The sequence below is a fragment of the Litorimonas sp. WD9-15 genome (assembly GCF_050271975.1).
Taxonomy (GTDB): domain Bacteria; phylum Pseudomonadota; class Alphaproteobacteria; order Caulobacterales; family Maricaulaceae; genus Litorimonas.
In genome coordinates this window covers 2,689,357-2,744,921 of sequence record NZ_CP189850.1, presented here as the reverse complement: position 1 = coordinate 2,744,921, position 55,565 = coordinate 2,689,357, and the positions used below count along the sequence as shown (strand labels likewise).

Below are 55,565 nucleotides of genomic sequence, written 5' to 3'. Positions count from 1 at the left end.
ATCCTCAGCAACTTCGCTGATCACGCCTGCAGCTTCCCCGCCGGGGATGAAGGGGAAGGGCGGTTGGGCTTGGTATTTGCCTTCTGCGATTAAGATGTCCGGGAAGTTCACGCCTGCCGCTTTTAGTGCAATGCGGACATGGCCGGGTTTCATAGGCGAGGGAGTGACATCCTCGACCGCGTGTTTGTGATAATCTTGGAATTTGTGTACGTTTAAAGCTCTCATTTTTTGTTCCAATTCGGTTTCCGCTTCTCAACAAAGCTCGTTATGCCCTCTTTGCCCTCATCAGACAGCATGCAGTCCGCAAACACATCCGCCGCATGATTCATCATCTCCGCGCCGGATTTATCGCGTGAGGAGAGGATGAGGTGTTTCGTCGCCGCGATGGCCCCGGGGGCGCATTTCATGACGCCGCGTTTTATCTCGGCTTCTTTCTCATCTAATTCGTCGAGGCTGACCACCACGTGGTCGACCAATCCGTAATCCACCGCCTCGCGTCCTGTAAATCTCGCCCCCGTGAGCATAATCCGTCTCGCCATGGGCAGGCCGACCCGCGCCACGACGAAGGGCGCGATTTGGGCGGGCGGAATGCCGATCATGGTCTCGGTCAGGCTGAATTTCGCGTCCTCTGTCGCAACAATCACGTCTCCGCAACACATCAGGCCAAGCCCGCCCGCAATGGCTGCGCCCTCGACGAGGACGATGACGACTTGCGGCATTTCATTCAACGACAGCAGCACATCGCCAATCCCACGATTCATCTTGGCGACTTCGGCTTGCGTCACGCCGGGCGCTTGCATGGCGTTGAAACTTTTCAGGTCCCCGCCCGAGCAGAAAATGTCGTTCTTCCCCCGCAAGGTAATCCCGCGCACGGAACGGTCATCGCGCACGCTGTCCATCACGGCGAGCAATTCCGCGCACATCGCGTCATTGATCGCATTGCGACTTTTCGGGTTATCCAGCCAGATTGTCAGCCAGCCTTCCGCGAGGTCGAGTTGCAATACGGTCGTGTCCGGTAATTTTTGCATAGAGACTTTCATAAACGTCATTTGATTATCGCGCGCAATAGGGCATAACTGAATCATATTCAATTTTCCAAGTCCACCGTTCAGGAGTTCTCCCATGCGCGAAGCCGTCCTCGTCTCTACCGCCCGTACACCGATTGGCCGCGCCTATCGCGGGGCTTTCAACAACACGCCGTCCCCGACACTCGCGGGTCACTGTATCGACCACGCGGTCAAACGCGCCGGGATTGACGGGGCCTTGGTCGAAGACGTCGTTATGGGCTGTGCCTTGCAACAGGGCGTTCAGGTCACGATTGGCCGGAATGCGGTGCTCGCCTCAAACCTGCCCGTGACTGTCCCCGCCATGAGCGTGGATCGTCAGTGTTCCTCCGGCATGGTCGCGATTGGGATTGCCGCGCGCAAGATTATGTGCGGCGAAGTCGACATTGCCATTGGCGGCGGTGTGGACAGCATTTCCATGGTCCAAACGCCGGAAATGCGCGTTGCGCCCGATATGAACGTCATCAAGAAACACCCCAACGCCTATATCCAAATGATCGACACGGCGGAGATTGTGGCGGAACGTTACGGCGTCTCGCGTGAGCGGATGGACGAATACGCGCTGATCTCGCAGCAGCGCACACATGCCGCGCAGGAAGCGGGCGCCTTTGACGACGAAATCGTCCCGCTCGCCTCGACGATGAAAGTCATGAATAAGGAAACGAAAGAAGTGACCGAACATGAGGTCACATTGGAAAAAGACGAGGGCAACCGCCCCGGCACGAATATCGAAGGTCTGAACGGCCTGAAACCTGTGCGCGGTCCGGGGAAAACGATCACGGCGGGCAATGCATCACAGCTTTCCGACGGCGCGTCCGTCTCCGTCCTGATGGATTCCAAGACGGCTGAAAAGCACGGTCTGGAGCCGCTTGGCTATTATCGCGGCATGGCCGTCGCAGGGCTCGAGCCGGATGAAATGGGCATTGGCCCGATCTATGCCGTGCCAAAACTCCTCGCGCAGCATGGTCTGAAAATGGAAGATATCGATCTGTGGGAGCTGAATGAGGCTTTCGCCGTGCAGGTACTCTATTGCGCGGACAAACTCGGCATTCCGATGGAAAAAATGAACGTCAATGGCGGCGCGATTTCTGTGGGCCATCCATATGGGATGAGTGGCGCACGGATGTCTGCGCATGCTTTGATCGAAGGTAAACGTCGGGGTGCGAAATATGTTGTGAGTACGATGTGTATCGGAGGCGGCATGGGCGCGGCTGGGCTTTTTGAAGTTGCTTAGAGCCCGATCTTGCCCCGTTATAAGTGCCTCATTCAAGGTGAGAACTTTTTGATGGACCGTGAAGACGGTGAAACGCTTATGGGGTTTTATACTACACGTTTTGTAAGAGCTACGAATCCAAAAGAAGCCGAGTTGAAATGTCTTCGGCTCCTTAGAAGAAAAGATGAATACGGAAACAAAAGAAATAGTGGGCGTAAAGGATCGGCTAAAGTCTATTTTTTAGATATTACGAAGGCGAAAAGGCAATCTTCGTTTTCATTTGGAAAAGGCAACGTCTTTTTCAGAATGATTGATGTGGATGAAAATGGCGAACATCTTGATGCTTTGGAAATTGAGTTGGAAGCCCACGCAAAATGGTGAAAAACATGAATAAAATTGAATTCGAAAACCGCGTCGCAATCGTCACCGGCGCAGGTGGAGGCCTCGGTCGCTCGCACGCGCTGGCCCTCGCGGCGCGTGGCGTGAAAGTTGTCGTCAACGACCTTGGCGGGTCTGTGGATGGTACAGGCGGCGGCGCGACGATGGCGGAGAATGTCGTCGCAGAAATTATTGCGGCGGGCGGCGAGGCTATGGCCAATGGCGCAAACGTCACCAATGCCGATGAAGTCCAGGCCATGGTCGATGCGACGATTGAGAAATGGGGCAAGGTCGACATCCTCGTCAATAATGCGGGTATCTTGCGCGATAAATCCTTCTCCAAAATGGACGTCGCGGATTGGGATCTGGTCGTCGCGGTTCATCTCAAAGGCTCCATGCTCTGCACGAAAGCTGTCTGGAACCACATGAAGGCGAATGGCTATGGCCGCATCGTCATGACGACATCGTCCTCCGGCATGTATGGCAATTTCGGTCAGACAAATTACGGGGCGGCAAAGGCCGGCCTGTCCGGTTTCATGCGCACGCTCTGCCTTGAGGGCGCGAAATATGACATCCGCGTCAACACGCTCTCGCCAACGGCGCGGTCCCGCATGACGGAAAATCTGATGCCGGAAGAAATTCTAGAAAAGCTGACGGTTGAGTCTGTATCGGCAGGTCTGGTCTATCTCGTGTGCGACGACGCGCCCAATCGCATGATCCTCTGCGCTGGGGCAGGAGGCTATTCCGAAACCAAAGTGTTCGAAACCTCCGGCATCAACCTCGCAGAAGGTGACCAAACGGCGGAAAATGTCGCGAAATTAATCGATAAAATTCGCGACACGTCGGACATGGAAGAATTTACAAATGGCGGGCAACAGGGAGCCAAATTCCTAACCCGCATCCAAAAGGGCGAGTTCCAGAAATAGGGACCCCAACAGGGAGAGTAAGATGACTGACTTAAATACATTTAGAACCGAAGCCCGCACGTGGCTGGAAGACAACTGCCCCGCAGAAATGCGGACCCCGATGAAGGGCGACAAAGATGCCTGTTGGGGTGGTCGGAATTTCACCTTCCAAAGTGAAGCGCAGAAAGTCTGGTTGGAGCGCATGGTCGCGCAAGGGTGGACCGTCCCAACCTGGCCAAAGGAATATGGCGGGGCAGGATTGTCGCGTCAGGAAGAGATTGTTCTCTTGCAGGAAATGAAGCGCATCAATGCGCGAAACCCGCTCTCCTCCTTTGGCATTTGGATGCTTGGGCCGGCCCTGCTGAAATTCGGCACGGAAGAGCAGAAGCTTGAGCATTTACCGCCCATCGCGCGCGGTGAAATCCGTTGGTGTCAGGGATATTCAGAGCCGGGCGCAGGCTCCGATCTCGCCTCACTCAAGACCAAGGCCGAAGACAAGGGCGATCACTATATCGTCAATGGGCAGAAGGTTTGGACATCCTATGCCGACCAAGCCGATTGGATTTTCTGTCTCGTCCGCACGGATAATACGGGCAAGAAACATCACGGCATTTCCTTCGTCCTGTTCGACATGGCGAGTGAGGGTGTGGAAGCGCGTCCGATTAAACTCATTTCCGGCCGGTCGCCATTCTGTGAAACCTTCCTGACGGATGTCAAAGTCCTCAAGAAAAACCTCGTCGGGGAAGAGCATAAGGGTTGGTCCATCGCGAAATATCTCCTGACGCATGAGCGGGAAATGATCGGCAATCAGGAAGGTGTCACACGTCCGCTCCACGAAATCGCGGCAGGGTCACTCGGTCTGACGGATGGCAAGCTCGCCGACCCGATGCTCCGCGCAAAAGTGGCCGAAGCCGAGATTGACGAATGGGCGTTTAACCTGACCATGAAACGTAAATTGGCCGAAGCCAAAGCGGGCGCCTCCCTCGGCGCGGATAGCTCCATGCTGAAATATTACGGCACAGAGCTGAATAAGCGAAAGTTCGAATTGATGATGGATGCAACGGGCCATGAGGGTCTGGAGTGGGAATCGGAACGTTCCAATGACGGCAAGATGGCGCGCAGCTGGCTGCGGACGAAAGGCAATTCCATTGAAGGCGGCACGAGTGAGGTTCAGTTGAACATTATCAGCAAGCATATCCTTCAACTGCCTGGCGCGTAGCGTTAAATCGACGATTGATAATCGTCGATAGCGAAGCGCGGACCGCCTTAATGGTGGTCCGAAAGGCAGGCGGCGACAGCCGCGCCGATCACATTTAACGACTGCAAAGACAATCGTATTAAAGGAATAAAAAATGGCACTCGTACTCAACGAAGATGAAGTCATGATGCGCGATATGGCGCAATCATTCTTCGCCGAAAAAGCCCCCGTCAAAGCCTTGCGCGAACTCCGCGATACCAATGACGAAACGGGATTTGACCGCGCGCTCTGGGCCAATATGGCCGAAATGGGCTTTGCTGGCATTGTCGTGCCCGAAGAGCATGGCGGCGTGGATATGGGCTATCTCGCAGCGGGTCTCGTCGCCGAGCAAATGGGCCGGAACCTGACGGCGTCTCCGTTCCTCTCGACAGCTATCCTCGCGGCAACCGCGTTGAAATATGGTTCGGACGAACAGAAATCGGAATGGCTGCCGAAGATCGCTTCTGGCGAAACGATCATTGCACTCGCGCTGGATGAGGGCGTGAAACACAATCCGCGCGGGACAGCGACAACGGCTGAACCGTCCGGCAACGGGTTTAAATTGAACGGTTCCAAGGCCATGGTCGTGGATGGGCATGTGGCAGACAAGATGATTGTTGTCGCGCGAACCTCTGGCGAAGAGGGCGATGCGGAGGGGCTCTCGCTCTTCCTCGTCGATCCAAAATCAGACGGCGTCTCCACGGAGCGGACCATCATGGTCGATTCGCGCAATGCCGCCCGCATTGATTTTGACGATGTCGAAGTGGACGGCGATGCTCTGCTCGGCACGCTCGATGGTGGCATGGAGGTGTTGGACGCGGTTCTCACCGCAGGGCGCGGCATTGCGGCGGCGGAATTGCTCGGCGCGGGCGCGCAAGCCTTTGAAGATACCGTCGCCTATATCAAAGAACGCAAACAATTTGGCGAAATCATCGGCTCCTTCCAAGCGCTGCAGCATCGCAGCTCGCATCTTTATTCCGAAGTCGAAATTGCCCGCTCTGCCGTTATCGGCGCGCTGACCGCGCTGGATGAGGGCGACGAGAACGCTGCGCTCTATTGCGCGATGGCGAAAGCCAAGCTCGGCTCTGTTGCGAAACTCGCGTCGCAGGAGGGCGTGCAGATGCATGGCGGCGTCGGCATGACGGATGAATATGATATCGGCCTCTTCATGAAACGTATTCGGGTCTTGCAAGAACTGATGGGAGATGCACATTACCACATGAATGAGTTTGCCGAAGCGAACCAGTACTAACCAAGGGGACTACCATGAAATCCGTAAAAGCCGCAGAACTCGCCTCCATTGTCGGGACCGAAATCGGAACATCCGAGTGGATCACGATCGAACAGGACCGCGTCAACCAATTCGCGGATGTCACGGAAGATCATCAATTCATTCACGTGAATCCCGAAATGGCGAAAATGACACCTTTTGGCGGTCCGATTGCGCATGGTTTCCTGACGCTCTCCCTGCTGTCCAAATTTAGCGAAGGCGGCGGCCTCGTTATTGAGGGCATTAAAATGGGCGTGAATTACGGGTTCGAGAAAGTCCGTTTCCTTGCCCCCGTCAAAGTCGGCAAGAAGGTCCGCGGCGTGTTCAAGCTCAAGAGTTTCGACGAAAAACGCCCGGGGCAATTCCTGCTGACCTATGAAGTCACGGTCGAGATTGAGGGCGAAGAAAAGCCGGCGCTCATCGCTGACTGGCTCGCGATGCAATTTACGGGGTAATCGGAACTCCCACATAGATTTTTTGAAAAGCCGGCTCATATGAGGCGGCTTTTTCATATCTGTGGTTCGTTCCCATTTCATCTGACACGTAATCCGCGCTTGCTGGACTGAAGACGGTGCGACTGAGCGTCCGGCTGTAAGACAATCGCGCAGGCTCATCTGACTCGTTGTCACTGATGCAAATCCCGCTTACAGGTCGCTCATGACCGAAACCCTCAAACGCCCCATTGTGACACGTACCGGACTCATCACCGGATTACTCGCCTTCACTCTGCCATTTCTCGCGGATGCGATTATCTTTGGCGGGTCGGGGCAGGGCGAGAAGATGTTTAATTCACCTGCGGGTCTACTCGGCAATGCCGCCTATGCCGCGATTGTGTTCTGGCTGCTGGATAGCGCGATGCGTCCGCGAAAACGCGTGCGGATTGCGCTTTGGGTCGGGTTGGCTTTGACAGCCATAATTTGGTTGGCCTTTGGCCTCACGGGACAGGCCTATCAGGTCGATGAAACGCTCGGGAATGCGAATATCGGCTTATACATCCTACTCATGGCGTGGCCGCTTATTTGTGTTGTGGTCATGGGCGTTGTCGCAAAAGTTGGTGAACCACCGGAAGAGGAGACTGCCCATGTCGCTTGAAATCGCCCTCTTCCCCTGCCTGTCGGATAATTATGGCTTCCTGATCCATGATGCGGAGACGGGCGCAACGGCCGCCGTCGATACGCCGGATGCGCGGGAGATTGCCGCGCAATGTGAACGTCGCGGTTGGACCCTGACCGAAATCTGGAACACGCATTGGCATCCAGACCACACGGGCGGCAATGTCGCGTTGAAGCGTCGCTATCGTGCAAAAGTCCGCGGGCCGCACCGTGTCGCGGGTGAAATCTCCGCGATTGACGAGACACTGGGCGAGGGAGATAGCTTCGACTTCGCCGGTCACCGCGTCGAGATCCTGCACACGCCGGGTCACACGGATGAGCACATCATCTTTCATATTCCCGATGCGAAAGCTGCCTTTGTCGGTGATACGATTTTCGCTCTGGGCTGTGGGCGTTTATTCGAAGGCACGCCGCAGCAGATGTGGGATAGCTTGTCGAAAATTATGGCTCTGCCTGACGAGACCGCGCTCTATTGCGCACATGAGTACACGCTCTCAAACGCGAAATTCGCGCTCTCGGTTGAACCCGATAATGCGGCGCTTTTGAAAGCTGTCGCCAAGGCAAAAGCCAAGCGGCAGAAGAATATTCCAACTGTCCCGACATCGGTTGCGGCGGAACGTTTGACCAATCCGTTCATCACGGCGGGCAGTGCAGAAGAGCTCGGACGCCGCCGCGCCTTGAAGGATAACTTCTGAGCCGCGTTAAACATGAATACAGTGTTAACGTGACTCTCAGTCTTGCTTCAGGCTTAATGTGAGACATGGCTACCATGACACATTTCCGCACTACACGATTCTGGCTCCTAACGGGGGCGGCGCTGATGACAGCGGGGACCGTCCATGCGCAATCCAAACCCACGCCGCCTTATGCGTCTGCGCCTACGATGGTGCAGGCTGCGCCCGGTTTTCCTTCCATTCCGGCGGATCAAATTGCGCGTGATGTGACGGAAGAAATTAATCCCCGCACGGGCCAGCGCGAACTTATCGCCGCGCCTTTTGATCCGTTTGAACAGGATCCAACTGTTGCGGCCTCTGTACGGTTGCGGTCTATGGATCAGGCCGTCGCCATTGACGGACAGCTCTTGCGCGATGGTGCGCTCTTGGAAATGGATATCTATTATAATTCCCCCTCGGACGACCCCTATGACGGACGCGGCTATGGCGATGCGCTATTCCTCAATGGTGAACTCGCGCCCGTCGTGACACGCGATAGTCGTATTCTGGAATGTTCCAGCCGCGTCGAAAATGTCGTCTATGACCACACGGCCTATTATGGCGGCCCGAGTATCGGGATTTATCGACCCTACCGTCATTATGCCGGGCATTACGGATTCGCAAATAGCGGGTTCGGCTTTGGCTTCGGATCGCGTGGATATCGGGATCGCGGCTACGGTTTCGGCTATAGCAGTCGGGGCTATTCACAACCGCGTTTGCGCAATAGAAACCTAAGACGCGACAATCGCGAATTACGGCGCGAAATCCGTGATCGTGATGACCGTCGGGACGCACGCCAGGACCGGGAACGCGCGGAACGGATTAAACGCGATGAAGATCGCCGCAATCTTGGTCGTGTCGACTCCTATAGCGGTCGATCCGGTACACGGGGCGGCGCGCAACGCGGTGTAAACCCACCGCGTCGTTTGGAAATGGGCACGCGGACACGTTCTGATCGCGATGCAGTGCGCCGTTCCGAACCCAGACAGATAGAGACCAGACGGGCTGAGCCACGTCGTGCCGCGCCCGAACGCGCGGAGCGGAGACAGTCTGAGACAAGACGAAGCGCGCCGAGACGAACTGAGACACGACGCGAAACGGCCCCACAGCCGCAACGCGCAGAACCCAGACGCGCGGAGCCACGGCGTCAGAGTAATCCGTCGCCACGTCGGGCAGCCCCGCAACGTGCGCAGCCTGCGCCGCGCAGTTCTACGCCGCCAAAGCGGACACGCTCTGCACCGCCAAAGACGACGCGTTCAACACCCCGTCGGCAGAGTAATCCGGGCAGAACCGTCAGGCGTCAGCTCGATTTCTTCCCGCGTGATGGATATGGTGGACGAGAGGTCGTGACTTCCCGCTCTGTCGATTGCGCGCGAGAGGAAACGCTGCGCGTGTTCTTACCTGCAGATCGTCTGGATGCCGCACGGTTTGATGGTTTGACTGTTCTCGTACTGGATCGTGATGGCGGTGAGACACCCGTCTTTATCCCGCCAAATTATATTGAGGGTTTCCGCTTGGCGGCTTCCGGTCAAATCCGTCCACAAGGTGTGAACCCGAACTCCCAAAATGGAACGCTAACGCGCATTCCACAGACGCAAGGCAACACATACCGCCTGCCTGATACGCAGATCGAATCTGCACCCTGTCCGGTGGGAACGACGCCGCAAGCCGACGGAACCTGTTTGCAAAACGGGACTACAAATATCAGCCTATCTGGTTATCCGCGGCCCTAACGTCCCATATTGAAACACACCCTGTCTGAAATTTGGACAGGGGTGCGAAAATTCGCGTGAAAAGCGTCAAAAACGCCCCTGTTCACTTGGCACGCGCATTGCAAAAATAGTTTTGAACCCAGGGAGGCATCCCAAAGTTCCCACGTTGCCCGGACCCGGACATTACTCCCGTCCACCCGGGTGCCCAAAGTCAGAATAAGGCCCTGTCATTTCCCAAAGGTGACAGGGTTTTATCGTCTCTGGACTTTCCTTTTTCATCGCCCGCCTTAATGTGCGCCCGACACAACAAGAACCGGGAGAACGGGCATGGGCTTTTCATTATCACGCGAGATTAAATATGTGGGCGGATTGCTCCGTATGTTGCGCTCCGTGAAGGATGTGGATGCGGAATCCAACCACCTCATCGCGGATGAGTTGGAACGCCGCGTCGATGCGTTTGGAACCAACATCGCCTTTATCGAAGGCGAGCGCGAATGGACCTATGACGATATGGAAACCTATGCTAACCGGGTCGCTGCTTGGGCTGGCGCGCAAGGTCTGGTAAAGGGTGACACTGTCGCAGTTTTCGCTCGCAACCGATTGGAATATATTCCGCTTTGGTTTGGACTATCCAAACTCGGCGTCATTCCTGCACTGCTAAATTATCAACTCGCAGGCAAAGCACTGGCACATTGCGTGAATATTTCCGACGCCGCGCATATAATCGTCGATGTCGAAATGGCGAAACAATGGTCCGCCGCCAAGAAGCAGGTTAAGGGCGACCCGAAAGTCTGGGCCGCCTTTGGCGATATTAAGGGCTATGACAGCTTTGACGAGGCGCTGGTTGATCTCGTTCCGAACCGTCCGGCTAAATCCGTGCGGGATGGTCTCACGGCTGGCGGCATGGCGATGAAGATGTTTACCTCTGGTACCACGGGCATGCCAAAGGCCGCAAAGGTCACGCATGTCCGCGCACAGAATTACATGCGTGGTATGGGCAAGGGCGCGAAGGCCGGGCCCAGCGATCGCATGATGATGGTCCTGCCCATGTATCATGCCACGGGTGGCTTGGTCGGCAGTGGCGCGATGCTGACCTATGGCGGTGCAGTCATTATTATCCCGAAATTTTCGGCCTCAAAATTTTGGGATGATGCCGTAAAATACGGCGCGACAATGTTCACCTATGTCGGAGAACTCTGCCGCTTCCTCCTCTCGCAACCCGCCAATGAGAATGAGCGGAAGCACAAAATCCAATGGATTATGGGCAATGGCCTTCGCCCTGAAGTCTGGGGGAGTTTCGTCAGCCGTTTCAACATTCCGCATGTCATCGAATTTTACGGCGCGACCGAGGGCAATGTCAGCCTAATTAATGTCGACGGTCCCGTCGGCGCAGTGGGTCGGGTGCCGAGCTATCTGGCGTGGAAATTCAATATTGATGTCATTCGCTATGATGTCGAAACCGGACAAAATCCACGCGGGGCGGACGGATTCTGTATTCGCGAAGACCTGAATGAGGTCGGCGAAATGATTGGTGAAATCCGCCAAGATGACCCACGTTTCCGCTTTGAAGGTTACGGCACAAAGGAAGACACACAGAAGAAAATCCTGCGCGATGTATTCAAAAAAGGTGACACATGGTTCCGCACGGGCGACCTGATGAAACGGGATGAGGATGGCTATTATTACTTCATGGACCGCGTCGGTGACACCTTCCGCTGGAAGGCGGAAAATGTGGCGACAGGTGAAGTCGCAGCCGTTCTGTCGACCTTCCCAGGCGTCACACAGGCCAATGTCTACGGTGTCGAGGTGCCGGGCTATGACGGTCGTGCGGGCATGGCCGCGATCGTGTCCGAGGAAGAACCGGACCTCGAAGCGTTAAAAGCGCATGTTGAGAAGAACTTGCCGCATTATGCGCGTCCGGTCTTCCTACGATTGTCGAAAGAGTCCGATACGACGAGTACGTTCAAGTTCAAGAAAACGAATCTGGTCAAGGCCGGTTTTGATCCCGCCAAGATTTCAGACCCGATCTATTTCGCCGATCCGAAATCCGGAACCTATGCGACGGTAGATGCGGATGTTTTCAAGGGCATTCACGGCGGGACTGTTCGGCTCTAAATGAAAACCGCGTCCGATATCCTCGATTTCTGGTTCTCGGACGCCGCGAAAAAGCGGTGGTTTAAATCTACCGATGCATTTGATGCGACGATACGGATGGAGTTCGAACCAACGGCTATGGCGCTGGCCGCCAATGCTGCGATGCGCGAAAAATGGGAAGCGGGCGGACCGGAATCGCATCTCGCGCTCATCCTCGCGCTCGATCAATTTCCGCGCAATATGTATCGCGCCACGCCGGGCATGTTTGCCTGGGATGGCTTGGCTTTAGCATCTGCCAAACATCTCGTTAAAAATGGGGGCGACCTCCGCCTCAACCAAACCCAACGACCTTTTGCATATATGCCCTATATGCACAGCGAGAACTTAGATGACCAAGAGGTCTGTATCGCACTCTGCGATGCGCGGTTGGACGACGATAACACGCTGAAATTCGCCATTATCCACCGCGATATTATCGCGAAATTCGGACGCTTTCCGCATCGTAATAAAATTCTCGGTCGGGATATGGCAGAGGGGGAGCAGGCCTTTCTGGATGATGGAGGATTTTCGGGATGATGGATATTGGCATTGTGATCTTCGACGATGTTGAAGAACTGGATTTCGTGGGCCCTTGGGAAGTCTGGAACATGGTCAATGAGGTCAAGAAATACCGGGGTGAAACCGAACCGTTTCGTATGCATCTTCTCAGTCCGTCCGGCGGAGAGGTGCGGGCGGTCAAAGGACTCCGCGTTCTGACGGACGCCGCCATTTCGGATGTTGAAAAACTTGATATCGTTTGCATTCCGGGCGGTGCGGGGACGCGGCCCCTGATGCAGGATAAAGTTTTCATAGACTGGCTCGAAAATATCGCGCCGACCTGCCAATGGGTCACGAGCGTGTGTACGGGCGCGTTCCTGATTTCCAAGGCTGGACTGGCGGATGGAAAACGCCTCACGACGCATTGGGCCGCATTTGAGGAGTTCAAGGAGGCAGGTCTCGCGGGCGAATTGGTGCCCTATGTGCGCTATGTCCGCGATGGCAATCTGCTTACCTCTGCCGGCGTATCTGCCGGAATAGACATGGCGCTCTGGTTGACGGGACAGATTTTCACACCGCAATTCGCCCGCGATGTGCAGCGCGCTATGCAGTACGATCCGGCGCCGCCCTATGCCGGAGATGTATGATGAATGAGCCGAAAAAGCCGGATAATTTCATTGCGCGTATAAAGCGCCGGATGGAAGAAAATGCGGCGGATGACAAACCGTCAAAATTCCAGCTTCAGTTGGAAAAATTTAAATTCGACCCGGATGCCATCAACGTCTTCCAAGACAGCTTTCGCCGCGTCACGAACCAATTTGACCTCCCCGGCCCGCGCATGGCCCGGACAGAAAATTTTAATATCGGGGAGGGTGAAGACGCCATTCCGTGCCGCCTCTTTGTGCCCTTTGGCGCGGATGAACCGAGCGGGCCTTGCCTGATTTATTTGCATGGTGGCGGGTTTGTGACCTGCGATATTGAAACCCATGAGGGGATTACACGGCGTCTTGCCAATGGCGCGGTGTGCCGGGTCCTGTCTGTGGATTACCGCCTTGCACCGCAACATCCTTATCCTGCGGGACCGGAGGATTGCGAGACGGTTTTGCAATGGGCCTTGGAAGGTTTGGGGCTGGAGAGCTACGGCATTGATCCCAAAAATATCGCGATTGGCGGCGATAGTGCGGGTGGCAATATGGCGGCGTATCTGGCGCAAAAATACCGGCATCAGATTAAAAGCCAGATATTGCTTTATCCGCTCATGCAACTCGTCGCGTTAAAGCCGCCCAAGCCGGGACCACAGGATTGGTTGCAATTCGGCTTCATGGCGTTGAAATTTATTGATGAACATTACGTTGCCGGCGCGGATCCGCATGAAACTCGTTTATCACCGCTGCTAGAAAAAGACCTCAGCCATATGCCGCCCGCCTATGTTCTCACGGCGGGGCTGGACCCGTTGCGGGATGAAGGAAAATTATATGCGGAAAATTTGCGCGCGCATGGTGTGGAGGTGACCTATCACCACGAAAAGGCCATGCCGCACGGATTTCTAAACTTTGCACGGGCCTTTCCAAAGGCGAAATCCATTCCACTGGATGCCGCCGATGTTCTGCGTCGACACTTCCCGCGTTTGCAGGGCTTGGGCGCTTAATCCAGTTTAATCGGCGCTTGCCAGATGGATGTCTTATCGCGAATGAAAATCTTCCGGATGGGAAAATGGATCAGCGCGGACAGCCGAATGATGATCGGGAGTTGGTGTTTCACCCATACGGTGAATTGATGCTTGCTGATGTCTATAAATTTGTGCGGTACTTTGGGCGATCTGATATTCGGATCATCAACTGGATAGCCAAAATCGCGTAACCAAGGCATCGCTGTTGCTTCGAAATCTTCGCGATCTTTATTGGGCAAGTTTCGCCATTTCTCAATATTATCAGACGCTTTCATACTCTGAATTTTCGCATGGCTATCCGTGTGGGAGAGCGCGGCCGCCGTTGCCGATGGGCCTTTGGATTCCAAGACAGGCCGTCCTAAAAAACCGGACAGTGTCGTGAGACAGGCGTCCAAATCCGTCGCCATATCCTCATATTTCAATTCCAGATAGCGGGCCGGATTACTCGCGCCCCATTTTGCAAATCCGCTGACATGTTCGGACCAGAGATGCCCGGCTTTGGCATAGGTCTTCGGGCCGAACCATTGTGCGATCCAGCTCTTGGCGACGTCGCGACCGTCGCGCACGACATGGACGATTTTGACGTCTTGTAATCCGTCCAGCGTATCGAGTGTCGGTTTGACCCGGTAATGGGCGCTCTTATCCCCGACCGCATCTGCGCCTTTCAGCTTTGCAAATTCGGAGAAGAGGGCGCTTATCAGGCTTGGATAATCGGTGGAGGCATCCAGAACGGAATCAGACAAGCCTTCGTCATAAATCGCCATAAAAGAACTGGGCCGAATGCCCGCGCGGTATTCATCCGAATCCTGTGAATTATAGGTCCAGATGGAGACGAATTGAAAAATATCGCGCAGGAGGCGCTTGCGGTTCTTGCGCTTATTCAGATCGCCATAGAGCCAGAGATAGTCTTCGAAAATCGAGATAAAATGCGTTTCGGACGGGAAGGCGATGCCGAACCGCGTTTCCAGCAGGTCCACCATCCAATAGGTGCCGGACCGGGGGGAGCCCGCGATAATAATATCAGGTCGCGCCATGATAATCTCATTCATTTAATACAGCCCGGACGGCCTTCAATTCGAGGTGGGCTTTGTCACGTTGAAACTTGCATGTCCACGGTCACCACGCTTTCGAGGGGTTTCCAACGGGTACGGAAGCCATTAACACGCCCCTAACTATCGAACGGAAACTTGTCTTGAAATACCTTAAAATCGGCATCTCTGTTCTTGTGTGGCTCCTGCTCATCTGGTTCCTGTTCAAGACATTGGACCGTCTGCCCAGTTGGGCGGAATGGGCGGGATATATGTCTGGTCCAATCATTATGGCGATTGGTGTATTTGCGCTCTGCTTTCTCGCGGCAACCGGATTGCGGGCGTTCCGGTTTGGCTTTCTCTTGCGCAAAGTCGTCGTCGTGCCTTGGAAGAATATCCTCACCGATTTCCCGTGGCTCCTCATGATCGGGGCGGTCACGCCTCTGCGTTTGGGGGAAGGCTACCGCGCGGTCTGGGTTCGGAAATTCGGGTCGCATTCGCTCTCCGTCATCGCGCTGTGGATAGCTGAGCGGTTGATCGATCTGTTTATGCTGGTCCTCATTCTGTCCGTCACAATAGCCTTGAACGGCGCGTTTGAGGCCGGCACGCGCGGCATTGCGACGGGCGTCATTGCGGCGCTCTTGCTTGGCTATCTCCTCACCTGCTTTTTCCTCAAACCCCTCGTCAGATTTGTGGAGGCCCGCCCGCATATGACACGGCTGGGTGAAATTGGCCGCGCCCTCTCTGTCGTGAACACACTGCCCAACCATGCCGTGATGCTCTCCACCTCACTCGCCATCTGGCTGTTTATCGGCTCAGGGTTCACTGCGATTATGAGCGCGAGTGCGCCTGTTGCCTCACCCGGCCTGTTCGGATTTGCCTCGACAGCATTGGTGAACTTGGCGGGTATATTCTCGGTCATGCCTGGTAATGTCGGGGGCTATCAGGCGGTTGTCGTCGCGGCGTCCGAGCCCTTCGGCTTTCCGGAAACCTCAGCTTTCATGGCCTCGGTCATCCTGATGAGTGTCGCGCTGACGATTACGATTACGTTGGGGTTGTGCGCGCTTCTCATTCGGCGGTTTATTTTGAAAGCTGACGCATGAGTAGTTTCGAACCCCGAACGTCCATCCATGAATTGGGAGATGACTTTTACGACGCGGTTGAACCTGCGGATTTCAATCTGGTCGGCGTGAGATATTTCGATGAGGATCTCGCAAAGGACATAGGACTGAATTTGACGGATCACCAAGTCGTCGACTATTTTCTTCATTTCAAACCGTTGGAGGGCAGTCTCCCTGAACCGCTGGCCTTACGTTATCACGGTCACCAATTCCGCCACTATAATCCAGACATCGGGGATGGGCGCGGGTTCCTCTTTGCGCAATGTGAACATGAGGAGAAACTTCTAGACTTCGGGACCAAAGGCTCCGGCACGACGCCTTTCTCGCGGTCCGGCGATGGTCGGCTCACTTTGCTCGGCGGGGTTCGTGAAGCGTTGGCGACGACACATCTCCATGCGATGGGGGTCAATACCAGCCGGACATTAGCTCTGATTGAAACGGACGAAGCGCTGCAACGCCATGATGAGCCGTCCCCGACCCGCGCCGCCGTCATGACCCGTTTGAGCCATAGTCACATCCGCTTCGGTACATTTCAGCGGCAGGCCTTTTTCGGCAAGACGGAGAATCTTGAAGCGCTCGTTCAATATTGTATCCGGCATTTTTATGCTGGCGCGACAAATGTGGCCGAGTTCTATGACAAAGTCGTCAAAGCCAGTGCCGACACGGTCGCGTCCTGGATGGCAGCGGGGTTCGTCCACGGCGTCATGAATACGGATAATATGAATATCACGGGGGAGAGTTTTGACTACGGTCCGTATCGTTTCCTCCCTTATTTAGAGCCGGGTTTTACCGCCGCCTATTTCGATCATAACGGGCTATATGCCTTTGGGCGACAACCTGATGCAATGGGGTGGAACCTCGCGCAATTGGCGCAATCACTCTCGCTCATCACGGAAGATGCGCCGCTTATCGCATCATTGGAAAACTTTGCCGATCATTATCAAGCGGCGCTGAATGCACATGTCCTACGACGGCTTGGCGTTACGTCGAAAGGCGCAGCCACGGATAACGCCTTCATCCAAACGACATTCCAACTCCTGAAAGACAGCCAAACGCCTTGGCCGCAATTCTGGCATGATTGGCATGGCGGGGCAGGGCGTGCGGACAGTTTGCAAGCCGAAGCTTATGAGGGGCAGGCCTGGACGGATTGGGCAACGGATTATGCGCAATTTGAGCCCGTCTCCGCGCCGCCGGAAATGGACCGCGCCGCAAGTCTGCTCTATGAGGAGATTGGCGCGCTCTGGCAGCCCATCGCGGAAAATGACGATTGGTCGGGTTTTGAGGCCAAATTGACCGATTTGTCGCATCCTGTCTGAACGCCTGACGCCCGCGAGACGTAAAAGGGTTAGGTCACAGGTTAAGACCGTCATCCCGACGACCGATACGCTTTAAAGGAACAGACTATGCCACATTTCCACCGCATCATTACCGCCTCCGCCGCCCTATGTCTCGCCGCCTGTAATGCCGAGACCGCATCGCAAATTGAGGCCAAGACCGAGACCCTCACTGACGTCACCCAGCAATCCGCTGAGATAGTGAAGGCGGGCGCGGACCTCTCAGAATTGCCTTCCGGCACCTATGAGTCAGAGCAGGGCCATGCCTATGTCGCCTTTCAATACTGGCATCAGGGCTATTCCAAACCTATCATCCGTTGGGGCACGACCAATGCGACGGTAGTGTTCGACAATGAAAACCCTGAAAATTCTACACTGGAAGTCATCCTGCCGACCAAGGATATTGATACAGGCGTTTCATCTTGGGATAAAAAAATCAAATCTGCTGACTTCTTCGATGTTGAAAACTATCCTGAGATTAAATTCGTCTCGACCAATATTGAGCAATTGACTGACGGTTACGGCACACTCACGGGTGAGTTGACCATTAAAGATGTGACTAAGCCTTTCACCCTGACGGGGACAATCAATAAAGTTGGCAATCATTTCCGCAGCGGCGTCGATATGTTTGGCGTCTCTGCCACGGGCCAACTTAAACGCTCTGAATTTGGTGTTGATACTTATGCGCCGTCAGCCGATGATATCGAAATTATGGTCGAGGTTGAATTTCAAAAGGTTGAGTAATTGGCGACGAAATCGGAGAGTTATTCACGGGTTGCGATTGCGTTTCACTGGGCGATCGCGCTGTTAATTATCGGACTTGTCCTTTTCGGCTGGCTGATGACCCATGAGTGGATGCCTAATCGGTTCGCGATCTATCAGTGGCATAAGAGCTTTGGGATTTTGGTCTTAGTCCTGTCTCTCGGTCGCTTAATCTGGCGTTTCATGAACCCGCCACCCGCTTTGCCAGACGGCATGAAGGGCTGGGAGACTGTGGCGGCCAAGATTACCCATATCGGGTTTTACGTCTTAATGATTGGCATGCCGCTTTTAGGCTGGGCGATGATTAGCGCCTCACGTCTTCCCATTGAGAACGAGTTGTTTTACCTCATCCCGCTGCCGGACCTGCCGGGCATTTCAGCGTCTGATGCTGTTGAAGCACGGTTCAAACTCCTGCATGAGATCGGGGCGAAATTGATAATAGTACTGTTTGTTTTGCACGTGGGCGGTGCGTTAAAACACCATTTCATTTCCAAGGACAATGTTTTGGCGCGGATGATCCCCGCCTTGCGACGTCCGTAAAGTGGACGAAGGCCAGTCTTCAAGGTCCCGTAGCTCAGTCGGATAGAGCATCAGATTCCTAATCTGGAGGCCGGTGGTTCGAATCCACCCGGGATCGCCAAAATGTCGCGGCGTTAGACTGTGGTTACTTTGGAACAGTTTATAAATTACGTCGTTCTATGACTGTAATTAAATGCAAACCGCATTTTAAGTTACATCAAAAAAATGATGAGGTTTACTTTAACCTCAATCAATCAAAGGAGGACAATATGACGAAACGCAATGGCGAAAGTAAAAAAGGCAGTGTAAAGCGTCGGTCAAATCATGATAAAGTCGGACAAGACATCAAATCAATCTATGATGATGTCGTCAGTGAACCGGTGCCGGATGAAATGGCCGATTTCGACAAGCCGAAGCGTAAACTAGAAAGTTGAGTTAATATGGCGAAATCCAACGACGATAAGACATCGGGAGATGATATACCGAAATTTGTTGAATCGGAATTTCGCCAAGAACTCACATCTCTAATTCCGCATTTACGGGCCTTTTCCCGGTCCCTTTGCAAAGATTCGACCTTGGCTGATGATGTTGTGCAGGATGCCCTCATCAAGGCCTGGGCTGCGCGGGAGAGTTACAAGCCCGGAACGAATATGAAGGCTTGGGCCTTCACGATTTTACGCAATCAATTTTATTCAATAAAAAGACGGTCTTGGCGTCGGCAATCGCTGGACCCTGAAATCGCAGCGGAAACAATCGTCTCTGTTGAAACACCCGTCGCAGCCGTCCGTCTAAACGAGTTGCGACAGGCTTTGGATGAGTTGTCCGATGATCAGCGCGAGGCCCTTATCCTCGTCGGGGCAGGGGGCTTTTCCTATCAGGAAGCCGCAGAGGTTTGCGGTGTCAAAACGGGAACGATCAAGAGCCGCGTCAGTCGTGCCCGCGCAAATCTAGAGGTCATTTTACAATCCGGTGATTATGAACATGACGAAGACGGGATTGAAGCCCTCGGGGCAATGGAAGCCATTTTTGAGGAAGTTGAAGAGATCGTCGTCGATTCGGATGAAGTCGCCGACGATTATATAGACACACTTTAGGCTGGATAATTTTTCTCAAAATTCTTGGAACGGACTCGTCCGCGGACACGTTGGTTTTGCAAGATATGTTGATTTTGACAATTTGAAACCAAGGAGAAAAATATGCCTGCTAAGAAAACAGCGACACCCATTGAGACTGACCTGTCGGCACAAATTGAAGTCCTACGCGCCGACGTTGCTCTGCTGACGAAAACACTGAAAGAGCAGACGAAAGTGACAGTTACGGAAAAAGCCGAAAGCGCGAAAGCGATGGCCCATGAGAGAGTTGACCTTGCCAAGGCAAAATATGACGACCTGTCATCGCAGGCTGAGGCATCGATTAAGGAAAACCCACTAGCCTCTGTAGCGATTGCAGTCGGCGCCGGTATGGTCTTGGGCCTTCTGACCCGTCGATAGGACTTTCCCATTAAGATGCTAAGATTACTGACCTTCGTGCTCCCTTTATTATTGAAGGGGCCGACGAAAGGCCCGATCAAAAATTTGGTCGGGCGTTCTGCATTTTCCGCTTTGACCTTTTTCGGATTTTTTTTCCTGTTGGCGGCCTTGTTTGTCTGGCTAATGGCGACCTATTCACTCGTGGTGGCTTTCTTGGCGATGGCCGTCATCTTCTTTTCGGGTGCACTCCTGATATTGATAAAACAACGTTTGGCGGCCTCTAAGAAAGGGCGTCAGATATTGCCTACGACGAAAACGGAAGACACGCTGACAGGACTTTTGCCTGATTCTCTGGCGAGCGACCCTTCCGTTCAACATGTTCTACGAGAAATAGGAAAAAACCCCATCCCCGCAGCTGCAATAGCTGCATTGGTTGGTGCGGTTGTCGCAAGGGAGCTTTTCAAAAAAGACTGATTTAGCTTACCCCGAGTTGATCCAAACGCCATTCCAAAGCATCCAAACGGTCCATCCCGAAAAACGGTTCGCCGCGTAAGACAGTTGTCGGAACACCCCAATGCCCTGCCTCGCGCAGGGCTTTGTCATTTGCGTCCAGCTTGGCATCCAATTCCGTTTGATGTCCGGAGATCTTCGCCTCTAATGCAGCCAAGTCGATACCGACATTTCTCAAAGCCTCTGACAGGCGGTTTTCTGCCGTCCAATCTTCGCCGCTCCATATGATGGGGCTGACGGTTGTAATAAAATCTAGCCCGCATTCAGACTCAGCCGCTAAAATTCCAAGATAGGCGAGCCGGTAAATGTAAGGCTGATCCTCTGCGATTTTCGCATTGGTCAAGTCTTGTACAATTGGGTCAGGTTTGGGAATTGAAATCGTTTGCTCTGTCATCTCTCCCAAGCGAAAGACATCCTTTAGCAAATAGGTAATCCATGGCATCCCGCGACTGACAAAAAACTCCGGATCACGAATGGCGAGCGGGTGGACGATCCGCACGTTAAATTCGACATCCCGACGCGCCGCGATGTCATTGATCTGTTTCAATGCGAGATAGGAATAGGGTGAGCGGAAGGACCAGTAGAGATCAATGGGTTCAGACATAGTTGTATTTTCCTATTCGACGGCGCGCATAATCTGTGAGACTATAGCGCTATGTCGTCTCAAGACACATCACAAATCCGATTGACCCGCCGTGCGACAATTGTATCTGCGCTGGCTGCAAGTTTTGTTATGGGACATGCCAAGGGCTTTCCTCCCGTGGATCTAAGCGCAGGCGAAACGGGCCGCGTTATCCGCATCATCGACGGCGATAGTTTTGTGATGGCCCTCAAGGAAGGCGAGTTGGCCGTCCGCCTTTCCGCCATACAGGCGCCGCGAACGCGACAGCGTTCAGACAAAGCTTGGCCATTTTCAGAAGAAGCGAAAGCGGGACTTAAAGCCCTGATTGGCGGTCGCACCGTCCGACTGAGTTATGGCAAAACTAAACGTGACCGTTTCGGGCGGGCCGTGGCGCAGGTTCAAACGCTCACACCTGAAGGACAGGATGACCTTTGGGTGCAGGGTGAAATGATCCGACTGGGCCTCGCGCGTGTCTATAGCTGGCGCGGCGAGACAGCGGATATGGGGGCGCTTTATGCGTTGGAGACTATTGCGCGCGACAGGCAGCGCGGTATCTGGGCGGATGAATTTTACGCCGTCCGCGCGCCTGACCCTGACCCATTGGCGCAATATGTTGATAGTCTTCAAATCGTGGAAGGTGTCATTACGTCGGTGGCGGATGTGCGGGGACGCGTCTATTTAAATTTCGGGTCGGATTACAAAACCGACTTCACCATCGCGATTGCCCGCAAAAATGTCCGCGCATTTGAAGCGATCGCTCCGCTGACCCTGACGGGGGCGCGTGTGCGTGTGCGGGGCTGGGTGGAAATGATAAACGGCCCGATGATCTGGATGGATCACCCGGGCCGTCTGGAGCTCTTAGCCTGAAACGTGGTTAAGCGCAGTTCAACCCTTCAGGCAGATTGACGCGCATAGGACCACGGTCATCCTGTAACCAGCAAATAGACCCGTCCGTCATGAGGGTCATATTTGTTGGCGTTCCGGGAACGCGGTCCGTTAGCCCCTCTACAACTTTCGGGCGGACCTTCAGGCGCGGCGTATCAACTAATCGACCCGGATCCATATCAAGATCATCCCGTTTCATGGCCTCTTTGACGGCGGATTTAATCGCCGTCATCTGTTCAGAATCCGGCATCGAGGTGAGCTTAGCCGGGCGAGGGGCTGATGATGTTGAGGCGCAGGCCGTCATCCCGATAATTGCCCCTGTCATCGCCGCTATCCGAAAAGGCATCATTATTCCACCTCAATACGAAGCGTGCGGAGACGTTCAAGATCGCGGACACGATCATCAGACAACATATCTGCGGGACTATCGATAAATATGTCGGGCGTCTGTGTTTTTGATTGCGCGACACTCACATCGGGGGAAGGGCAGGTCCCGTCTTCCCGGAATTGAAGAGCGGCGGAGAGAAGCGTTTCATCCTCTGCGCCCAACTGTCCTATGAAATCATCCTCAATGTTACAGCCCGGTGTTTGAACACCGAAGGCCGATGTGCCTTCCGGTTCGAATCCATCTGCATAATCGCCAAAGCCCTTATCATTCGCGCCCCGGAACTGGACGGTGAAATAGGTCTCGCCGCAATTATCTGTGGGATAGAAACCATAAGGCTTACCGCAGGTCTTTGACCCGATCAGGATGACTTCAACATCAATCCCGCGCAGACCATTAATTACGGCTTCTGAGGCGGAACATGTTCGTTCCGTCGATAAGATGAAAACGCGGTCCAGATCTAATTCCGGGAGGTCCACATCTTCATCCAAGGAGAAGTCCAATCCGGTTCCGAAAAACGGTGTCGGGCGTAAAGTTTGGCCTGTGACAGGATTAATTGTCGGGTTTTTGTCCGAGAATGTCAGCCGATCAAAGGTTCGCCCATCCGTCGCCGCATCGCCCGCAATCATAAATCCTGTTTGCGCCGCAACGGCCAGCAAACCACCCCCATTATAGCGAAGGTCAAGAACGAGATCGGAAATGTCCTCATCCTCCATTTCAATCATAGCGTCATAGATGGCTTTTTCAGACGTGAAGGGAGAGAAGGTCGTGAAGTGAATATAACCAACTTTTCCGCTCTCTGTATCAATGACGGCCGTGTCCGTGACGGGGAGTTCCACGACATCCGCGGTTTCGAGTGTGACGGTTCGTTGCGTGCCATTCGTATCTTCAACGACGAAAATATGCGTGTCGCCAACACGTGTCGGGAAGATCGCTTCGTTCAAAATGTCGAGATCGGCCTGTGTATTGGCCCCATTGACGGCATCAATCCCGTCGACTTCGAGGATTTTATCACCGCGGAGGAAGCCTCCCTCTTCGCCCGCTGGACCATTATCCTGCGTATAGGCAATGCGAATATCGCGCGGCGGAGATGTTCTGAGAAGGCGGAATGTGGCACCATATCCGGCGCTGGCTTCGCCCGCGCGGTCTGCTTCATATGTTTCCGTATCAATGCTGAAATGAAACTCGTCTTTGGGCTTGCCGGAAGCCGTCGTCGCAAATGTCCGTAATTCTGCAAAATAATCCAGACGGTCGGCTATGCTCGCCGGATCGAGGTCTGTGACCTCGTCATACCAAAGATAGGTTTCATCCGTCCAAGATCGCAACCAGAACTTTTCCAGCAATGTCGACCCCGCCCGGTCAGACGTGCCCGCGCGTGGGTTTTCACATTGATCGATAAAATCGCTGGCGGGGTCAAATTTCCCGGCTTCAAAGGTCGGACCTTCGCTCACGGGAGGGGGCGTTATGATGGTGGTCGGCGTATTGCTACCCCCGCCCCCGCCACAGGCCGCCAAGAGTGTGAGTGCAGCACCGGCTGCCAAAATCGTCTTCAAATTATGTGTCATGTCACATCCTTATCTGTCCGCACCCTAACCTAGGCTGAACGTTCCCACAAAAAAGCCCCCCGTCAAGCGGAGGGCTGTTCAAATTTACAGTCAAATGACGGTATTTAGCGGGACGTTACGCCGCGGCTTCGTCGTCTTTATTGGCGGCTTCCGCATCTTTCGCGGCTTTTGCGGCCTGACGGCTGCGGGCCTTGGCCAGCGTATCCAGAACATCTTCCAGCGCGGCATCGCGGGAGGATTTACGGATGGCGGCGACTTCGCGGACCATCCGGTCAATCGCACGTTCATACAGTTGACGCTCTGAATAGGATTGCTCCGGCTGCGCATCTGTGCGGTGAAGGTCGCGGACAACTTCTGAGACGAGGATGAGGTCGCCGGAATTGATCTTGGCTTCATATTCCTGTGCGCGGCGGGACCACATTGTACGTTTAATACGCGCACGGCCCTTAAGCGTCGTGAAGGAGTCTTTCAGAATCAACTCATTGGAGAGTGCCCGCATACCGGATGTGGCGGCCTTAACCGTTGGTACGCGGAGGGTCATTTTATCCTGCTCGAAATGTACGGTGTAAACTTCGATATCAAATCCAGCGATAACCTCTTGGTCGATGGATTGGACGATGCCGACGCCATGGGCCGGATAGACAACATTCTGCCCCACACGGAATAAGCGCTTATTAGACGTTTTTTTCTTTGCAGTCGTTTTCTTCGCAGCCATAATCATCTTTCTATACTCTAAATGTCCAACGAGGACTCAAACCAAAAGCGCGGCGACCCCCGTAAGGTACATCCGCGCTTTCAATTAATTTAAGAAGGCCATACCACAATTTTAGGGCAAAAGCGAATCCGCCCTTTGTGACGTCGGGAAAGCGCTTATTCGTCGCCCGTGCCGGCTTTTTCGCTGAAATATTTCTCGAACTTGCCGGTCTCGGACTCGTATTTTTCGCGATCTTCGGGCGGCTCTTTTTTGACCGTGATGACGGGCCAGATTTCAGCATATTTCGAATTGATCTCAAGCCATTTTCCGTCCGGATCGTCCTCTGTATCAGGTACAATCGCGTCGACGGGGCATTCGGGCTCGCAGACGCCACAATCAATGCATTCATCCGGATGGATGACGAGCATATTTTCGCCTTCATAGAAGCAATCCACGGGACAGACTTCGACGCAGTCCATGAACTTGCATTTGATGCATTCGTCTTTGACGATATAAGTCACGGTATTCAGGCTCCATTCGTATTCTTGGGCGATGTGGCGGTTTGCACCGGCACTGTCAACTATCGGGCGCTTTCACACACGAGATTGTTCATTCCATCGGCTCATAGAGCGTTTGGGCTTCAGGGGCAGGGCCACGACGTGTCCCTGCCTCTTTCATACGCACGGAAAGCAGTTCTGTGCCGCGCATAAATGTCACGCCGTCCCCTGGACGGATGATCGTGTGGGGTTTGCGCGTGCGTTCAGTTTTGCCGTGACGCGTGACGCGGACTTTCCCGCCCAATATGAGCTTCGCCGCGCCGGTGCGGGTTTTCTGTAATCGCGTGCGATAGAGCCAGACATCAAGGCGGCAGGCCTCCGCGCGCTTGTCCTGCGGGTCTTTATCCATTTGTGTTGAGCGCAAGCGTGGCAGGTGGCTTAGTCCTTTTTCGTCTCTTTAAGCGCGGCAAGTGCGGCAAAGGGCGAGTTTTCAACCTGTTTTTGGGTGGGCGGTTTCGCGTTGCGCGGTGCGTTTTTACGCGGGTTCGGGCCTTTGAAATTCGGCTTATTCCCGCGCTTGCCCTTAAAGGCGGGTTTCCCGCCCGGCTTGAAGCCTTTTTGACCGCGTGACGGGAAATACCAATATTCGAGGTTTTCGCGTTCCATCGCATTGCCTTCCGCATCCGTGTCGCGGTGATGGTAGACAGAAATCGTTTTCTTCGGTTTGGGTTTGCGAACGGGTGTTGCGCCCACCGTTTCGAGCACGGGTTTGGCAACCGCTTCAGGAAGTGTGGTCGTGTCAGGGACAATGGGCTGAGGCGTCTCTGCCACAGCAGATTCGGGCGTTTCGACCTTGACGGCCTCTGTTACAGCCGCAGCGACCTGTTCAGGAACAGTCTCTAATACGGGCTCCGGAGCTTTCGTCAGCGCCTCTTCGACCGTCTCAGACTTATAGCCCAGTTCCTGCAATACGCCTTGCACATCTTCATAGGTCGAGCCGAGTAGGGCGAGCATTTCGGCGACGATTTGGAATTTATGCCCGCGCACATCATCCTTCTTCGTCTCTTTAAAAAGGTTTTGCGCGTCGCGGATGAGGAAGGACAGGCGGTTGAGAATATCGAACCGAATAATACGCGGCCCGACCGCACGGTAGCCCGCGAGCGAGAGAGCCTGTTCGGAATAATTCTTTGAGGCTAATTCACCGTCATTTGGAATGGACGTGACACCCGCGAAGGGGACCCACGGCTTTTTATCCCCGCCCGCGCCATAGGCAACGAGAAGGGAGAGGAGGCGCGCGGGTTTCGGCTTCATCATCTCATTCAGATAGACATTATAATGTCCGAAAATAACACTGACGCCGCGAAGCTGACGCCGCGCATCCTGATCCAAATCGCGCACGGTTTGCAAATGTTCGCGCCGTTCAATTGCGCCATTATTTTCCAACAGGATATACCCAAATCCTTTGGCGGCGGGGAGGGTATCTTCTGCCGCGATGAGGTCTTTTAACGCTTTCAACGGCGCGAGATGAGTTTGTACTTCAGCTTGTAAATATTCGCGCATCCGGTTTGTAGCCATTTCCTGAAGCACAGGTTTGCCGAGCTTGCCCCCGATGAGTTCTGCATCCGGCGTGAACACAGATCCGCTGGGTGCGATGCGGCCGACGGCTTTTCCGCCCCACATAATTTCGCCGGAGTCTGAGAGTGTAAAGATCGCATGCGTGCCGGAACTGATCGAGGTCAGCAATCGGTCCACTTCGGGTCCCACCGCTTGTTGTGCAGCCGATTGCAGGGCCTGCGCCTCCAGCCCGCCTTGGCTGGTATCCGCCGTGAATTTCAAACCTTCAAGACGACCAATAAGGTCGTCCTCGATATACACCTCTCCGGTGTCTTTAATGGTGGCGCTCATGTCCAGATCGGCTCCTATGCCTTTTAACAGCTTGCGGGTTCGCCGATCGACGAAACGGGCTGTTAATGCCTCGTGTAGCGCGTCTGATAGCCTGTCTTCAACCTCTCTTGCGTGATTTATCCAATGTTCGGCGTTTTTCATCCAAGAGGACTTTGACGCACAATAGGTCCAAGTCCGGATTTTCGCGAGTTGACCGGAGAGCTGGTCCACCCCACCAAACGTGTCGTCACAGCGGCTGATCTTCCGGTCCATGAAATCATCAGAGAGCTTCCCGCCGCCCGCCATGAGAGTCCGCCAGATATCCTGCAACAGCTTCACATGTGTATCGATGGTCAGGTTGCGGAAGTCCGGCACCTGACACACATCCCAGAGCATTTTGACCTGCGCGCGGGTGCGCAGCGCGTCATGAATCTGCGGAATGGCTTTTAGCCGCTCCAGCGCGCCCTCATCATCCGCGCCTTTAATCCGGCGCAGGCGGCTGGTCGGGCGCGGCGCGTGCAGCGTTTCCATCAGCGTGTCGATGGTCGAAAAGTCGAGATCAGAATTGCGCCATTCGACATAATGGAGCGGCTCAAAGTCATGCGCTTCAATCCGTTTGACGAGCCCTTCCTCCATGGGCGGGCAATCGCCCGTCGTTCCGAACGTCCCGTCATTGCGGAATCGTCCCGCGCGGCCCGCAATCTGTCCGGCCTCCATCGGGGTGAGGTAGCGCCGCCGACGCCCGTCATATTTCGTCAGCCCGGCAAAGGCCACGTGATCGGTGTCGAGGTTCAATCCCATCCCCACGGCATCTGTCGCGACGAGGAAGTCCACTTCACCGGATTGGAACATCTCGGCCTGAGCATTGCGGGTGCGGGGTGAGAGACCGCCCATGACGACCGCCGCCCCGCCGCGAAAACGGCGAATGGCTTCCGCAATCGCGTAAACTTCCGCCGCAGAAAACGCGACAATGACGGAGCGTTTCGGCAGACGCGTCAGCTTCGTCGCGCCGTCAAAATGCAGTTCAGAGAACCGCTCGCGATGGTCAAATTTAATCTTCGGCACGAGGGTGGCCAACACATCTCTTGCCGTCTCCGCGCCGAGAAACAGGGTCTCCTCCATCCCGCGCGCATACATGACGCGGTCCGTGAAAATATGCCCGCGCTCATGGTTCGCCATAAGTTGGACTTCGTCCACGGCGAGGAAGGCAAAGCGTTTCTCGACGGGCATGGCCTCAACCGTGCAGACATAAAACCGGGCCTTGGGCGGAATGATCTTCTCCTCGCCGGTAATCAGCGCGACCTGCGCCGCCCCGACCTTCAGGACAATGCGATCATAAATCTCCCGCGCGAGCAGGCGCAGCGGCAGGCCAATCACCCCCGACGCATGCCCCAACATCCGCTCGACGGCATAATGCGTCTTGCCGGTATTGGTCGGGCCAAGAACGGCTTTGATTATGGGGTCAGAATAGCGGGGCATAATAGGTTAAAGACCTTTGCCGATTCGTTTGCCAGAAGCAAAGCGTCATAATAGATGCATAGACGCTTTGTATACGCATTTGAAAGGCAGGATATGGGAATTGAAATCGAAAGAAAATTTCTTGTCAAGAACGACGCATGGCGAACAGGAACCCCGACATTATATGTCCAAGGTTATCTCAACCCCGATAAGAACCGCACAGTAAGGGTAAGAATTGCGGAGACCAAGGCGATGATTACTGTCAAAGGTATCACGACCGGTCCGTCCCGGGCCGAATACGAATATCCTATCCCGCTTGAAGATGCTCAAAACATGCTAAAGCTCTGCAAAGGTCCGTTGATTGAGAAACACCGGTGGTTCTACCGCGCTGGAGATTTGACGTGGGAAATTGACGAGTTTTTTGGTCCCAATGCAGGTCTGATTGTTGCCGAAATCGAATTGGATCATGAAGATCAAAATGTCGATTTGCCGGATTGGGTGGGCCGAGAGGTGACAGATGATAATAGGTATTTTAATTCAAGCCTATCCGTCACGCCTTTCACCACTTGGGCAAAAGTACCTGGTTAGTCTGGCCAGCGGTAAGACGCAGTCTATTCCGCCCCTACAATCTCCAACTCATCCACCTTCACGACGGCCTTAAACCCGCTGATCTTATAGGTGAACCGCACGGGAATATGGACGCCGGCCTCCTCATAATATTTGAAATAGACGTTTACGGGCTCGGCGGCTTCTTCCTCGCTGGGTAGGTCTTCGGGGTCATAGCCTGAGACGCTCTCGTAATAGGCGCGGCAGTGGATGGTGTCGTCCTTGTCGCCGTTAAACTTCACGCGTTTCGTGCCGACGCGTTCCATCCGCAGATTATAGTGCTGCTTGCTGTCGAAAAACGGAACGCGGCCTTGGCAGAGCTCGCCTTCTGTTTTTGTGCCCATCATCATCAGCTGCAAGATGCCCGAAATCGTATCATTCGCCGTATAGCGTTCGCGCGGCGTGGCGGGCGGGACGCCCTGACTGCCGAGAGGCGGGACGATGTTCACGTTCACTTTTGCGGCGCTGCGGTCATAGTTCATCTCGACGCGGCGGTTTTTCTTATCCGTATTCTGCTGGACATGCCAGTCGGGGCGGAGGCCGTTCCGGTCATAGCTGCCCTTGGTCACAGCCCAAATTTCCATTTTCTTCAACAGCGCGGCAAGGCCAGAGGATTTGACGTCGGCATAGGCGACATAATCGTTTTCATCAAAACGCGCGATATAATCCGACTTTATGACGCGAAAGCCAAAGACATAGCCCTTCATCTTCATGCGGATTTGCGTGTCATCGGGTGTTGTTGCAGGAACCGTGTAAGTCATGGGGCCGAAATTTTCCTCATTGAGGATACTGAAACTATCACTTTGGGCCAGCAGGTCAGGCATGTAGACCTGCGAAAGTGCCGTCGCGCCAAAAGCGAGAGCCGCGGTTGTTCCAATGAGGGTTTTTACGATAAAGGTCATGACGGTCTTATGGCAGGTCTGATGTGGCGCGATTATGAACGAAGCTGTGGCATAGCATTACAAATGGCTCATGCAATTGCGAAAGCTATGCGTCGCTGTCAAACCGATGAAACCGCTTGACGGGAGGCGACTCGTTCCTTAGGTCGCGCTTTCTAGTTATCCGCCCACATGTGTGGGCCTTTTTGTTATGTCTTAGGTGTTCCCATGGCTCGTCGTTGCGACCTTCTCGATACCGGCCCAATGTCCGGAAATAATGTTTCTCACGCGATGAACAAGACTCGTCGTCGTTTTGAGGTGAACCTGTGTAATGTCACACTCGCCTCTGACGCGCTGGGACAAAAGTTCCGCATGCGTATTGCGGCGAAAACACTCCGCACGGTTGACTTCAAAGGCGGCCTTGATGCGTTTCTGATGGGTACAAAGAACCACAAGCTGACCGACAAAGCCAAGAAGATCAAAAAACAGCTCGTCAAGCTGGAAGAATCAAAAGCTGCATAAACCGCGCTCTGATTTGAAAAGACACTGAAACCCGCCCTTCGTGGCGGGTTTTTTATTGTATTATCTGGAGTTTGGGTCGCTACAAATTGCGATGCCCAGACTACTCCGCGTAATCACCTGTAATCATGCAGGTCCCGTCGGGTTGCGCCGATGTGCCTTCGGGGCAGGCGATATTGACAGTCGTCGCGGGGGCTGCCGTGTCCATCATCGGCTTTTCGGTCACCTCAATCGTGTCGCCCATGATCGTCACGCCGTCCTCGCCGGAGGTCATGACACCGTCCGTGGCAACCATGATTTTCTCGGGGGTCTCAATGGTGAGCGGATCACCTGTTGCGGTCATTTTGCCGTCCTTGTTCATGACCTTGTCGGCTTTGATCGTGACCTCATTCTCCATCATGGATTTGGCTTTGTCTTTCGCCATGTCCGTGACGTCGGTTTTGGCTTTCTCGGTCAAGCTGTCCTGCGCGAGGGCAGGGGCGGCCATGAGGCCCGCCGCGACGAGGGCCGCAGCAAATGTATGTTTGGTGTTCATGTAAATCTCTCCGAACTCCCCAGCCCACCCAAGAGACTCAGGAAATCGGGCGAGATTAAGGCCCGCAGTCAGGTTCTTCAGCAATCAATCCAAACCGTAACATTTCGTCCACGGTGAGCCAGTGAATATCGTCCGGTCCGGCCGCCGCGCGGGTGAACTCATAGAAATCCGGGTCCACGCCCATATCCTTCAGGAAGTCCCGCTGCATCCCGCGTTGCGGATCAAACAGGGTCTGGTCCCCGCGCGAGCCCAGCGGAGAGCCCCAACTATGCACGCCAATCATGGCGCCGCAATCAATCGTGCGCGGACTGCCCGCAATGAACCAATCCACAGCCCCGCTCGCAATTTGCCCGTTGGAGGGGACATGGGTCGCCAATCCCGCTTCGCGAATATCGCGGACGAGCCGTGTATTCGTCACCACATCCTGCGTGCCGGGCATGGCTTGCAGGATGAGCGTCTTCACATTGGGATTTTCGCGGACGAAATCTTTGACGAGGTTGTGGGAATAGCTATCCGTGCGACCCACCACAACGGCGGCATCGCCTTCGACAAAGAATTCCAGCGTCGGCGGTCGCGGACGGATCATGTCTTTCACGGCGACAAAGCCGCCAATCCCCAACACGCCGAAAATAACCAGATGTACGAATTTCATAAATCACATCTGGCGTAACAGAGGCTTCCAAACAAGGGGCGCGTCGGTTAGGACGCCCGCATGACTGACCAGACTGAAAACCCGCTCACGCTCTATAATTCGCTCACGCGGACGAAAGAACAATTCATCCCGCAAGACCCCAAACGCGTGACGATGTATAATTGCGGCCCGACGGTCTATTCCTACGCCCATATCGGCAATGCCCGCGCGGCGGTCGTCGCGGATGTGCTGTTCCGTGTGCTGCGGCATATCTATGGCGAGGATGCGGTCGTCTATGCGCGCAATATTACCGATGTGGATGACCGGATTATCCAAAGCGCGAAGGAAACGGGGCTCCCCATTTCCGAGATTACGGAAAAATATGCGCGGATTTATAATGAAGACCTCGCGGCGCTGAACTGCCTCCCGCCCACAGTCCAACCCCACGCGACCCAACATATCCCGCATATGATAGAGATGATTCAGGACCTGATCGACAAAGACGTCGCCTATGAGTCCGACGGTCACGTCTTTTTCGATGTCTCGAAATATGAGGATTACGGCAAGCTCTCCGGCAATACGCTGGACGCGTTACGCGGCGGCGACCGCGTCGGTGAAGGCGAGGTTGCGCGGAAGAAAAACGCGGCGGATTTCGTGCTCTGGAAACCGGAACTCCACGGCGTCGGCTGGGATGCACCCTTCGGGCGCGGACGTCCGGGCTGGCACATCGAATGTTCCGCCATGGCCAAAGCGACGCTGGGCGAGGTCATCGACATTCACTGCGGCGGCGTCGACCTGAAATTCCCCCACCACGAAAATGAAATCGCGCAAAGCTGCTGCGCGAATGACGAAAAGGTCTTCGCGAATTACTGGGTCCATAATGAATTCCTGAACATGGGCAGTGAAAAAATGTCCAAGAGTTTGGGAAATGTGACGTTAGTGCACAACCTGCTGAAGGAGTGGGACGGGGAGGTTATAAGATTGGCGCTGTTGAAGGCGCATTATCGGAGTGAGTTGCAGTGGTCCGAAAGATTGCTTTCACATAGTAAAATTCAATTAGATGGTTGGTATCGTCGCAAGGCCAAAACTATGGACGTTAAACGCGACGACACTGATTGGGTTTTTGGTGCACTCTACAAGGACTTATCTACACCAATTGTTTTAACGGCTATCGGAGGTATGTCGGAAGCATTCGATAAAACGCTTAATATCATTTTTCATTCTGAAGAAGATGGATCAGATAAAACTTCTGCTGATTTAATTTCAGAAGCTGCATATTTTAAGCGCACCTTCATTTTAAATGCCAACCTCCTAGGCCTCCTCCAAAAAGACCCCGAAGACTGGTTCAAAGGCAACGCGTCCTCCGATGAAGCCGCAGAATTCGACGCCATCGCCAAACGCCGCGAAGAGGCCCGCGCGAAAAAGGATTGGCCCGCCGCCGACGCCGCGCGGGACGAGGCGACAGCGAGAGGAATCATCCTCGAAGACGGCCCCGACGGCACGACCTGGCGCAAGGCGTAGCGGCGACCACCAACTGTCACCCCGCACGAAGCGCAGCGAAGATGCGGGGCCTATCGGTTATCCTCTCAACTCTGCGTTCACAAACGACAGGCCCCGCGTCGAGCGCGGGGTGACGCAGGCATTTGATTGACAATCAAATGACAAGGAACCGGAGGACAAAGTCCTTCGGCGCTATACTAAAAAAACTATATCCACGTTTAAGCGTCTGTAAGACCTCAATGATATCAATGGTATAAGCTAAATTTCGACAATCGTATCCCCACCCCTTTCAACCTATGCCATCTATAAGCTGTCTTCTTTCAAAGGGCAGTCGAGCGTACGTTGGCTTTTCTGGAAAGGAGCGGTGCTTGTCATTGGGTGAAACCGGGTAACGTCGGTGGAACTGGGTGGCCTATCGAGAGCTGATCGTTCCCAGACTGAATGGTTCGGCCGGTAGTGGAAAAAGGTGCCGTCGCGTGGGATTCCTCTAGCAATGGATGCTGGAAGGGCTCGAAAACTATTTATTTAACTGGGTTTCCGACCCGAGCCTGACCACCCACGCGAACATCCCGTTTTTCCAAATCTAAAATATACAGGACGCGACAGGGTCCGAGGTAAGGGAGACGCAAAGAATGCCCCGAAAATATAATCACCGCTATGCAGCGCGTCAGGCCAACCTGTTACGCGCAGAACAGGCACGCGATTGTCTGCATGAGATGCGCGCAAAACGCCGCTCGAATAGACGTGTGCAGACGCGGCTGGAAGGCGTGGCGCGCTATCGCCATTTTCTCAATGCGGTGGAGAATAATGCCGTGCAGGACGCAATTGATATCGTGGAGCTGCGCCATATCAATATTGATCGCGCGAAGTCCGGCTTGCCGCCCTATGCGACGATGGAGGAGGCGCTTAATCCGCCCTTGCCGCCCGAACCTGTGCGGCCACCACCCTATAAATCTTCAGATTATGAGTGAGAGTTGGCCAATAAAAAACCCGCCTCATAATGCAATTCGCTTTCGCGAAATGTATGGGCGGGTTTCTTGTTTCTTATGAAGAACGAGATTTAAGCGTCGTCGCCTTCTTTAGCCGTTTCAGCAGGTGCTTCTTCTTCGCCTGTTGGGGCGTCGCCCATGATTTCGTCCGGCGCGTCGCCTTCGAACATGGAGACGGCGTTGGCCGCGCGTTCAGCATTAGCTTCGGCCATATCGGCTTTTTCCTCGGCCATTGCGGCGGCAATGACGTCTTCGCCTTTAGCTTGACGCTCGGCTTCGTCTTCAGAGCGGGCCACGTTGACTTCGACATCGACGAGGACTTCCGGATGAAGCTTCACTTTCACACCATGGAGGCCCAATGTTTTAATCGGGTTTTCCAGGACGATCATGTTGCGCTTCACGCCTTTATCTTCGAGATGCTCAGCAATATCGCGGGCCGAAACGGACCCGTAAAGATTGCCTGTATCGCCAGCTTTGCGGATGAGGATGACTTTTGTGCCATCGAGTTTTTCACCGTCAGCCGCGGCTTTGTCGCGGTTTTCGGCGTTGCGCTGCTCAAGATATTCACGTTCCGCTTCAAAACGGGCGAGATTTGCTTTGGTCGCGCGAAGGGCTTTTTCCTGCGGCAGCAGAAAATTCCGGCCAAAGCCGGGCTTAACAGAGACGACATCGCCCATATTGCCGAGTTTTTCGACGCGTTCGAGTAGGATCACTTCCATTGTCAGTTTCCTTCTTACTTAACTTCGTAGGGCAGAAGGCCCAGGAAGCGTGCGCGTTTGATGGCTTGTGCCAGCTTCCGCTGTTTCTTGTGGGAGACCGCCGTGATGCGGGCCGGCGCGATTTTGCCTTTTTCAGACATGTAGCGTTGCAGCATCTTTGGATCTTTATAATCGATTGCGATCGCATTATCGCCAGAGAATGGGCAGACTTTGCGACGACGACGGAAACCCGAACGGGATGGCAGGTTTTCGATTTTGATTTGGTCTTTTGCCATGATCTAGTTCCGATCTCTACGCTTGCGCTCTTCGCGCTTCTTCAGGATGGGGGACGGGTCTTCGTTGAATTCGTCAACGCGGATCGACATATAGCGAAGGATATCTTCGTTAATGCGGTGCGTGCGTTCGATTTCGTGGATGACGTCAGAATGTGCGTTCACTTTCAGCAGGGAATAATGCGCCTTACGGTTCTTATTCATGCGGTAAGCGAGGTTGCGCAGACCCCAATATTCAGCACCTTCAACAGTGCCGCCCATATTTTCGATCTTGGTTGCAAGATTTTGGACGAATTCCTCAACAGCGTTGGAGGAGACGTCCGGTCGTGTGATCACGACATGCTCATAAAGAGACATTCAACAGTCCTTCAGACTATGGATGGCGGCAAGTGCTCCCGAGAAGGTAGGGCAGGCACGTGATGGATAGAGTGATCCGGAACAGCCCGGGCTCCACCGACATCCGGTGAAGCGCGGCTACTAGGCGTTGATACGGGCTTTGTCCACCGTAAAACTGCGGAAAAAACGCGCGTGAGCTTAGGTGATGTCCTTGCGAAGGCCGAGGCGGAAATCCATGATCCGGTCTTCAACATCGTCTTCGCTCATGCCGTCATATTCATCCGGTGTGGCTGGGCGAAGATCGTCAGCTGTCAGGTCGGGACGGTACTCCATCTGCCCTGTCGGCGCAGGTTGGATGTCAGGCGTTTCCGCAGGTTCGCTCGACATGCGGCGGGACTGCGCGACGTTCAGGGCTGTGGCCACATCGCGGTAACGCCGGTCAAAATCTGTGACGTCTTGCTTAGTTTTCAAAAGCTCGCTCGTCGTTTCTTCCAGTTGGAAGGCCTGTGTTTCGACTTGCGCTTCTAGACGTTCGCGTTCCAGATCCTGTGCGGTCCTGATTTTGCGGAGTTCCGTGACGTCCCGCGCGGCATTGCGGACGATGTCGTCCTTGATTTCGAGCTGCTTTTTCAGATGATCGACTTGTTGGTGCAGCGCAGTCAGTTCGTCTTCACGGCTGATGATGTTGAACTCTGATTGCGTTTTGAAGGTCCGGATGTCTTCGTGAAGGCTCATCATTTCGGCCTTCATCGCGTTATTTTGCGTTTGGGCTGTGGCAAGCGCTTTGCGAAGCTCGTCGCTATCTTTCTGAGCTGTTTCGGCCTGATGACGGTAATCGGCGCAGTCCTGCGCGAGGCTGTCTGCGACCTTACGGGCTTCGATAAAGGCGGTCTGTTTGGACTCCACATCGACGACGGACTCGGTGATACGGGCGCGGAGGACTTCGTTTTCTTTGCGCTCGACATCGAGGGAGGTCTGGGCGCGCTCTGCTTGTAAGGCGTTGCGGTCAGCCGTTTCGCGGGCCGTGTTCAAGGCGCGCTCATATTCCTGCAGGGATTTTTGAGCGGTCGTCAGCTTGCTGCGCGTGGCTTCGTAGAGACGGGACTTTTCCGCGAGGCGGCGCTCATGATCTTCCAGATCCTCACGCAGGACTTCGATCTTCTTGGCCTGTGCGTCCAGATCACGTTCAACGGTGCGGTTGCGGGCTTTCAGGCGGCGGTTTTCCGGCTCAAGGCGGCTGAGCAAGGAGAAGTCAACTTCGGCCCGCTCGACAAAGCCCGTCAGGTTTTCTATCCGTTGCTGTGCGCGGCGGTAGAGTTCTTCACCGCTCTGAATGTCGGCGGAAATCCGCGCGACGTCCAACCGCATGGACCCGAGATCAGCGCGGTCAGAGCGGGAGACGGGTGGGGGCGGGGCGACGTAATCCTCAGAGTCCGCAGGCTTAAAGTGATCGGATGGCACCATCGCTACGCGTTGAATTTCCGGCGCAGTCGGGGTGACATCAATAGACTCCGCAGTCTTCGGGATGTCTGCGCGCAAACCGGTCGGAACCGGAATTGTAGGTAAGTCCATGGGTTCGAAATTACGAGAGGCCGTTTCGGTTGGCTGCGGTGTGGTTTTCTCTTCCGAGGGCGGCGTAGTGTCAGGTTCAGGCGGCGTGTCAGCAGAGGCCACGAGCCGTTCCAGCTCATCCCATTTTGCCTGACGGTCTGCCGCGACCGCTTGTGCTTTGCGGTCAGTCTCACTGTCCGGTGTTTGAGACTTTTTCTTGAAAAACGCCATCTAACGACAACCCTCGATTCGTGTATCACCCATGGTCTGGCGTTAATTAATCTTGGTTAACGACGTGTTAAAGCTTAACCTAAACGTTCACAAAACGCTCTCTTTTGCGCATTGACCTGTTCAATCAATCGCCTAGCCTGTCACAGAATCTGAAAAGGACGAGACCGTAATGGCATTTGCATTCATTTTTCCAGGACAGGGCAGTCAGTTTGTCGGCATGGGTCAAGCGCTTGCAGACGCTTTTCCCGCCGCGCGAGAGGTTTTTGACCGTGTTGATACAGCACTGGAGCAGAAACTGTCAGACCTGATGTGGACGGGAGAAGTCGATGAACTCACTCTCACGGCAAACACGCAACCCGCTCTGATGGCCTGCTCTCTCGCGGCGATGGCGGCGTTAGATGCGGAGTTCGGTGTAAACATCACAGACGCAAAATTCGTGGCGGGTCATAGTTTAGGCGAATATAGTGCCCTCGCAGCGGCTGGATCCCTCACGATTGAGGACACGGCGAAGCTGCTGCGCATTCGTGGCAATGCAATGCAATCCGCTGTTCCCGTAGGTGCAGGCGCGATGGCAGCCTTGCTCGGTGCGAGTGTCGAAGACGCCGAGGCCGCCTGCGCTGTTGGCTCTGAAAAAGGCATTGTTCAAATCGCCAATGATAATGCGACGGGACAGATCGTGCTCTCCGGTGAAGTCGCCGCCGTTGAGGCTGCCGCTCAAGCCGCGCGCGATGCGGGCGTGAAAAAGGCGATGATGTTGAATGTGTCCGCGCCGTTCCATTGCGACCTGATGAAACCGGCAGCGGACGCGATGGAGGGCGCACTGGCCGAAGCCTGTATCCTCCCACCGCTCGTGCCGGTCGTGAATAATATTCAGGCGCGCCCCATTTCTGATCCGGATGACCTCCGCGAAGATCTCGTCAAACAAGTCACGGGGCGTGTACGTTGGCGCGAGAGCATTGAGTGGATGGCCGGAGATGGCAGTGTCGACACATTCGCCGAACCGGGCTGCGGCAAAGTCCTCACGGTCATGCTCCGCCGTATCGTCAAGGGTGTCAGTGGCAATCAATTGGATACACCGGACGCGCTCAAAGCGTTTGCAAAAGAGATTAAAGGGTAGAGAACATGTTCGATTTGACAGGAAAACGCGCACTTGTGACAGGTGCAACAGGCGGGCTGGGCGGTGAAATCGCGCGGGCTTTTCACGCACGCGGCGCGCATGTCGCGCTCTCCGGCACGCGGGCGGAGAAATTGGAGGCGTTGGCGGCGGAGCTTGGTGAACGGGCTTATGTCACGCCTTGTAATCTCTCAGATGGGGACGCCGTTGATGCGCTGCCCGGACAAGCGGCAGACGCGTTGGGTGGCTCTGTCGAAATTCTGGTCGCGAATGCGGGCATCACGCGGGACGGCCTCCTGATGCGGATGAAGCAGGCTGACTTTGATGATGTTATTAAGATTAATCTCGAATCCTATTTCCGTCTGTCCAAGGCCTGCCTGCGCCCGATGATGAAGGCGCGGTCCGGTCGTATTATCGGAATTACCTCTATTGTTGGAGTGACGGGCAACCCGGGACAGACGAATTATGCAGCATCTAAGGCGGGCATGATCGGCTTCTCCAAGTCCCTCGCGCAAGAAGTCGCCTCGCGCGGCATTACGGTGAACTGTATCGCGCCCGGTTTCATTCGATCGCCCATGACAGATGCGCTAACAGACGGGCAGAAAGACGCGACTCTCTCACGTATCCCGGCGGCTAAATTAGGCGAGGGTGCGGATATTGCGGCAGGTGCGGTTTATCTCGCATCCGATGAAGGGGCTTACGTTACGGGTCAGACGCTTCACATTAACGGTGGTATGGCGATGATTTAGGGCGGTTTCCGTGTCTGTATCACAGGCGCGAATCTCCTAGGCACGTCGATTTCCCTATGCTAGGCCGCGCTCTGACGTGGATGAGGGGTTGAAATCGGGACGGATTGTCCCATCTCTCGCCAGTAACCGACGGAAAATTATCTCCGTCTATGACTAAAGGAATATATATGTCAGACGTACTCGAACGCGTGAAGAAGATGGTTGTTGAGCATCTCGACGCCGAAGAAGCAAAAGTGACCGATAAGGCTCACTTCATCGATGATCTCGGAGCCGACTCCCTCGACACTGTCGAACTCGTCATGGCATTTGAAGAAGAATTCGACATCGAAATCCCGGATGATGCGGCAGAGCACATTCAAACGGTTGGCGATGCTGTGAAGTTCATCTCAGAGAAAACCGGCTAAGGTTATTTCTCTATGCGTCGGGTTGTCGTTACAGGCTTAGGTCTCGTTTCCCCCGTCGGCTGCGGCGTTGAAACCGCATGGGACAACATAATCGCCGGGAAATCCGGAGCGTCCCGTATTGAACATTTCGATGTCAGCGATCTTGCGTGCAAGGTCGCTGCTGTCATCCCTCGGGTGGATGGTCGCGCAGGCGGAACCCCTGACATGCCGGGTGTCTTTGACCCTGATGCCGTCATGAGCGCGCGAGACCGCAAGCGCATTGACGATTTTATTCTCTATTCCATCACCGCCGCTGACGAAGCGATTGCCGATTCCGGTTGGCAGGCCCAATCAACGGAACAGGCCGAACGCGCGGGCGTGATACTCGGATCCGGCATTGGTGGGCTACAAACGACCTATGATGCGTCCATTCTGCTCCATGAGCGCGGCCCAAGACGCATCTCACCTTTTGTGATTCCGTCCATGTTGGTCAATCTGTCCTCCGGACAGGTTTCAATGCGCCACGGTCTCAAGGGTCCTAACAGCGCGGTTGCGACGGCCTGTGCCACGGGCGCGCATGCCATTGGTGATGCGGCGCGGATTATTGCCTGCGGCGATGCAGATATGATGGTTGCGGGTGGCGGTGAAGCGTCTATCACGCGACTTGGTATTGGTTGCTTTGTCGCCTGCCGCGCGATGACGACAGGCTATAATGATGAGCCTGAAAAAGCGTCCCGCCCTTATGATACAGGGCGTGATGGCTTCCTGATGGGCGAAGGTGCCGGTGTCGTCATACTTGAAGATTATGAGAGCGCGAAAGCGCGCGGGGCAAATATTTACGCCGAGCTCGTCGGGTATGGTTTGTCCGGCGATGCCTATCATATTACCAGCCCCGCACCCGAGGGTGAAGGTGGTTACCGCGCCATGCGCATGGCGTTGAAAAAATCCGGCCTTGAGCCGTCTGATATTGGCTATGTCAATGCGCACGGTACCTCGACTCCGATGGGCGATGAGTTGGAAGTCCGCGCTGTGGAACGTCTTGTCGGCGACCATGCCCCTCATGTGAAAATGTCGTCGACCAAATCCGCGACGGGTCATCTTCTGGGGGCTGCTGGTGCGATTGAGGCGATCTTTTCCATCTTGGCTTTACGGGATAAAATGGCTCCGCCGACCCTCAATTTGGATGATCCTTCTGTCGACACGGATGTTGATCTTTGTCCGCATAAAGCCGTGCCGTTTAAGGGCAAAGCTGTCATGTCGAACTCCTTCGGGTTTGGTGGGACAAATGCGGCGTTGATTTTCAAACAGCCGGAATAGTCAGGCGTGACCGCCGAGACAGATAAACAGCCACCGCAGAAGCTTCGCAAACGTGATAAACGTGCGTTGACCCTCATGGCTATTGCGGCCCTACTCACTTTTTTCGGAGGGGTTGTACTCGCCGGATATGCCGCGATTAATTATAAATATGAGCGGGGTACTGAAATTGAAAAAGGTATCTTCCAAGTTCCGAAAGGTGCTGGTCTCTCCACTATCGCTGATAAACTTGAAGATGAAGGTTTCATTGAGGACGCTTTTCTATTCAAGCTTGTGACGAAGCTTCGTGGAAATGAAGCAAACTTCAAAGCTGGCGAATTTGGCATTGAACAAAATTCGTCCATGTCTGCGATTTATGATGTATTAGCGGATGGTAAAGCCATTCTCTATCCGTTCACAGCAGCAGAGGGTTTGACCTCAGCTATGATTGTCCGATCTTTGGATAGTGTTTCGACATTGGTGGACGATGATCCGGCCATTCCAGCGGAAGGCACGCTCCTCCCCGAAACCTATCTTACACCCCGCGGGATGACGCAGTCTCAACTCCTCCAAAAAATGGCATTGGCCCGGACACAATTATTAGACGAAGCTTGGGAAAAACGTGACCCGACCATTCCCGTGAAGACAAAAGAAGAGGCGATCATTCTTGCCTCTGTTGTCGAGAAAGAAACGGGTATCGGCATGGAGCGCGGCATGGTCGCGGGCGTGTTCACAAACCGTCTGCGCAAGGGGATGAAGCTGCAATCTGATCCCACCATTATTTACGGTATCACGCAGGGTGAAGCGCTCGGTCGTCGCATTCGCCGCTCTGAAATTGACCGCCGGACGGATTGGAATACATACCAAATTCCGGCGCTACCCAAGACGCCGATTTGTAATCCAGGCCGCGATGCCATCCTCGCGGTCTTAAATCCGTCTGAGACGGATGCGCTCTTTTTCGTGGCAGACGGAACGGGCGGGCATGCCTTTGCCAAGACATTACGTGAGCATGAGCGCAATGTGGCGAAATGGCGGAAAATCCAGAGAGAACGAGGGCTTCGTTAATGAGCGCGTTGGAAGAGTTAAAACAGGACCGTCGCGGTCTGATGGTTGTCCTGTCTTCGCCAAGCGGGGCGGGAAAGACGACTCTGACCCGTCGCCTCCTTGTCGACAATCCTGATATGGCGATGAGCGTATCCGCCACAACCCGCGCACCAAGACCGGGCGAGCAGGACGGCGTCGACTATTTCTTTGTCTCCAAGGATAAGTTCGCATCTTGGGAAGCTGAGGGTGAATTTCTCGAGCATGCTAAAGTCTTCGATAATTACTATGCGACGCCGCGCACACCTGTCGAAAATGCGCTGTCGCAAGGTCGCGATGTTATCTTTGATATTGATTGGCAGGGCGCACAGCAATTAACGCAGGCGGCCGCCGATGATCTCGTCAAAATCTTCATTCTGCCGCCCAATATGCGCGAGTTGGAACAGCGTCTCCGCACACGCGCGCAAGATAGCGATGAGGTGATTGCCAAGCGGATGAGCAAGTCCGAGAATGAGATCAGTCATTGGGCGGAATATGACTATGTGATCGTCAATGAAGATGTCGACACGGCCTTAGCTGAGCTGAAAACAATTGTAGCGTCAGAGCGCATGCGCCGCCGCCGTCAAATGTGGCTGGGTGGGTTTGTTAAAAGCCTGATTTCTGGCGGATAGAATCTTGGGTTTTTAATAAAATTCGAACGCCTTAGGGTTAAGGCTATCGAATGTTGGAGATTTGCTTCGCCATAATCATGGGGTTTGGAGGTGCGGCTGTTGCCGTTGATGCCTTTGGTGATGACCCACGTCTAGACCGTATTCTGGTCCGGTCTGCGGTTATTTTGTTCTTCATGGCGGTCATAACGGCCTTGCGATCTGATAATGCAATGGGCGTTTTAAAGATGGCGCAGAACCTGATCGTGACCTCACTGGAGTTCCAAACCGGCTGGGTTGTATTAGGTGCGGTGATCGCAATCCTCTATCAGGTCTGGCATGAAGGGCATATCCATTCGCTTTGGGTCCGGTTCAGTCCTAATTCCGCCCCTACAAGAGAAGCCCGCGCGGGGCAACGCTCCGCCGTTCAGGGTGCCCGTCCAAAAGTTGCCACGGGGACACTCGTCGGAACATCCACGCCTTATCTCACGAATGAACTAGACTTGAAGACTGAGTCGTTGGTTCGGCTATCTTTCTACGCCTTTGAAAACCGGAATGCGCGGACCGTGACACATATTGAATCTTCGCTTCGTTTAGGAACAGGATATCGCAGGAAAGCTTTTCTGAAAATCGCCGCAGAGACGGGGCGACGAGGGAATCCAAAACGGATCGTTCATCGCTATTGGCGGTCGGTGAATGGCAGCAGTCGGATGGGCCAGGCTCTTTTTGGTGAGCTTTGTAACCTTGCCCGTGCCACACATAATCTGGATGATGCCACGCTTGCGCGTCTAAAGAAGGTGGGGCTTGCGCTGCAACTCACACCCGACGAGATGAGTTCCGCGCTCAGTTTTATGCGCTAATCATTCCGGCCAGCGCTTGAAATGCGGAGATTGGCAGGGTTTCCGGACGGGCTTTCGGATCAACACCCGCAAGCGTGAGCCAGTCTTCCAGAACCAGATTATTTTGCTCTGCGAGAGACCTGAGGGAACGGCGCAACATTTTACGGCGCTGGCCAAAGGCGGCTTGTGTAACACGTCCCAATGTTTTTAGATCGGGGAAGGGGGCATCCAGAGGTTCAAGCACGACGACTGCGCTATCCACTTTCGGCGGCGGCGTGAATGCGCGGGCGGGAACTTCAAAGGCCAGACGGCAATGCGCGACCGATTGGCAGAGGACCGCCAGACGTCCGTAATGATTTTCTCCGGGCTGTGCGACAACGCGCTGGGCGACTTCCAATTGGAACATGAGAACCATCTGCTCCCAGAAGATCGGGGAGGCCGTGACCCAATCGATCAGCATTTTTGTCCCTACATTATAGGGCAGGTTGGCGACAATTTTTCGCGGCGCAGGAAGGTTCGCCGCAATATCATATTTCAGCGCATCGCCCTGCGCGATTTCCAGACGACCTTCCGCCCGATCACCGATCTCTGCGAGGGCCGGGATAAACCGTTGATCCATTTCAATCGCGACGACTTTTGATGCCCCGCGTAGAAGTAAGGCCCGCGTCAGACCGCCCGGACCGGGACCGATTTCTGCGACTGACACGCCGTCCAACGGTTCAGCCAAACGTGCGATTTTATCCGTCAGGTTCATATCCAGCAGGAAATGCTGACCCAGTTTCTTGTTCGCGCCAAGATCATGTGCGCGCACGGTTTCCGCCAGAGTGGGCAGACCCGCAATCCCGTTCCTATTATCCATAACGATGGGTCGCGATCTCTCTGGCTCTGCGGATGGCCGCGATCAGGCTGTCCGGGCGGGCAATGCCTTTTCCTGCAATATCAAAGGCCGTGCCGTGATCCGGGCTGGTCCGCACGAAGGGTAGGCCGAGTGTGATGTTCACGCCGCCGTGGAAATCCAATGTCTTGACGGGAATTAGGCCCTGATCGTGATACATTGCGAGCACGGCGTCATAGCCCTGACGTGCTTCAGCGTGGAAAAGTGTGTCAGCGGGCTGGGCGTCGGTGACGTCATGGCCTTCCCTGCGAAGCTTTTCTGCTGCCGGATTAATGATCTCAATCTCTTCTCGGCCTAGTGCCCCACCTTCACCCGCATGCGGATTTAGACCGGCTAGGGCGAGGTGCGGATTTGCAATCCCGAAATCAGTTTTCAGCGCGCCCAACATGACGCGGGCCGTGCGGAGGATGGATTCCTCTGAGACTTGTTCAACCGCGTCCCGAAGCGGAACATGAACTGTGACAATGCCAACCCGCAAATCCTGTGCGGCTAACATCATGACCGGGCCTTTGGTGTAAGGCGTTTCGTGTCCTTTTCCGAGATGGCCTAGAAATTCAGTATGTCCGGGAAACTCAAATCCAGCTTCGTAGAGCAGGTGTTTTGCAATCGGGTTAGTGATGACCGCCGAGGCCTGACCGTTCAGGCAGAGATCAACGGCGCGTTCAATGCTTTGAATAACGGTGCGGGCATGGGCTTTATCGGGTTGCCCGGGCGTTGCGATGTCGCCCTCAACGGCGAGAACGGGAAGTGTCTCTTCAAAGATATTTGCAGCCTCTGAAATCGCAGAGATGACCGTATGTGGCGTGTTCGCAAATATCGCGGGCGGTGCGATGACCGCAAAGGCGTGTTCAGAATGCCCGCGCAAAGCCTCCCAGGCTTTGACCGTTATCTCAGGGCCAATCCCCGCAGGGTCACCCATTGTAAGAGCAAATGGGTGCATCAGATCAGGATTTAGCGAACGACGAGCGTCGCCTGACGGCGAAGATCGCGCAGAGCACGTTTGGAGGCCTGTGCGAGTTGCTGATCGAGCAGGCGATCTTCAATGGCGTCACGTGTTGGAATGTCAGATCCCGTTGCCTGCCGCTCACAGACCATGATGGATGTCGCGCCGTCAGGACGTTCAAATGCATCAGACAGCGCGCCTACATCCGTCTTCTCCAGCGTAGCGGCGATTTCGTCACTGATCTCGGAGGCTTTTAACTCACCCATATCGGCGGCTTCCGTATTCTCAAAATTTGCAACATCTTCTTCCAGCGAGTCGCAGCTGGTGACGACGTCACGCAGTTCGATGAGGCGGGATTTCGCTGTCTCAAATTCGTCTGTCACAGTGACCTGCTTTAGCTTGTAGAGCGTGTCTGCTTCGGAAATGCGGGTTTCGACGAGCGCGACAACATAAACGCCGCCCGGAACTTGGATTGGTCGGGAAACACTGCCGGGTTCCATCTGTTGGATAACCTCGTCAATCTCAGGTCGTAACTCACCTTGGCGGACCCAACCGACATCCCCACCCCGAGCAGCAGAGGCGGCACTGGAAAATTGCTGTGCGAGGAGCGGAAAGGGGGCGCCGCCCTGAATTTGCGTGATCATGGCATTGGCGCCTTCCATCGCACCGTCCATGCCGCCAATATCCGGCGAGGCTTCGATATAGATTTCTGCGACGCGGTAATTCGGCTTGGACGCGTTGGCTGTGATTTGGTTGAGTGTTTCGTCAATCTGCGCATCGGAAATGCGAATACGGGAGCCGTAGAGACCGTTGACGATTCGTTGCCAAGCCACCTCGGATCGGACCTGATCACGGAGCGTTTCAATCGATACCCCTGCGGCAGAGAGATTGGCAATCAACTCACGTGGGTCGGCACCATTCCGCGAGAGGAGTTGCGCGACACGTTGATTAACTTCCTCATCTGAAATCGTCTGCTCATATTTGGCCGATTCCTGCATCTGCAAATGCTCATCGACTAAGTTACGCAAGGCCTGTGTTTGCAGGCGTTGTAGCGTCGCTTCATCCGTTTCCGCACCCGTCGTGGCGAGCATGAACAGGACCCGTTGGCGCAGGTCGTGGATTGTCACGATGTCGGAATTTACCACAGCAGCAATGCCGTGCGGGGCGCTCTGCGCGGAGGCAATAGCGGGCGTAGCTGTTGTCAGTAGTAGGGCCGCGAGGGCGGATTTCATTGAAAAGCGCATAGTGTCGTCTTCAGTTAGGTTTGGCGGCTTATACCGCACCGATAATCTTGCGCAAGTTTAGGGCGCGGCTGATGCGAAGTGTATTAAACTACGGTCAGGTTTCAGTTGTAGCTATCCGTCCTCAATCCGGGCGAGATAGGTGATGCCGAGTAGCAGGACCAGCGCCGGAACGGCCCAAGCCGCTAAGGTGACGGGGAGAATCGCAACTTCGCCAAAAGCGCTCATGACACTATCGGCGAAGAAAACCGCAAATCCCATCACTGCACCCGTCACAAGCAACCGTAATGTCCCGCCCTGTCGTGTCAGCGACATGGACACACCCGCCGCAATAAATGTCATGGCAACGAGCAGGAACGGCAGCGCGAGCAATTTGTTAAGCTGGAGGTGGAGCGCCCGCGCGGAAAACCCGGCCTTTTTATTGGCCGCGATTTCGCTGCGGATTTTCCAGAAGGGTGGGTCGGACTTGCGACCCGTCTGCTCTGCTAATTCCTCCGGCCCAATAGCGGTCGGGAGTGTGATGGTTTCGAGTCTCTGCGTTTCCTCACCCGGCGCGTTCTCAATCACTTTGGTTAGAGTCCAATATCCTGGGGTGCGTAATTCGGCTTGGTCCGCATCATAGCGGCGGGCAAAGCTGGTCGTGCCGTCCGCTTCCACAGTCATTTCGTAGAAAGTTGCGCCGTCCAATCGTTTCCCGGCCAGTACTTTCGCCTGTATGATACGCTGCGCCGAATCTGATCCCTCGCGCAACCAAATTTCCTGTGCAGAGGCTCCGCCTGTAAGTTCGGTGGACCGCGTTTCATAGCGGCTCATAAGGTCTGATGCGACGGGGTTGCCAACCGTCGCCCAGAGGATGCCGAGTACAGCCGAGACAATCAGAGCCGGGCGTAGAAATCGCCAAGCTGAAAGACCGGAGGCGCGCATGACGATAAGTTCTGACCGTCGGTTCATACCAAAAAGTGCGCCCATGACGCCAAACAAAACGACGAAAGGGATCGTCTGTTCAATTAGTTTTGGTACTTTCAAAAATGTCAGGCCCAATAGATCGAATAAGCCGACATCCACATCCGCGCCGATATTCCGAGACCCCTCAACGAAATCGACCAGAGTGATGATCGCTGTGACAATCAGAAAGGCGAGACCAATCCCGCGCAGGGTTCGGCCCGCGATATATCTGGAAAGTGTCGCGCCGGTCATGAGAGTTTCACTTCAGGCGCATTCGTCATAGCCGTGTCGTAAGCGGCCCCTGCGCGCTTTTTTCCGAACCGAACGCGTCCCCGGTTCATAAGATAGGCGAGAAAGACGAGGATCACGATGATGGGTAGAATATATTGCGCAACGTTCAAGCCTGAATTCCCTTCGGCACTGGAGGCGAGTCCAAACCCGATTAACCGGATGCTAAACCCTGTCACGGCACAAATGGCAATTTTACGCCCATTGCCCAGTTTTGAATGTTGCCCGCGCAGCAGGAAGGCAAGAGTCAGCAGGACAAGGGCGAGATTATAGAGTGGTGACGCCAGTCGCGCGTGACCCTCCGCCGCCAGTTCCCGCCTTGTTTTCGGCGTGATGTAATCCCGGGGATCAGGGCGAAGGAGGTCGTGGAGAAACTTATCAGATGATTTGAGGCGCAGCACATTATCCAGCGCTACGACATCTGAAAGGTCCAGTTGATAGGTTTCAAACGCAACGACATCCAATCCGCCATCATCCAGAGGCGTTTGAACAGAGCCATTTACTAAGACCAGAGACGTAAAACTCGTGGAGCGCTGCAACCGCCCGGTCTTGGCCGTATGAGTCGTAATCGAGTTCGGGTCTCGCGCGTCGTGAATCATGACATCACGTAATTCACCGTCCGGCATAATTTCACGTGTGTAGACAGTCAGTTCGGGAGCAGGGGTCACGAACTCTCCGGCTTGTACCATCTGGCTGGCAATATCCGTGCGGACTTTCAGGATTTCCTTGCGCATCTGCTGAAAAGAGAGCGGCTGGACAAGCAGATTGATGATCAGGTGGAGAAGCAGAGCATAGACACCCAGCCGCAAGACGGGTGTACCAATTGACCAAGGGGAAACACCATTGGCTTTCGCAACAACGAGTTCGGAATCATTCGTCATCCTGTTCAGGGCATAAATCGCGGCCATAAAAACGGCGAGCGGTAGAATAATTCCAATGAGCTGCGGCAGAGCCAAGATCGTGATGTAGAAAAATGTTGTCGCGCTCTGGCGGTTCTCAACAATCAGGTCGAGCGTCTGTAAGGATTGCGTCAGTAATGCCAGCAATGCGAGTGCCGACAGGGACAAAATAGCGGGCAGAAAAGCCTGCGAAAAAATATAGCGTTGCAACACTGGCATGGCTGTGGCGTTTGGCGTCCCGGTGACAAAATGCGGTCCCACAGAATTTCTGTGCGCATTTCACGAATTCAGGGTCTTCTAATGCCCGTCTGCTTCCTTTACCAGTGCGGAAACTACTAGATTGAGGCGATTTCATGAAAGTCACATTTTCCAGTCCCGGCGCTGCAAATTCAGGCGCGGCCCTTGTTATTTCTGCCAGCGGGGAAGGACACGCCTATGACAGTGCAGCCCTTAGTGCGGCGGCCAAAGCGGCTGACTTTCACGGCAAAAAGGGTGATGGGTTTGAGACTTATGCGGTCACAGGCGGCGGCACAGTCAAGCTCTTCATGCGCGGTCGCGGGGATCAAGACCATTTCGATTACGAAATGGCCACCGCACGGGTTGCGAAATCCTTACGCGGAACGGGCGAGACGGAGCTGACAGTTCATTTGGACGGCACAGATGCCACACCTGTTGACGCGGCACGGGCGGCCCTTGGCGCGCGCCTAGCGGCCTATGTCTGGGAAAAGCACAAGTCGAAAGCCACGAAGGCGAAGAAGCCGCATCTGGGGTCGATCACAATCGTCTCTGACGACGCAGAAGCTTCGCAGGCGGCCTATGATAATTATTTCGGCCCTGTCGGTGACGGCGTCGTATTTGCCCGCGATCTCGTCAATGCGCCGCCCAATGAGATTTATCCGAAAGCCTATGCGGACCGGATTGAGACACTCTCCGAATTTGGCATTGAGGTGGAAGTTCTCGGCGAAAAGAAAATGGAAAAGCTGGGCATGCATTCTCTCTTGGGTGTCGGTCTCGGCTCTGAGCGGGAAAGCCAGCTCGTCATCATGAAATATATGGGCGGTGAAAAAGGCGAGGCCCCAACCGCGCTCGTCGGCAAAGGCGTCACATTTGATACGGGCGGCATCAGCCTCAAACCCGGCGCGAATATGTGGGACATGAAGGGCGATATGGGCGGGTCCGCCGCCGTTGTCGGTGCGATGATTGGTCTCGCGAAACGCAAAGCCAAAGCGAACGTTGTTGGGCTTGTTGGTCTCGTTGAGAATATGCCTGACGGCAAAGCGCAACTGCCCGGTGATATCGTCGTGTCCATGTCCGGTCAGACAATTGAAGTTCAGAATACGGATGCGGAAGGCCGCCTCGTGCTCGCGGACGCGCTCCACTACGCACAGGAAGAATATAAGCCGAAAGCGATGGTCAATCTTGCGACCCTAACCGGCGCGATTATCGTGTCTCTCGGTCATGAATATGCGGGCGTGTTCTCGCGCAATGACGAAATTGCAAAAGAACTCGTCGCCGCAGGGGAAACATCGACGGATCTGACATGGCGCCTGCCCATGGCCGACGCCTATGACAAGATGCTCAACAGCCCGAATGCGGATATGAAAAATATTGGCGGGCGTGCTGCGGGGTCCATCACGGCGGCACAATTCCTCGGTCGTTTTGTCAAAAAAGACCTGCCTTGGGCGCATATCGATATTGCCGGAACGGGTATGAAAAACGGCTCCAAAGATCCGCGCGAACCCACATTTGGGACAGGCTTTGGCGTGCGTCTGCTTAATCGTTGGATTGCGGATAATTACGAAGGCTAACGTGGCCGATTATTGGTTCTACCATCTCGAAGCTTCGACGCTGGAAGGTGTCTTGCCGGGCTTGCTTGAGAAGACATTGGAAAAGGGCTGGCGGGCGCTTGTGAAAATGCCCGCAGAGAAACTCGCCCAGATGGATGAGTTTCTCTGGACCTTTCGCGATGATGCTTTTCTGCCCCATGGCCGGGATGACGAACCGATGGAGTCATTGCAGCCCATTCTCCTGAGTGCCGGGAAGGACAGCGCCGAGGGCTTTGATGCTGTCTTTCTGATCGACGGGGCGTCAGTTACGGATATGGCCGGGGCCAGCCGCGCCATGGTCATGATTAACGGCCGTTCGCAAGAGGATATTCAGCGCGAGCGGGGCCGATGGAAAACCCTAAAGGATGCGGGTGAAAGCCTTGCCTATTACCAACAGGATGAACGTGGACGTTGGACGAAAAAGGCTTAAGCGTGATTTCCAATCAATTCCCTGAAAATTATGCGGATGATCCCACCATCGCGCATATTCTCGAGCAACTGACGTCCTCCGACACATCGCCCATCCTCGTGACGGGGGAGGCGGGGACCGGTAAGTCGACTTTGGTCAATTACATCAAACGTGTTTGCGATTTTCCGAATACGGTCGTTTTGGCCCCGACGGGTGTCGCGGCGTTGAATGTCGGCGGGCAGACCATCCATTCCTTTTTTCGCTTTCCGTTTAAAATCATCGACGCTGCCGCGCTGGCGGATCAAAAAAAGAACCGTCTTTGGAAAAAGGTCGAGCTCGTCATCATTGACGAAGTCTCCATGCTCCGCGCGGATATTCTCGATGGCATAGATTTAACACTGCGGAAAGCGCGGGATCCGTCCCAACCTTTTGGCGGTGTGCGCCTGCTTCTGGTCGGGGATTTCTACCAACTCCCGCCCGTCATCCCGCAGGCCGAACATCAGGTCCTCGCGCAGCGCGGCTATTCCGGCCCCTATGCCTATAATTCGAATGTACTGGAAAATTACCTGCCTGTGCATTTTGAACTCAACACGGTCTACCGCCAGCGTAATGCGGAATTTGTACGACTGCTCTCCAACCTGCGCGTTGCCCGCCATGTCGAGGAAACGGTACAGGCGATTAATGACGCCTGCGTCCGTCCCCATCGCGACGATCACACGCCCGTCCTGCTGACCTCGACCAATGCGATTGCGGAACGTTATAATCGGCGGGGATTGCAAGACCTGACGAGCGAAACGGTCGAATATGAGTGCGAGACCAAGGGCCGGTTCAGCGCCAACCGTCTGCCCGCGCCCGAAAAACTCGCCTTGAAAAAAGGCGCGCGGGTCATGGCCGTCCGCAATGATCCGCTGAAACGCTGGGTCAACGGTTCGCTCGGCACGGTCGTCGACCTCTCGGCGGAAGAGGTTTTCGTTAGGTTTGATGGCAATCCCTCAACCCGAAAAATCGAACCCGAAAAATGGGATATGATTAATTACAAATGGGACGAAGCTGCGCAGAAAATGGTCGAAACCACAACGGCCAGTTTCCAGCAGATGCCGCTAATACTCGCCTGGGCGGTGACGATCCACAAAGCGCAGGGTTTGACGCTGGACGATGTGCGGATTGATTTGGGACGCGGGGCTTTTGCCATGGGGCAGGCTTATGTGGCACTGTCGCGAGCGAGAACGTTGGCGGGTTTATCGCTGACGGTTCCGTTGCGGGTGGGGGATGTGCAGGTTGGGATGCGGGGGTAACGCGCGTTGTATTTATGCAATAAACTATGGAACTTCAGTCTTGAAAAATTGAGTAATACTTGACTTATTTTTGTCTGAAAATACTCCGTACGAATATCGCTCTGGATCGCTAATGTCGAGAACGACTATGATCTCTTTTTCTGAGTCCTGTAATGCTTCAATGAATTGATCAGTTTCTAGGAAAAAACAGAAATCTGAACCATTCTCGACGAGGCGGTGGAGACCATTAACGTTGTCAAAATTAGAATGGTTATAATCATAGCCATCAGCCCAAACACAAAGATTTGAAGAACCCTCATCGAGTTTTTTTCTAATAATACCTGACTGATCAATTGCTGGTATACCGTTGCTCATCAAATATAAGCCTACGTCGCCAACAAGCCATAACCCTTCCCGTGCATCGCTTCCACAATACGTGCGATGTTTTGGAGCGTTACGTGTATGATCAATTAGTCGCCATACTGTCGCTTGATCAAATTTTAAGACAAGGTTTCCGTCAGGAGTGACCCTCTCTTTTTCGACTAGATAAGTTTCAAAACAAGACAGTATATACATACAAGCTGAACCAGCTAAATTTACAGCTAATTGTGCTTCAGAAAGAGCAGTCGAGTATTCTGCAGTGTTTTCATGGCCAAAATGTGCATCGCCAGTTAAATTTCTCATTTCATTGATGGACTGGATAATTGTTGAAACACCTCCAAAATACTTTTTCGCTCCCTTTCCAGTCTGCTTGTTAACAGCAATCCCTAACTTCAACGCTGTATTGTAGTACAATACGGGCATGTCATCGCTCTTGCCGTAAGGCTCTTCAAAGTGATCAAGTATTAATTTACAGGTTCCTTCAATGAGTGTTTTCGCTGCAGTGATTGCGCCTTGAGGCTGAAGGTCAACTCTGTCGACCGCCGTATTCCATGTTTTCAATAGAGACTTATAATTTGGTCTTGCTAAGACATTGAATAATCTATCAGCGGGAAAAAATTTGTGAGTTTCGTCGTTACTGTCGGCCATTATGAACTGCTATAACACATGGATAAGTCGTTCAATGACCATCAATTTTTCAATAGTAAATTCTCGAATGCAAAATAAAAAAACCCCGCACTAGGCGGGGTCATAAAGTCTCAAATTTAGCTTTGGCTTAAGCCGCCCGCTTCCCCGCCTGAGCCGTCAAAATCTTACTCACCGTATCGGCTTTCAAATCATCGACGCTGGCCGCAATGCCCATCGCATTTGCGATCTTCACGACTTCGACTTCCAGCATGCGGTTTAGGCCGCTGCGCGTGTAGACGCGTTTGGAGGACGGTGTGCTGTCGGCATAGAAGGTTTGGCCCTTCTTGGCCATGTCGCGCACCATTTGCGGCGGGGTGAACCGCGCGCCGTGGCGTTGGGCGAGCATGTCCGCTGTTGCAACATAGGCGTCGAGGCCGATTGTATCGATATAGGAGAGCGGTCCACCCGTGTAAGGCGGGAAGCCCAATCCGAAGATTGCGCCGAGGTCTGCGCTTTGTGGGTCCGGCACGACACCTTCTGCAAATGTGCGAGCCGATGGCGCGACGAGGGAGTATAGCAGACGCTGCGAGACTTCTTCCGGCGAAGGTTGCTCTTCGGCTAGCGGGTAATGCTCCGTCATGCCTTCCCAGAGGTTCAGACGTTTGCCGTCCTTGTCATAATTGTAGAAACCAGCGCCGAGACGACGACCGCCGCGGTCCCATTTCGTGACCATATTCTCGATGAACTCTTCCGCACCTGTTGGAACATATTTGTCGCCCATTTCTTCCTGGGTCGATTTCATGATGTCATAGCCCAGCTTCAGCGTTGTATCATCCGAGACGGCGAGCGGGCCAATGGGCAGGCCGAGATTGGCCGCGCAATTCTCGATCAAGGCCATGCTGACACCTTCTGTGACCATCAGAGCGGCTTCATTGATGTAAGGCGGGAAAACCTGGTTCGTGAAGAAACCACGCACGTCCTTGACGACAATCGGTGTCTTGCGGATTTTCTTGTTGTAATCCATCGCAACGGCAAGGGCGAGATCGCCTGTGCCGTCATGCGGGATGATTTCCAGCAATGGCATTTTGTCGACGGGCGAGAAGAAATGCATGCCGATATATTGTTCCGGACGCGAGGAATGTTTCGCCAATCCACCAATCGGAAGTGTTGATGTGTTCGTCGCAAAGATGACGTCTTTGCCGATGACGGCTTCTGTCTTCTTGATCACGTCTGCTTTCACATCGGGACGCTCAAACACGGCCTCGATGATGAGGTCGACATCTTTCAGCATGTCATAATTATCCGTCGGCGTGATGCGTGCGAGGAAAGCGTCGGCTTTTTCTTGCGTCATGCGACCGCGTTTGACTTTCTTGTCGAGGATTTTCTGCGAATAGGCGATGGCCTTCTGCGCTTCTTCCATATTCCGGTCGAGGGAGATGACCTCCATGCCCGCTTTGGCCGTGACATGCGCGATACCCGCACCCATCAGGCCACAGCCCAAGACGCCGACTTTTTTGATATCTTGCTGCGGAATACCTTCGGGACGACCCGCACCTTTTTCAGCCGCGTTCTTGTTGAGGAAGAGTGTGCGGATCATGTTCTTCGATGTCGGACCCGACATCAGTTTCATGATATATTTGACTTCAATGGCCAGCGCTGTGTCGATGGGGACGATGGAGCCCTCATAGAGGCAGGACAAGATCGCTTCGACGGCGGGGTAGTTCCGCTTGGTCTGTTGCAGTGCCATTGCGCCGGACGCCATGAAAAACTGCACCGATTTCGGGTTCATGGCACCGCCACCCCCCGGAATTTTGAAACCTTTGACATCCCATGGCGCGAGCACGCCCTTGGCGTTTTCCTTGACCCAGGCTTTGGCGGCTTCGACCGTTTTGCCGGGTTCGACCACTTCGTGGACGAGACCTTGCGCTTTGGCTTTATTTGGATCGAGCGGTTTGCCCTGTGTGCAGAGCATAGCTGACGCTTGCAGACCCATCAGACGCATGGAGCGCTGAGTCCCACCCGCACCGGGGAGGAGGCCGACCATGACTTCCGGCAGGCCGAGTTTAATTTTTGGATTGTCGGCGACAACGCGGTGATGCGTCGCGAGGCAGACTTCCAGACCACCGCCGAGGGCGAGGCCTTCAATGGCCGCGGCGCAAGGCTTGGCTTTCTTGCCTTCGCGTTGCATCTGACGCACCGTGTGGCCGCCATTCTCCATCTTCCGGAAAGCGCGTTGCAGGACCATCGCATCTTCGAAATCCTGCTTCGTGATCTCGCCATCCGTCAGGGAGGAATTCTTGCTCATCATTTCCAAGTCGGCCCCCGCGAGGAACGCGTTGGATTTGCCGGAGGTGATGACGAGGCCCT

At 54.3% G+C, this 55,565-nt stretch carries 60 protein-coding genes and 1 tRNA gene (2 of these 61 only partly in view); 37 read left to right on the top strand and 24 right to left on the bottom strand.

Going from position 1 to position 55,565, the window contains the following annotated elements; all coding sequences use genetic code 11:
- Both ACP9M6_RS12905 and ACP9M6_RS12900 read right to left on the bottom strand, forming a co-directional pair.
- On the bottom strand, nucleotides 1-225 hold the 5' portion of the coding sequence (locus tag ACP9M6_RS12905) for an NADPH:quinone oxidoreductase family protein (protein WP_427451726.1). The gene continues 747 nt to the left of window position 1, outside the view; 225 of the gene's 972 nt are visible here — the first part of the coding sequence; it begins with the start codon at nucleotides 223-225; its stop codon lies beyond the left edge, outside the window.
- On the bottom strand, nucleotides 222-1,028 hold the full coding sequence (locus ACP9M6_RS12900; protein ID WP_427451724.1) for an enoyl-CoA hydratase/isomerase family protein: 807 nt from the start codon (nucleotides 1,026-1,028) through the stop codon (nucleotides 222-224). Before ACP9M6_RS12900 ends, ACP9M6_RS12905 begins: the two co-directional genes overlap by 4 nt.
- Before the next feature lie 94 nt (nucleotides 1,029-1,122).
- Here ACP9M6_RS12900 and ACP9M6_RS12895 point away from each other — a divergent pair, with 94 nt between their 5' ends.
- The 13 genes from ACP9M6_RS12895 to ACP9M6_RS12835 all read left to right on the top strand — a co-directional run bounded on the left by ACP9M6_RS12895 (nucleotide 1,123) and on the right by ACP9M6_RS12835 (nucleotide 13,883).
- Nucleotides 1,123-2,298, top strand: a complete 1,176-nt coding sequence (locus tag ACP9M6_RS12895; protein WP_427451723.1) for an acetyl-CoA C-acyltransferase — start codon at nucleotides 1,123-1,125, stop codon at nucleotides 2,296-2,298.
- 48 nt (nucleotides 2,299-2,346) lie between these two features.
- A complete protein-coding gene (locus ACP9M6_RS12890; protein ID WP_427451720.1) occupies nucleotides 2,347-2,658 on the top strand; it encodes a hypothetical protein in 312 nt (103 codons plus the stop codon).
- Between the two features lie 5 nt (nucleotides 2,659-2,663).
- A complete protein-coding gene (locus ACP9M6_RS12885; RefSeq protein WP_427451719.1) occupies nucleotides 2,664-3,581 on the top strand; it encodes an SDR family NAD(P)-dependent oxidoreductase in 918 nt (305 codons plus the stop codon).
- Between the two features lie 22 nt (nucleotides 3,582-3,603).
- Nucleotides 3,604-4,779 (top strand): acyl-CoA dehydrogenase family protein, encoded by a 1,176-nt coding sequence (locus ACP9M6_RS12880; RefSeq protein ID WP_427451717.1) that lies wholly within the window; start codon nucleotides 3,604-3,606, stop codon nucleotides 4,777-4,779.
- Nucleotides 4,780-4,912: 133 nt separating this feature from the next.
- Entirely contained in the window at nucleotides 4,913-6,049 is a 1,137-nt protein-coding gene (locus ACP9M6_RS12875) for an acyl-CoA dehydrogenase family protein (protein WP_427451715.1), read from the top strand.
- Between the two features lie 14 nt (nucleotides 6,050-6,063).
- Nucleotides 6,064-6,522 carry a MaoC family dehydratase gene (locus ACP9M6_RS12870; RefSeq protein WP_427451713.1) on the top strand — a complete coding sequence of 153 codons (459 nt, stop codon included), beginning with the start codon at nucleotides 6,064-6,066 and terminating at the stop codon, nucleotides 6,520-6,522.
- A gap of 202 nt (nucleotides 6,523-6,724) precedes the next feature.
- Nucleotides 6,725-7,159 carry a hypothetical protein gene (locus ACP9M6_RS12865; protein WP_427451710.1) on the top strand — a complete coding sequence of 145 codons (435 nt, stop codon included), beginning with the start codon at nucleotides 6,725-6,727 and terminating at the stop codon, nucleotides 7,157-7,159.
- Nucleotides 7,149-7,874: a hydroxyacylglutathione hydrolase gene (gloB, locus tag ACP9M6_RS12860; protein ID WP_427451709.1), complete on the top strand. Its 726-nt coding sequence runs from the start codon at nucleotides 7,149-7,151 to the stop codon at nucleotides 7,872-7,874. The genes ACP9M6_RS12865 and gloB overlap by 11 nt, the downstream gene beginning before the upstream one ends.
- A gap of 65 nt (nucleotides 7,875-7,939) precedes the next feature.
- Nucleotides 7,940-9,625, top strand: coding sequence for a hypothetical protein (locus ACP9M6_RS12855; RefSeq protein ID WP_427451708.1), 1,686 nt, complete (start codon nucleotides 7,940-7,942; stop codon nucleotides 9,623-9,625).
- Nucleotides 9,626-9,931: 306 nt separating this feature from the next.
- Complete coding sequence (locus tag ACP9M6_RS12850) at nucleotides 9,932-11,719, top strand: long-chain-acyl-CoA synthetase (RefSeq protein ID WP_427451707.1); 1,788 nt, start codon at nucleotides 9,932-9,934, stop codon at nucleotides 11,717-11,719.
- Nucleotides 11,720-12,274, top strand: a complete 555-nt coding sequence (locus ACP9M6_RS12845; RefSeq protein ID WP_427451705.1) for a DUF924 family protein — start codon at nucleotides 11,720-11,722, stop codon at nucleotides 12,272-12,274. It begins immediately after the preceding gene.
- A complete protein-coding gene (locus ACP9M6_RS12840; RefSeq protein ID WP_427451704.1) occupies nucleotides 12,271-12,882 on the top strand; it encodes a DJ-1/PfpI family protein in 612 nt (203 codons plus the stop codon). The genes ACP9M6_RS12845 and ACP9M6_RS12840 overlap by 4 nt, the downstream gene beginning before the upstream one ends.
- Nucleotides 12,879-13,883, top strand: a complete 1,005-nt coding sequence (locus ACP9M6_RS12835; protein ID WP_427451702.1) for an alpha/beta hydrolase — start codon at nucleotides 12,879-12,881, stop codon at nucleotides 13,881-13,883. Before ACP9M6_RS12840 ends, ACP9M6_RS12835 begins: the two co-directional genes overlap by 4 nt.
- Here ACP9M6_RS12835 and ACP9M6_RS12830 read toward each other — a convergent pair.
- Complete coding sequence (locus ACP9M6_RS12830) at nucleotides 13,880-14,953, bottom strand: sulfotransferase domain-containing protein (RefSeq protein ID WP_427451700.1); 1,074 nt, start codon at nucleotides 14,951-14,953, stop codon at nucleotides 13,880-13,882. The two genes, ACP9M6_RS12835 and ACP9M6_RS12830, sit on opposite strands and share 4 nt — an antisense overlap.
- A 143-nt stretch (nucleotides 14,954-15,096) precedes the next feature.
- On the opposite strand from ACP9M6_RS12830, the gene ACP9M6_RS12825 reads away from it, so the two are divergent.
- The 9 genes from ACP9M6_RS12825 (at nucleotide 15,097) to ACP9M6_RS12785 (ending at nucleotide 20,611) form a co-directional block, all read left to right on the top strand.
- On the top strand, nucleotides 15,097-16,035 hold the full coding sequence (locus tag ACP9M6_RS12825; protein WP_427451699.1) for a lysylphosphatidylglycerol synthase domain-containing protein: 939 nt from the start codon (nucleotides 15,097-15,099) through the stop codon (nucleotides 16,033-16,035).
- Nucleotides 16,032-17,369 (top strand): protein adenylyltransferase SelO family protein, encoded by a 1,338-nt coding sequence (locus tag ACP9M6_RS12820; protein ID WP_427451698.1) that lies wholly within the window; start codon nucleotides 16,032-16,034, stop codon nucleotides 17,367-17,369. Before ACP9M6_RS12825 ends, ACP9M6_RS12820 begins: the two co-directional genes overlap by 4 nt.
- Before the next feature lie 87 nt (nucleotides 17,370-17,456).
- Nucleotides 17,457-18,131 (top strand): YceI family protein, encoded by a 675-nt coding sequence (locus tag ACP9M6_RS12815; protein ID WP_427451697.1) that lies wholly within the window; start codon nucleotides 17,457-17,459, stop codon nucleotides 18,129-18,131.
- Nucleotides 18,132-18,689 carry a cytochrome b gene (locus tag ACP9M6_RS12810; RefSeq protein WP_427451696.1) on the top strand — a complete coding sequence of 186 codons (558 nt, stop codon included), beginning with the start codon at nucleotides 18,132-18,134 and terminating at the stop codon, nucleotides 18,687-18,689.
- Nucleotides 18,690-18,712: 23 nt separating this feature from the next.
- Nucleotides 18,713-18,789, top strand: a tRNA-Arg gene (locus ACP9M6_RS12805).
- Between the two features lie 148 nt (nucleotides 18,790-18,937).
- Nucleotides 18,938-19,102, top strand: coding sequence for a NepR family anti-sigma factor (locus tag ACP9M6_RS12800; protein WP_427451695.1), 165 nt, complete (start codon nucleotides 18,938-18,940; stop codon nucleotides 19,100-19,102).
- Between the two features lie 6 nt (nucleotides 19,103-19,108).
- Nucleotides 19,109-19,762: a sigma-70 family RNA polymerase sigma factor gene (locus tag ACP9M6_RS12795; RefSeq protein ID WP_427451694.1), complete on the top strand. Its 654-nt coding sequence runs from the start codon at nucleotides 19,109-19,111 to the stop codon at nucleotides 19,760-19,762.
- Between the two features lie 102 nt (nucleotides 19,763-19,864).
- On the top strand, nucleotides 19,865-20,158 hold the full coding sequence (locus ACP9M6_RS12790) for a DUF883 family protein (protein WP_427451692.1): 294 nt from the start codon (nucleotides 19,865-19,867) through the stop codon (nucleotides 20,156-20,158).
- 111 nt (nucleotides 20,159-20,269) lie between these two features.
- Nucleotides 20,270-20,611: a hypothetical protein gene (locus tag ACP9M6_RS12785; RefSeq protein ID WP_427451689.1), complete on the top strand. Its 342-nt coding sequence runs from the start codon at nucleotides 20,270-20,272 to the stop codon at nucleotides 20,609-20,611.
- Between the two features lies 1 nt (nucleotide 20,612).
- On the opposite strand, the gene ACP9M6_RS12780 is transcribed toward ACP9M6_RS12785, so the two are convergent.
- The gene (locus ACP9M6_RS12780) at nucleotides 20,613-21,251 is read right to left on the bottom strand and encodes a 2-hydroxychromene-2-carboxylate isomerase (RefSeq protein WP_427451687.1); all 639 of its coding nucleotides are present in this window, start codon (nucleotides 21,249-21,251) and stop codon (nucleotides 20,613-20,615) included.
- Nucleotides 21,252-21,302: 51 nt separating this feature from the next.
- Here ACP9M6_RS12780 and ACP9M6_RS12775 point away from each other — a divergent pair, with 51 nt between their 5' ends.
- Nucleotides 21,303-22,136 carry a thermonuclease family protein gene (locus tag ACP9M6_RS12775; protein WP_427451684.1) on the top strand — a complete coding sequence of 278 codons (834 nt, stop codon included), beginning with the start codon at nucleotides 21,303-21,305 and terminating at the stop codon, nucleotides 22,134-22,136.
- Nucleotides 22,137-22,143: 7 nt separating this feature from the next.
- Here ACP9M6_RS12775 and ACP9M6_RS12770 read toward each other — a convergent pair whose 3' ends face one another.
- The 6 genes from ACP9M6_RS12770 to ACP9M6_RS12745 all read right to left on the bottom strand — a co-directional run bounded on the left by ACP9M6_RS12770 (nucleotide 22,144) and on the right by ACP9M6_RS12745 (nucleotide 28,658).
- The gene (locus ACP9M6_RS12770; protein WP_427451682.1) at nucleotides 22,144-22,479 is read right to left on the bottom strand and encodes a hypothetical protein; all 336 of its coding nucleotides are present in this window, start codon (nucleotides 22,477-22,479) and stop codon (nucleotides 22,144-22,146) included.
- Nucleotides 22,480-22,502: 23 nt separating this feature from the next.
- Nucleotides 22,503-24,104 (bottom strand): S41 family peptidase, encoded by a 1,602-nt coding sequence (locus ACP9M6_RS12765; protein ID WP_427451680.1) that lies wholly within the window; start codon nucleotides 24,102-24,104, stop codon nucleotides 22,503-22,505.
- A gap of 115 nt (nucleotides 24,105-24,219) precedes the next feature.
- Nucleotides 24,220-24,819 (bottom strand): CarD family transcriptional regulator, encoded by a 600-nt coding sequence (locus ACP9M6_RS12760; RefSeq protein WP_427451678.1) that lies wholly within the window; start codon nucleotides 24,817-24,819, stop codon nucleotides 24,220-24,222.
- Between the two features lie 155 nt (nucleotides 24,820-24,974).
- Nucleotides 24,975-25,319, bottom strand: coding sequence for a ferredoxin FdxA (fdxA, locus tag ACP9M6_RS12755; RefSeq protein ID WP_427451676.1), 345 nt, complete (start codon nucleotides 25,317-25,319; stop codon nucleotides 24,975-24,977).
- An 88-nt stretch (nucleotides 25,320-25,407) separates the two neighbouring features.
- Nucleotides 25,408-25,719, bottom strand: coding sequence for a S4 domain-containing protein (locus ACP9M6_RS12750; protein ID WP_427451674.1), 312 nt, complete (start codon nucleotides 25,717-25,719; stop codon nucleotides 25,408-25,410).
- A gap of 14 nt (nucleotides 25,720-25,733) precedes the next feature.
- A complete protein-coding gene (locus tag ACP9M6_RS12745; protein WP_427451672.1) occupies nucleotides 25,734-28,658 on the bottom strand; it encodes a helicase-related protein in 2,925 nt (974 codons plus the stop codon).
- A gap of 93 nt (nucleotides 28,659-28,751) precedes the next feature.
- Here ACP9M6_RS12745 and ACP9M6_RS12740 point away from each other — a divergent pair, with 93 nt between their 5' ends.
- Nucleotides 28,752-29,225: a CYTH domain-containing protein gene (locus ACP9M6_RS12740; RefSeq protein WP_427451670.1), complete on the top strand. Its 474-nt coding sequence runs from the start codon at nucleotides 28,752-28,754 to the stop codon at nucleotides 29,223-29,225.
- A gap of 23 nt (nucleotides 29,226-29,248) precedes the next feature.
- Here ACP9M6_RS12740 and ACP9M6_RS12735 read toward each other — a convergent pair whose 3' ends face one another.
- A complete protein-coding gene (locus tag ACP9M6_RS12735) occupies nucleotides 29,249-30,145 on the bottom strand; it encodes a DUF3108 domain-containing protein (RefSeq protein WP_427451668.1) in 897 nt (298 codons plus the stop codon).
- A 204-nt stretch (nucleotides 30,146-30,349) separates the two neighbouring features.
- Between ACP9M6_RS12735 and rpmB the strand changes: the two genes are divergently transcribed.
- Entirely contained in the window at nucleotides 30,350-30,643 is a 294-nt protein-coding gene (rpmB, locus tag ACP9M6_RS12730) for a 50S ribosomal protein L28 (RefSeq protein ID WP_427451664.1), read from the top strand.
- A 100-nt stretch (nucleotides 30,644-30,743) separates the two neighbouring features.
- Here rpmB and ACP9M6_RS12725 read toward each other — a convergent pair whose 3' ends face one another.
- Both ACP9M6_RS12725 and ACP9M6_RS12720 read right to left on the bottom strand, forming a co-directional pair.
- Nucleotides 30,744-31,175: a hypothetical protein gene (locus tag ACP9M6_RS12725; RefSeq protein ID WP_427451662.1), complete on the bottom strand. Its 432-nt coding sequence runs from the start codon at nucleotides 31,173-31,175 to the stop codon at nucleotides 30,744-30,746.
- 55 nt (nucleotides 31,176-31,230) lie between these two features.
- Entirely contained in the window at nucleotides 31,231-31,827 is a 597-nt protein-coding gene (locus ACP9M6_RS12720; RefSeq protein WP_427451660.1) for an alpha/beta hydrolase, read from the bottom strand.
- Between the two features lie 60 nt (nucleotides 31,828-31,887).
- Between ACP9M6_RS12720 and cysS the strand changes: the two genes are divergently transcribed.
- Both cysS and ACP9M6_RS12710 read left to right on the top strand, forming a co-directional pair.
- Nucleotides 31,888-33,327, top strand: a complete 1,440-nt coding sequence (gene cysS, locus ACP9M6_RS12715) for a cysteine--tRNA ligase (RefSeq protein ID WP_427451658.1) — start codon at nucleotides 31,888-31,890, stop codon at nucleotides 33,325-33,327.
- A 611-nt stretch (nucleotides 33,328-33,938) separates the two neighbouring features.
- Nucleotides 33,939-34,277, top strand: coding sequence for a hypothetical protein (locus tag ACP9M6_RS12710; RefSeq protein ID WP_427451656.1), 339 nt, complete (start codon nucleotides 33,939-33,941; stop codon nucleotides 34,275-34,277).
- An 89-nt stretch (nucleotides 34,278-34,366) separates the two neighbouring features.
- Here the strand turns inward: ACP9M6_RS12710 and rplI are convergent, their stop codons facing one another.
- The 4 genes from rplI to ACP9M6_RS12690 form a co-directional block, all read right to left on the bottom strand.
- The gene (gene rplI, locus ACP9M6_RS12705; RefSeq protein WP_427451654.1) at nucleotides 34,367-35,014 is read right to left on the bottom strand and encodes a 50S ribosomal protein L9; all 648 of its coding nucleotides are present in this window, start codon (nucleotides 35,012-35,014) and stop codon (nucleotides 34,367-34,369) included.
- 14 nt (nucleotides 35,015-35,028) lie between these two features.
- Entirely contained in the window at nucleotides 35,029-35,289 is a 261-nt protein-coding gene (gene rpsR, locus ACP9M6_RS12700) for a 30S ribosomal protein S18 (RefSeq protein ID WP_427451652.1), read from the bottom strand.
- A 3-nt stretch (nucleotides 35,290-35,292) separates the two neighbouring features.
- Nucleotides 35,293-35,643, bottom strand: a complete 351-nt coding sequence (rpsF, locus tag ACP9M6_RS12695) for a 30S ribosomal protein S6 (RefSeq protein ID WP_427451650.1) — start codon at nucleotides 35,641-35,643, stop codon at nucleotides 35,293-35,295.
- Nucleotides 35,644-35,820: 177 nt separating this feature from the next.
- Complete coding sequence (locus tag ACP9M6_RS12690) at nucleotides 35,821-37,404, bottom strand: hypothetical protein (RefSeq protein ID WP_427451648.1); 1,584 nt, start codon at nucleotides 37,402-37,404, stop codon at nucleotides 35,821-35,823.
- Between the two features lie 169 nt (nucleotides 37,405-37,573).
- Here ACP9M6_RS12690 and fabD point away from each other — a divergent pair, with 169 nt between their 5' ends.
- From fabD to ACP9M6_RS12655, 7 genes are all read left to right on the top strand, one after another.
- Nucleotides 37,574-38,521, top strand: a complete 948-nt coding sequence (gene fabD, locus ACP9M6_RS12685; RefSeq protein ID WP_427451646.1) for an ACP S-malonyltransferase — start codon at nucleotides 37,574-37,576, stop codon at nucleotides 38,519-38,521.
- A gap of 5 nt (nucleotides 38,522-38,526) precedes the next feature.
- Nucleotides 38,527-39,267, top strand: coding sequence for a 3-oxoacyl-[acyl-carrier-protein] reductase (fabG, locus tag ACP9M6_RS12680; protein ID WP_427451644.1), 741 nt, complete (start codon nucleotides 38,527-38,529; stop codon nucleotides 39,265-39,267).
- Nucleotides 39,268-39,434: 167 nt separating this feature from the next.
- Entirely contained in the window at nucleotides 39,435-39,671 is a 237-nt protein-coding gene (locus tag ACP9M6_RS12675; protein WP_427451642.1) for an acyl carrier protein, read from the top strand.
- A gap of 12 nt (nucleotides 39,672-39,683) precedes the next feature.
- Entirely contained in the window at nucleotides 39,684-40,967 is a 1,284-nt protein-coding gene (gene fabF, locus ACP9M6_RS12670) for a beta-ketoacyl-ACP synthase II (RefSeq protein WP_427451640.1), read from the top strand.
- A gap of 6 nt (nucleotides 40,968-40,973) precedes the next feature.
- Nucleotides 40,974-42,008, top strand: coding sequence for an endolytic transglycosylase MltG (gene mltG / locus ACP9M6_RS12665; protein WP_427451639.1), 1,035 nt, complete (start codon nucleotides 40,974-40,976; stop codon nucleotides 42,006-42,008).
- Nucleotides 42,008-42,655 carry a guanylate kinase gene (gene gmk, locus ACP9M6_RS12660; protein WP_427451637.1) on the top strand — a complete coding sequence of 216 codons (648 nt, stop codon included), beginning with the start codon at nucleotides 42,008-42,010 and terminating at the stop codon, nucleotides 42,653-42,655. Before mltG ends, gmk begins: the two co-directional genes overlap by 1 nt.
- Nucleotides 42,656-42,705: 50 nt before the next feature.
- The gene (locus tag ACP9M6_RS12655; RefSeq protein ID WP_427451635.1) at nucleotides 42,706-43,491 is read left to right on the top strand and encodes a hypothetical protein; all 786 of its coding nucleotides are present in this window, start codon (nucleotides 42,706-42,708) and stop codon (nucleotides 43,489-43,491) included.
- Here the strand turns inward: ACP9M6_RS12655 and rsmA are convergent.
- The 5 genes from rsmA to ACP9M6_RS12630 all read right to left on the bottom strand — a co-directional run bounded on the left by rsmA (nucleotide 43,481) and on the right by ACP9M6_RS12630 (nucleotide 48,942).
- On the bottom strand, nucleotides 43,481-44,329 hold the full coding sequence (gene rsmA / locus ACP9M6_RS12650) for a 16S rRNA (adenine(1518)-N(6)/adenine(1519)-N(6))-dimethyltransferase RsmA (RefSeq protein WP_427451634.1): 849 nt from the start codon (nucleotides 44,327-44,329) through the stop codon (nucleotides 43,481-43,483). The genes ACP9M6_RS12655 and rsmA overlap by 11 nt on opposite strands.
- Nucleotides 44,322-45,305, bottom strand: coding sequence for a 4-hydroxythreonine-4-phosphate dehydrogenase PdxA (gene pdxA, locus ACP9M6_RS12645; protein ID WP_427451632.1), 984 nt, complete (start codon nucleotides 45,303-45,305; stop codon nucleotides 44,322-44,324). Before pdxA ends, rsmA begins: the two co-directional genes overlap by 8 nt.
- An 11-nt stretch (nucleotides 45,306-45,316) precedes the next feature.
- On the bottom strand, nucleotides 45,317-46,552 hold the full coding sequence (locus ACP9M6_RS12640; protein WP_427451630.1) for a peptidylprolyl isomerase: 1,236 nt from the start codon (nucleotides 46,550-46,552) through the stop codon (nucleotides 45,317-45,319).
- A gap of 111 nt (nucleotides 46,553-46,663) precedes the next feature.
- Nucleotides 46,664-47,746, bottom strand: coding sequence for an LptF/LptG family permease (locus ACP9M6_RS12635; protein WP_427451627.1), 1,083 nt, complete (start codon nucleotides 47,744-47,746; stop codon nucleotides 46,664-46,666).
- Nucleotides 47,743-48,942 carry an LptF/LptG family permease gene (locus tag ACP9M6_RS12630; protein ID WP_427451625.1) on the bottom strand — a complete coding sequence of 400 codons (1,200 nt, stop codon included), beginning with the start codon at nucleotides 48,940-48,942 and terminating at the stop codon, nucleotides 47,743-47,745. The genes ACP9M6_RS12635 and ACP9M6_RS12630 overlap by 4 nt, the downstream gene beginning before the upstream one ends.
- A 92-nt stretch (nucleotides 48,943-49,034) precedes the next feature.
- Here ACP9M6_RS12630 and ACP9M6_RS12625 point away from each other — a divergent pair, with 92 nt between their 5' ends.
- Genes ACP9M6_RS12625 through ACP9M6_RS12615 form a run of 3 tightly spaced genes read left to right on the top strand, consistent with a single transcriptional unit; the run spans nucleotide 49,035 to nucleotide 52,211 of the window.
- Nucleotides 49,035-50,489: a leucyl aminopeptidase gene (locus ACP9M6_RS12625; protein WP_427451623.1), complete on the top strand. Its 1,455-nt coding sequence runs from the start codon at nucleotides 49,035-49,037 to the stop codon at nucleotides 50,487-50,489.
- Nucleotide 50,490: 1 nt separating this feature from the next.
- Complete coding sequence (locus tag ACP9M6_RS12620; protein ID WP_427451622.1) at nucleotides 50,491-50,937, top strand: DNA polymerase III subunit chi; 447 nt, start codon at nucleotides 50,491-50,493, stop codon at nucleotides 50,935-50,937.
- Nucleotides 50,938-50,939: 2 nt separating this feature from the next.
- Nucleotides 50,940-52,211 carry an ATP-dependent DNA helicase gene (locus ACP9M6_RS12615; RefSeq protein WP_427451620.1) on the top strand — a complete coding sequence of 424 codons (1,272 nt, stop codon included), beginning with the start codon at nucleotides 50,940-50,942 and terminating at the stop codon, nucleotides 52,209-52,211.
- A gap of 24 nt (nucleotides 52,212-52,235) precedes the next feature.
- Here the strand turns inward: ACP9M6_RS12615 and ACP9M6_RS12610 are convergent, their stop codons facing one another.
- Together ACP9M6_RS12610 and ACP9M6_RS12605 are read right to left on the bottom strand one after the other, a co-directional pair.
- Nucleotides 52,236-53,219 carry an abortive infection family protein gene (locus ACP9M6_RS12610; RefSeq protein ID WP_427451618.1) on the bottom strand — a complete coding sequence of 328 codons (984 nt, stop codon included), beginning with the start codon at nucleotides 53,217-53,219 and terminating at the stop codon, nucleotides 52,236-52,238.
- Between the two features lie 127 nt (nucleotides 53,220-53,346).
- Nucleotides 53,347-55,565, bottom strand: the 3' portion of a protein-coding gene (locus ACP9M6_RS12605; RefSeq protein WP_427451616.1) for a 3-hydroxyacyl-CoA dehydrogenase NAD-binding domain-containing protein. It continues 157 nt past the right edge of the window; 2,219 of the gene's 2,376 nt are visible here — the last part of the coding sequence; the start codon falls outside the window, past its right edge — the gene reads right to left on this strand; it ends in the stop codon at nucleotides 53,347-53,349.

Bases quoted from the DNA above. Each gene is read 5' to 3' on its own strand.
- ACP9M6_RS12900 (WP_427451724.1), bottom strand. From the start codon at position 1,028: ATGCAAAAATTACCGGACACGACCGTATTGCAACTCGACCTCGCGGAA.
- ACP9M6_RS12895 (WP_427451723.1), top strand. From the start codon at position 1,123: ATGCGCGAAGCCGTCCTCGTCTCTACCGCCCGTACACCGATTGGCCGC.
- ACP9M6_RS12885 (WP_427451719.1), top strand. From the start codon at position 2,664: ATGAATAAAATTGAATTCGAAAACCGCGTCGCAATCGTCACCGGCGCA.
- ACP9M6_RS12880 (WP_427451717.1), top strand. From the start codon at position 3,604: ATGACTGACTTAAATACATTTAGAACCGAAGCCCGCACGTGGCTGGAA.
- ACP9M6_RS12875 (WP_427451715.1), top strand. From the start codon at position 4,913: ATGGCACTCGTACTCAACGAAGATGAAGTCATGATGCGCGATATGGCG.
- ACP9M6_RS12870 (WP_427451713.1), top strand. From the start codon at position 6,064: ATGAAATCCGTAAAAGCCGCAGAACTCGCCTCCATTGTCGGGACCGAA.
- ACP9M6_RS12865 (WP_427451710.1), top strand. From the start codon at position 6,725: ATGACCGAAACCCTCAAACGCCCCATTGTGACACGTACCGGACTCATC.
- gloB (WP_427451709.1), top strand. From the start codon at position 7,149: ATGTCGCTTGAAATCGCCCTCTTCCCCTGCCTGTCGGATAATTATGGC.
- ACP9M6_RS12855 (WP_427451708.1), top strand. From the start codon at position 7,940: ATGGCTACCATGACACATTTCCGCACTACACGATTCTGGCTCCTAACG.
- ACP9M6_RS12850 (WP_427451707.1), top strand. From the start codon at position 9,932: ATGGGCTTTTCATTATCACGCGAGATTAAATATGTGGGCGGATTGCTC.
- ACP9M6_RS12845 (WP_427451705.1), top strand. From the start codon at position 11,720: ATGAAAACCGCGTCCGATATCCTCGATTTCTGGTTCTCGGACGCCGCG.
- ACP9M6_RS12840 (WP_427451704.1), top strand. From the start codon at position 12,271: ATGATGGATATTGGCATTGTGATCTTCGACGATGTTGAAGAACTGGAT.
- ACP9M6_RS12835 (WP_427451702.1), top strand. From the start codon at position 12,879: ATGATGAATGAGCCGAAAAAGCCGGATAATTTCATTGCGCGTATAAAG.
- ACP9M6_RS12830 (WP_427451700.1), bottom strand. From the start codon at position 14,953: ATGAATGAGATTATCATGGCGCGACCTGATATTATTATCGCGGGCTCC.
- ACP9M6_RS12820 (WP_427451698.1), top strand. From the start codon at position 16,032: ATGAGTAGTTTCGAACCCCGAACGTCCATCCATGAATTGGGAGATGAC.
- ACP9M6_RS12815 (WP_427451697.1), top strand. From the start codon at position 17,457: ATGCCACATTTCCACCGCATCATTACCGCCTCCGCCGCCCTATGTCTC.
- ACP9M6_RS12800 (WP_427451695.1), top strand. From the start codon at position 18,938: ATGACGAAACGCAATGGCGAAAGTAAAAAAGGCAGTGTAAAGCGTCGG.
- ACP9M6_RS12795 (WP_427451694.1), top strand. From the start codon at position 19,109: ATGGCGAAATCCAACGACGATAAGACATCGGGAGATGATATACCGAAA.
- ACP9M6_RS12790 (WP_427451692.1), top strand. From the start codon at position 19,865: ATGCCTGCTAAGAAAACAGCGACACCCATTGAGACTGACCTGTCGGCA.
- ACP9M6_RS12780 (WP_427451687.1), bottom strand. From the start codon at position 21,251: ATGTCTGAACCCATTGATCTCTACTGGTCCTTCCGCTCACCCTATTCC.
- ACP9M6_RS12775 (WP_427451684.1), top strand. From the start codon at position 21,303: ATGTCGTCTCAAGACACATCACAAATCCGATTGACCCGCCGTGCGACA.
- ACP9M6_RS12770 (WP_427451682.1), bottom strand. From the start codon at position 22,479: ATGACAGGGGCAATTATCGGGATGACGGCCTGCGCCTCAACATCATCA.
- ACP9M6_RS12765 (WP_427451680.1), bottom strand. From the start codon at position 24,104: ATGACACATAATTTGAAGACGATTTTGGCAGCCGGTGCTGCACTCACA.
- ACP9M6_RS12760 (WP_427451678.1), bottom strand. From the start codon at position 24,819: ATGGCTGCGAAGAAAACGACTGCAAAGAAAAAAACGTCTAATAAGCGC.
- ACP9M6_RS12745 (WP_427451672.1), bottom strand. From the start codon at position 28,658: ATGCCCCGCTATTCTGACCCCATAATCAAAGCCGTTCTTGGCCCGACC.
- ACP9M6_RS12740 (WP_427451670.1), top strand. From the start codon at position 28,752: ATGGGAATTGAAATCGAAAGAAAATTTCTTGTCAAGAACGACGCATGG.
- ACP9M6_RS12735 (WP_427451668.1), bottom strand. From the start codon at position 30,145: ATGACCTTTATCGTAAAAACCCTCATTGGAACAACCGCGGCTCTCGCT.
- rpmB (WP_427451664.1), top strand. From the start codon at position 30,350: ATGGCTCGTCGTTGCGACCTTCTCGATACCGGCCCAATGTCCGGAAAT.
- ACP9M6_RS12725 (WP_427451662.1), bottom strand. From the start codon at position 31,175: ATGAACACCAAACATACATTTGCTGCGGCCCTCGTCGCGGCGGGCCTC.
- ACP9M6_RS12720 (WP_427451660.1), bottom strand. From the start codon at position 31,827: ATGAAATTCGTACATCTGGTTATTTTCGGCGTGTTGGGGATTGGCGGC.
- cysS (WP_427451658.1), top strand. From the start codon at position 31,888: ATGACTGACCAGACTGAAAACCCGCTCACGCTCTATAATTCGCTCACG.
- ACP9M6_RS12710 (WP_427451656.1), top strand. From the start codon at position 33,939: ATGCCCCGAAAATATAATCACCGCTATGCAGCGCGTCAGGCCAACCTG.
- rplI (WP_427451654.1), bottom strand. From the start codon at position 35,014: ATGGAAGTGATCCTACTCGAACGCGTCGAAAAACTCGGCAATATGGGC.
- rpsR (WP_427451652.1), bottom strand. From the start codon at position 35,289: ATGGCAAAAGACCAAATCAAAATCGAAAACCTGCCATCCCGTTCGGGT.
- rpsF (WP_427451650.1), bottom strand. From the start codon at position 35,643: ATGTCTCTTTATGAGCATGTCGTGATCACACGACCGGACGTCTCCTCC.
- ACP9M6_RS12690 (WP_427451648.1), bottom strand. From the start codon at position 37,404: ATGGCGTTTTTCAAGAAAAAGTCTCAAACACCGGACAGTGAGACTGAC.
- fabD (WP_427451646.1), top strand. From the start codon at position 37,574: ATGGCATTTGCATTCATTTTTCCAGGACAGGGCAGTCAGTTTGTCGGC.
- fabG (WP_427451644.1), top strand. From the start codon at position 38,527: ATGTTCGATTTGACAGGAAAACGCGCACTTGTGACAGGTGCAACAGGC.
- ACP9M6_RS12675 (WP_427451642.1), top strand. From the start codon at position 39,435: ATGTCAGACGTACTCGAACGCGTGAAGAAGATGGTTGTTGAGCATCTC.
- fabF (WP_427451640.1), top strand. From the start codon at position 39,684: ATGCGTCGGGTTGTCGTTACAGGCTTAGGTCTCGTTTCCCCCGTCGGC.
- gmk (WP_427451637.1), top strand. From the start codon at position 42,008: ATGAGCGCGTTGGAAGAGTTAAAACAGGACCGTCGCGGTCTGATGGTT.
- ACP9M6_RS12655 (WP_427451635.1), top strand. From the start codon at position 42,706: ATGTTGGAGATTTGCTTCGCCATAATCATGGGGTTTGGAGGTGCGGCT.
- rsmA (WP_427451634.1), bottom strand. From the start codon at position 44,329: ATGGATAATAGGAACGGGATTGCGGGTCTGCCCACTCTGGCGGAAACC.
- pdxA (WP_427451632.1), bottom strand. From the start codon at position 45,305: ATGCACCCATTTGCTCTTACAATGGGTGACCCTGCGGGGATTGGCCCT.
- ACP9M6_RS12640 (WP_427451630.1), bottom strand. From the start codon at position 46,552: ATGCGCTTTTCAATGAAATCCGCCCTCGCGGCCCTACTACTGACAACA.
- ACP9M6_RS12635 (WP_427451627.1), bottom strand. From the start codon at position 47,746: ATGACCGGCGCGACACTTTCCAGATATATCGCGGGCCGAACCCTGCGC.
- ACP9M6_RS12625 (WP_427451623.1), top strand. From the start codon at position 49,035: ATGAAAGTCACATTTTCCAGTCCCGGCGCTGCAAATTCAGGCGCGGCC.
- ACP9M6_RS12610 (WP_427451618.1), bottom strand. From the start codon at position 53,219: ATGGCCGACAGTAACGACGAAACTCACAAATTTTTTCCCGCTGATAGA.